Genomic DNA, 56938 nt, shown 5'->3' with positions numbered 1-56938 from the left:
TTCGTTTTAACGTAAGGCTTTACATATTGTGGTGGCATCAACTTAACTTCATGACCTAATTTTTGAAGTTCTCTAGCCCAATAATGCGCACTACCGCAAGCTTCCATACCAATTAAACAGGGCGTTAAGTTACTAAAAAATTTAAGTAACTGATTACGCCTAAATGATCGATTCAAAATTGGTTTACCTGCGCTATTAATGGCGCACACTTGAAATATCGATTTAGCAAGATCAATACCTGCTACTTGAATACATTCCATATTAACCTCCTAAACTGAAGAACTAGCTCAGTATAGAAGGGGTGTCCATTTCATTATTTTAATAATGCTCACGCTCGATTTATCCGATTTATCCGATTTATCCGACTTATCAACCACATTCAAAACGTCACATCACTCTTTTTTAGATAAGATTTAAAAAGGAAAGGCGGCTACCTACCAACTGAAAACCTTCCTGGCTAAACGCACATGTGCGTTACCTCAATCCCTGCTTAATCAGTTACAAAACCACGCTTAGCAACATTATAACTCATTGATTCTATATAACTTTAAACCCGACTCAAAGATAAAATCTGTTAATTTTTAATAAGCTCACTTTTGCCTCACTCACCCCCAACCCACAATTTCCAACTTTTTTCACCCTAAGCCCTAACACTCCCTCGCGTAATAAGGTATAAAGCGTCGCAAAGAAACAGACTATTGGAGGCCGTATGGCTGATTTTCGTATCGATATCATTTGTGACACAGTTTGCCCTTGGGCTTACCTTGGTTATTCACGCTTAAAACAAGCGATGGAACAGCTAGGTGATGATTATCGATTTGATATTCGCTGGCAGCCCCTTGAGTTACACCCAGAAGTGTCTACTCAAGGACAAGACAGAATCGAATATTTGACCAGCCGTTTTGGCAGTGAAGAAAGGCTCAACGAAGCGGATCACGCGCTACAGCAAGTGGGTAAAGAAGAAGGCATAGAGTTTAACTTTAGCGATAAGGCGCTTATCCCTAATACTCATCTAAGCCACCAGCTTATCCATATTGCTAATAAAAAGAAGCTTGGCACTAACCTCGCGTTAGCGCTTTTCCACGCTTACTTTACCGATGCGAAAGACATAGGTGATGTGGACGTGTTGGCTGAGATTGGTAAGCAAGCTGGCCTTGATGAAGATGCGATTGAAGATGCCTTCACAGAAGAAACTAAGATCAAGGTTGAGAAGAAGCTAGCGCAATTTAAGAAGCTAGAAATCGATAGCTCGCCGACCTATGTGATTAACGATCAATACGTTATCCAAGGGCCACACCAAGCAAAAGACTTCTTCAAAGTGATTATGGATATTGCTGAGAAGACACCCGCTTAAGCGCGTCTTGCGACATAAAAAAGGGAAGCCATTGGCTTCCCTTTTTGCTTTCTGAGATCTTCGCTTTTTTCTTACTTTACTCAGGCCAAAGACAAACGTACTTGGGTTTCGATCTGGGTTTTCACTGAATTAGCAATAAAACAAAGATCGTGAGCTTGGTGATGCATCTTTTCAAGTTGCTCTAGGCTTGGTTGACGCTCGCCCAAGAAAGCCACATAAGGTCGAAGGGTAACTTTAGTCATGGCCATTTTGCCCTCTTCGTCTTCTTCCATCAAACCTATGGCATCATCTTTATATTCATTAATCAGATAACGCTTTTTTGCTGCAATAGAAAGAAAAAAGAGCATGTGGCAACTCGACAAAGAGGCCACAAAAGCTTCTTCTGGGTCAACATTCGCTTCAACCGAATACGGCAAAGGCACGATATGGGGAGAAGAAGATGCAGGCATACTCAGGCCACCATCAAAATGCCATTGATGTGCTCGGCTATATTGGTTATCGATAAAACTTTCATCTTCACCTTTGTGCCATTGCACGCAAGCATAATACTCAGACATATCCTCTCCCTAAATGCATCTAGTGATAAAACCGATTAGCGCTTATCTTCCCTTGGCCATAAGAACAGAACAAAGCACAAGGTAATAATCGCAAGGGCCCAACAATAATAGATACTTGAAACCAAAGCAAAAGGTGGAATAGCAGCGATAGAACTCGCCAATAGAATTTGCGCGCCATAAGGAATTAACCCTTGTACCACACAAGAGAAGATATCTAACAAGCTAGCACTTCTGGCGGCGCTTACTTGGTATTTCTCGGCAATCTCTTTTGCTACTGCCCCTGAGATGAGAATGGCAATGGTATTGTTCGCGGTCGCAAAGTTCATTAATGCGACGAGTAAGGCTATACAGATCTCACCGGCTTTGGTTTGCATTAAACCCAGATCAGCAAGTTTACTTACCAAGGCCTGTAGTTTGGCTGAGATCCAAGCTAGACCACCTTCACTTCGCATGAGAGCCGCAAGACCACCTATCAACAAAGATAAGAGCATGGTTTCTTGCATGGCACCAAAGCCTGCATACACATCTTGGCTAATGCTCGCAATGCCATAGGTTTCTTGGTGGAAATAACCAATACCCGAAGCGAGTAGCAAGCCACTAAAAAGCACCACAAAAACATTGATACCCAAAACGGCTAAAGCTAATACCGATAGGTAAGGCAGAATCAAGATGTATTCATAGTCGCCTACATCAGCTAATTGACTATCGGCACCTGCGAAATATAGGACAATCAGCGTGATTAGAGCTGCTGGAATGGCAAGCTTCACATTCATACGGAACTTGTCTTTCATCTCACAACCTTGGGTACGGGTTGCCGCAATCGTGGTATCTGAAATGATAGATAGGTTGTCACCAAACATGGCACCACCCACTACACTTGAGATAGCTAACACTAGCTCAATATCACTGACCTCAGACACACCTAAGGCAACGGGTGCAATCGCGGCGATGGTGCCCATTGACGTACCCATGGCAGTGGCAATAAAGGCAGAGATAATAAACAAACCCGGCAGAATAAAGCTGCTAGGTACACTTGCTAAGGCAAAGTTAACCGTCGCATCAACCGCACCTATCGACTTCATCACGCTGGCAAAAGCACCCGCCAATAAGAAGATAAGTACCATGGTAATAATGGTGTTATCGCCCACACCTTTAATGAAGGTATCTAGCGCTTTATTGAAAGACCCTTTTACCATTAAAAAGGCGATCAGAATGGCGGGTAAAATCGCAACCGGGGCTTTGATTTGATAGAAGGCAAAATCAGTACCTAAGCTTTGATAATAAAGCCCGCTACCAATAAAAAGACTTAAAAATACGAGAAATGGCAAAACTGCCAAAGAGGACACTTTGTTCACTGGGTCAAACGCTCCGAAGGATAATAAGAAGTAACACACTGTGAGCCACTTATGGCAGCTCACAGCGGGCGACAAGCTTACGTCACTTCAAAATTATTACCACGCAAAGTCCCCAAGCCATCATGAAAGGAATTCATTTAAAACCTGATTAATACGGATTTTAGCAAAACTGAGTGTTTTCTATGCTAAAGACCCTGTTTATATCGGGCGACCATGGCCTCTTGGCTTTCTGGCTCTTCATCTATCTTAAGTTGATCGTGCATCATTCTGCCCATGGTCGGTAGTTGAGAACGCTCTATTTTCGACTCTTCAGACCAAAGCTCGGATCGCATTAACGCCTTAGCACAATGTAAAAAGACTTCTGTGACTTGGACCTCGATACATGATATAGGTGTTTTTTGGTGAGAGGTAAAGAGGTTCAAGTAATCTTCTCTTGTCGAAATCCGCGCTGTGCCATTGACTCTTAAGGTTTCGTCCACCCCAGGGATCAGAAAGAGACAACCTATATTGCCTGTATCGAGAAGGTTTACCAAGGTATCAAGACGGTTATTACCTCGGGCATCTGGGATGATGATGTAGTTGTTATTGACCACCTTGATAAACCCGGGCTCACCTCCTCTTGGAGATGAATCTAACGCGCCCGATTTAGCATAACTGGATAAGGTGACAAAGGGAGAATGCTCGATAAAGTTAATCGAATGCTTTTCTAGTGCATCCAGCTGCTTGTCTTTTGCTCTGCCTTTTGCAAAGCCATAGAGCTCTCTAAGTTGTACTTCTGATTCAATGTACATAATCATCCTTGTTCATTTTATGTGACGAGTAATAAGGCTGGTTGCCTGATAATTCTTACCTTAAAAACTTTAACATTAGAAGCAGCTAGAATAGATAAATTAATTTAACTTTTTAACTCAAACCCTTGTTTTATGAAATTAGCAAGAGAAGGAAACAAAGGCTTAGGTAAATCCTGCCAATCAAACCACTGCCAAGTTAAGCACTTTTCCGGCTCAGCAAGCTTTAGCTCGCCAGAAATTTGCTCGGCTTGTAGAAATAGCGTGACATAGTGTTTACCCACATCAGCAAATAAATCATTTGTTACGCCAACATTGGTTAAGCCTGAAATAGTGAGGTTTGTCTCTTCGAAAGTTTCTCTGATGGCGCAGTCTTCAAAGGTTTCCCCATATTCTAAATGACCGCCAGGTAGCCCCCAAGTATTGGCACCATAAGCGCCAATACGCTGGCCTAAAAGAACCTTACCCTCCTTAACTAGGATGACACCGATTCCTACTTGTACCTGTTTATTGTCTTCCACCTTTATTCCTCTTCGAATTAGTTAGCTGGATCTAATTTAAACAGGTCTTGTTTATTAAAACTATGCAGACCTAGCCAAATTATTGGCAAGAACATGACAATAGCAAAATTGGCCATAGCACCAAAAGGCAAGGTGTTAATCATGGCAACCATTAAAGAAGCACCTGTCATTTGGAAAAAGCCTAATAAGGCTGATGCTGTTCCAGCTCTTTCAGCAAATGGCGCTAAAGCTCCCGCATTAGATACAGCAAAGACAAAGCTAACACCTGTACTCGAAATAAAGACAGGTATCATCAAGGCAAGTGGATCAAGGCTATCAAGGACTAACAATAACCAAACACCTGCAAATAAGGCTAACGACGAAGCAAACTGTATCGCAAATTTACGCCCTACTTTGTCGATGATTTTAGGTGCTGTGAAAGAAGCAATAATATTAATAAAGGCATTGAAACCGAACCAAAGGGAGAAGGCGAAAGTCGACTGTTTCATCACCACCATTAACTGGACTGAAACCATGCTGATGTAGGCGATAATGATGCCCATAAACAGCATAACCATACCCGCGTGAAAGCGAAATTTAGGGTTAATTAAGATAGGTTTATACCGTTCTAAACTGATCAGTTTCTTTTGTTTTACCGTGTCAGAAGGCAAGGTTTCTGGCAGTTTTAGTATGATGACAAACGCCATCAGAATCGCATAGGCATACATAAGAATAAAGCCAGATTCCCAACCCCACCAATTTAAAAGTATACCGCCTAACATTGGAGCTAAAGCAGGAATCACGCAGATAACGCCGTTCAAGTAACTGTATATACGGCTGGCTTTTTCTAGGCTGTAACTGTCTCTCACACCTGAAATAACACAGACAGAAATGGCACAAGCCCCTAAACCTTGTAACACACGAGAGAACCACAAGACTTCAACCACTGTGGCTAATGAGGCAATTAATGCACCACTAAAATACAAGGCAATACCGGTCAAACCTAAAGGCTTACGACCATGCCTATCAGCTAAAGGCCCTGCAATTAATTGCCCTAACCCCATGGCAGACAAATACATGGCAACCGAGGCTTGAACCCCATCAACATGGGTATTCATGGATTCAGCAATGGCGGGAATTGCAGGCAAATAGACGTCTATTCCGAGAGGGCCTAATAAGATAATGAGCAAAAACAGATTGAGAGAAGGTGGTTGAGCCATAAAACAAGTATTCCAAAAAGCAGGTAGGACAAACATGATTTAATGTTTAATTAATACTTAGTTTAGTTTGATTTGAAGATGAAATATAATGACTTATTGGCTTCATCTTGTTTCCATTTTGGAATAATCCATGCAACTTGCTCAAATCGATCTAAACCTACTCAAACTCATGCTGATTCTTTTAGAAGAAGGCAGCGTTAGCCGCGCGGCTTATCAACTTAACCTGACTCAATCTGCTGTCAGTAAACAGCTTACGAAATTAAGGGAACAAGTTGGTGGCGAACTCAAAGACCCTCTTTTTATTAAGGCGGGTACTGGCCTTAAAGCAACGGCGAAAGCCCAAGCGATGGAGCAACCATTAAGAGAATGGATAAGGCTTTATTGCCAAATGATGGTGCCAAGTCAGTTCGATCCTAAAGAGGATGAAAGAGAGTTTAAAATCTCCATTGCTGAAAATGCTTTCCCTGTTGTGGTTCCCAGTTTTATGCAATCTCTGACACAGGCAGCACCCAAGGTAAAACTCAACATAGCTAAGACACATTCCAAAAGTATCCAGCTCGTTGAGCAAAGCCAGCTTGACCTTCTTATTATTGCCCGTGATACGGATTCACGAGCAGGCTTTCCTTGGAACATCAACCATTTACCAGATCTTCCAAAGGTGGCTTTATTTGAAGATGAGAATGTTTGCTTAGTCCGAAATGATCACCCTATTTTAGAGAGTACGTGGAATTTAGAAAACTTTTTAACCTTATCTCGTATTAAGATCAGTGTGGAAGAGCAAACCCGCTGGCTGCTAGACGAAGTGCTTTTAGCACAAGGTAATGAAAGTACGGATTTAGCCGTAGTGGCTGATTTTCACAGTGCCGCCCTACTCACCCAACATTCGGATATGAGCATGATTTGCACCTCAGCTTTTGCCAATCAGTTATGCGAACGATATCAGTTAAAGATGTTGCCTATGCCTTTTCATCTCGCGCCTGCAAGGTACTTTATGCTTTGGCCTGAAACCCAACAAACCAACCCTGCCCATATTTGGTTAAGAGAATTTATTCAGCAAAAATGCCTTGAGCATGTGACGATAAACCCACCTGAGTCACTCAATTAACGCTGTACATTTAAGTTTACTTAAACAAGTTCAAATACAAAAAAGCCATCAAACAGATATATTTGATGGCTTTTAACAGAAGATCTAAGCTTTTAACTCTCGCTATAGCTAGATTTTTCAACCTAGTTTCTTCTCATAAAGTTAAACAAGCTGAGCTAATGCAGACTCTAGTTTGTCTTTAAGCTCTGGGTTAGTTAACTCGCCTTTTTCTAAATCAAAGTTGTCATAAAAGCTTGGAATAGAAAGATCCGCTTTAACATTACCGGCAAAATAAGGAGCCGATGTTTTTGCTTGAGCAAGCACAGTTGCTGCGCCACCAGGACCTGGTGATGTTGCTAATAAAACAGTTGGCGTTTCTTGATAAAGCTTCATATCAACACGTGATGTCCAGTCAAAGATATTTTTATAAGCTGCCGTGTAAGTACCGTTGTGCTCAGCAAAAGAAATAATAAGGGCATCTGCTTCACCAATTTTTGCATAAAAGTCTTTTGCTAATTGTGGCAAGCCTGACGCGTTTTCTATATCGCTGCTGTAGATAGGCATTTCAAAATCGTTTAGATCTAGGATCTCAACTTCTACATTGTCTTTTTGGCCAAGAAGGCCTGCTGCATAAGTTGCTAATTGCTTGTTTAGTGATTGAGTGCTGTTACTTGCGCCAAAAGCTAATACTTTCATAATATTTCTCTCATCTAATTCAGTGTGGAGCTGCCTTTTAATCTGGTGCAGCTGATCGATGAAGTTATATTAGACTATCAACACATAATGATTAATCCACATTTTGTAGAATAATAATTTCCATTTGGCTCTTAATCAGAAACAAGGCACACTAGAGTGAATTATCTAAATTAGAACTCGAACGTATGACCTATAACGCACAACTTTTAGACGGCATGGTAATTTTTGTCGAAGTCGTCAATAGCGGCAGCTTTACTCAAGCAGCGCAAAACAGTGGCCACTCGACCTCTTATATCAGTAAAGAAATCCACAAGTTAGAGTCACGCTTGGGCTTACGCCTGATGCACAGAACAACACGATCACTAAGCTTAACGCCAGAAGGTGAAGCTTATTATAGACAGTGCTCCTTGATTATTAACCAAGCAGAAGAAGCTGAATCAGCGTTAAGTGGCCAGCAACTTGAACCTAAAGGCGATTTACGTATTAGCTGCCCTACCAGCTTTGGTTTATCTCAAATGCCTGAGATCTTTGCTGACTTTCTGGATAGATATCCGCTTGTTAATTTGGATGTGGATTTAAACAATCGCAAAGTCGACATGATTACTGAAGGCTATGATATTTTGGTTCGAGGAGCGCATCAGCTTGATGACTCTAGTCTTATTAGCCGTAAGATATACTCATCCCACGCTGTGACTATCGCCTCACCTGACTATTTAAAAAAATACGGCACCCCGGCTCATCCAAGTGAGTTAGTTAATCATCAAACGATTTCCTATTCTTATGTAAAGCAACCTAATCTTTGGTCGTTTGAAACAGACAAAGAAAAACCGATTCAAGTACAGGTAAAAAGCCGCTTAATGACGAATAACTCTGAGCTAGAGTTGGATTTATGTCTTGCTGGTAAAGGCATTACACGCATGCCTAAGTTCAACCTAGGTGATGAGATAGAAACCGGCAAGTTAGTCCAGCTTTTTGAAGATTATGACAGGTTCAAAATTGATGTTTATTTGATCTACCCGAGCCGTAAACACCTCTCTTCTAAGGTGCGCTGTTTTATCGACTTTGTTAGTGAAGCGCTAAATAAAGATCGTTAAAAAGCTAATCACTAGGCACAAAAAAGGGCCATACGGCCCTTTTTTGTTTATCTCTGCTTTTTCAGTGAGTTGGCTTCAACTCGTTAGCTAAGTAAATCAGATTGTGCCTGAGCACTTTTACCTTCACCTAATTTCACTTCTAATGCATCAACACGTTGGAAACCACGAGGTAATTTCAAACCACGTCGCCCTCGCTCACCTTGGTATTCATTTAAGTCTTTTTGTGTGAAAGACATAAAGCGCTTACCAGAATGCGCTTGTAATAAGTCATCCGCTAACACACTTGCCATGGCAACCACATACTCTTCATGACTCGCGGCACGAGAGGCTTGAATGCTAATCATCTTATTACCCTTACCCTTCGCCATTTGAGGCAGGGAGTCAGCTTTAAAGGCAAGCATACGTCCTTCGTTAGAGGTCACGACGATATGAGAGTTAGCAGGGTCTGACACGCGTATAGGGCCAAGCACTTTCGCCGAAGTAGGCAAGGTTAAGGTTGCTTTACCTGCCTTATTCTTAGCATGAAGATCACCCAATTTAGCAATAAAGCCATAACCGGCATCACTGGCAATAAGGTAGAAAGCACTGTCTGTATCAAGCATAGCCGCCACGATTGTGACATCTTTATCTAGGCTAATACGCCCTGTGATTGGTTCACCTTGCCCTCTCGCTGATGGCAAGGTATGCGCTTTAATTGAGTAGCTACGCCCATTAGACGCTAATAGAACGAGTGTCTGATTACTGCGTCCTTTACAGGAAATAGAGAATTCATCCCCAGACTTGTAGTTAAGAGCTAACGGGTCAACATCATGACCTTTAGCAGAACGTATCCAACCTTGTTTAGAGATCACAACCGTGACAGGGTCATTAGACAATAAGTCTTCTTCGCTGAAAGCTTGAGACTCTTTACGCTCAACAATCGGTGTACGTCTTTCATCGCCATGGGCATCAATCGCTTCTTGGATCTCTTCACTGATGAGTTTTTTCAGTTTGCGATCTGAACCAAGTAGTGCTTCAAGTTGCTTACGCTCTTTCTCTAACTCGTCTTGTTCACCTTTAATACGCATCTCTTCTAGTTTTGCTAGATGACGTAATTTCAGCTCTAAAATAGCTTCCGCTTGAATGTCTGTTAAACCAAAACGAGACATAAGCTCTGCCTTTGGTTTTTCTTCATTACGGATAATTTCAATCACTTCATCAATATTCAAAAAGGCAACTAATAAACCTTCAAGAATATGCAAACGATTAAGGACTTTATCTAATCTAAATTGAAGACGCTTACGTACTACATCGATTCTAAATTTAAGCCATTCAGTTAAAAATGCTTTTAGGCCTTTAACATGAGGCAAGCCGTCTAATCCGATAACATTCATGTTAACGCGATAAGATCGTTCAAGGTCTGTTGAAGCGAATAAGTGCGTCATGACAGCTTCCACATCAACCCTGTTTGATTTAGGCACGAGCACTAAACGTGTTGGGTTTTCATGGTCAGACTCATCACGTAAGTCCACTATCATAGGTAATTTTTTAGCCTGCATTTGCGCGGCTATCTGCTCTAGAATCTTCGAGCCAGAGGCGTAATGAGGTAATTCATTAATAACAATGTCGCCCTCTTCCATCTCATAACGAGCGCGGGCTTTAATTTGGCCTTTACCTGTTTCATACAGCTTTTTGATATCGGCTTTCGGTGTTGTGATCTCACCACCAGTCGGATAATCAGGACCCTGTACGAAGTTCATCAAATCATCTAAATCCGCATTTGGATTATTAAGCAGATGAATACAAGCATTACCCACTTCGGTGAGGTTGTGTGGCGGCACATCCGTTGCCATACCTACCGCAATACCTGTAGTACCGTTTAATAGTAGGTTAGGTAATCTTGCTGGTAATACTGACGGCTCTTTTAATGTGCCATCAAAGTTTGGAATCCAATCAACCGTACCTTGTGATACTTCACGCAATAGCACATCGGCATATTTTGATAACCTAGATTCGGTATAACGCATAGCGGCGAAGGATTTTGGATCATCCGGCGCGCCCCAGTTACCTTGACCATCGACCATAGGATAACGATAAGAAAACGGCTGAGCCATTAGCACCATAGCTTCATAACAAGCACTATCACCATGTGGATGGAACTTACCTAGTACATCACCCACAGTACGTGCTGATTTTTTATATTTAGCCGTCGCTTTTAAACCCAGCTCGCTCATCGCATAGATGATGCGCCTTTGCACTGGCTTGAGTCCATCACCTATGTGGGGCAAAGCCCTGTCTAAGATGACGTACATGGAATAATTCAAATAGGCTTTTTCTGTGTATTCCTGCAGGGACAATGTTTCGTTCTGCTCGAAATTTGACAACTCGCTCAAGGATGATTTCCTTCTTACAAAATTTGGCCAGCACTTAGAATGAACTAAGTCTTTGCTTCCCTAATCTTAATTAGGATGAAAAATATGGGCTCTACTATAAAGAATTGCAGCCAATGCCCGCAACTTTATCGACCTTTAAATGCTAAATAAACGCCATGAGTTGCTGAAATCTTTGCCCTCTGGTTAGATTTTCGTCATTTTTACCTTAACTCATTCATTAGCCAACCAAATAGCAGAGATTTTTGGTTTGAAGAAAGGAAAAATAAGGCATAATAAATGCTATTAAAACCGTCTCTTTACTTTATGAAGGAAGTAAAATGAATTCAGCCGATCCATCCCAAGCCCCCTACCCAAGCCCGCAGCACGCGCTTGGCCAAGCGAGCAAAAGGCGGATCTTGTGTAACGAAAGTCATTTTAGAATCTATCATGAAAGTGTCATTCAAGATGAGCAACATAGTCGCTTTTACCATTTCCCCAATGATGCTTTTGTATTTCTTCTGGCTGGACAAGCTTACTTAAGTGATGCAGACGTTGGTACGGCGTTAAACCAATACCAAGGCGCTTGGATTAAGCCAAACCGCGCCCACAAGCTGGTGCTTTTATCTCCTTCGGTAGAGTTACTGCTAGTGGCTTATCAAGGCAATTTAGCTCCTTGCGCTAACGAGCATTATCTGATGAATCAGAGCTCTAAAAGCAAAATCGAAAATAATGAAAGTATTAACCGACAAACCATCAGTCATATCGAAAGCTTAAGTATTGATCTTGAAACCTACCCAGAGAATGAAGCTGAGCATTTGCATTATCATAGGCAATCCAGACAGTTCATCATGTCACTAAAGGGTGATTTCAACCTGCTGATAGATAAAAAAGAAGTGCTATTAGAAAAGTTTGATTGGGCTTTGGTAAATGAAAAACAAAGGCACAGGCTTAAAAACCTTAACCAAGGTACTAGCCAGTGCTTGAGTATTTATAGTCCACCACCAGCAAAAGACAGGGTGCTGGTGATTAAAAAGAAATAACGAATCGCAGCAACAAATAAGCATTGCAAATCAAAACGACAAAATCGACGCCTAAACAAATCCTAAGAACGCAATACCTTTGCCGTGAGTATATGGTCTTCCCATTTACCCGCTATCTTCAAATACTTCTCTGCTCTGCCTTCTTCAACAAAACCTAAACGCTTTAAAACAGCCCCACTGGCTTGGTTTTTGGGCATATAATTCGCCATAAAACGACTGATGTTTTGTGTTTTATGCATGTACTCAATACCTGCTGAAATAGCTTCATGCATTAACCCTTTTTTCTGCTCGGCTTCGGCTAAGCTATAACCTAGGTAACAAGCTTGAAAAACACCTTGAACAAGATTGGAGAAGTTACAGTAACCTAAGATTTTCGTTTCTTCTGGGTTTAATAAAAAAAATGCAAAGGCTTGATGTTGAAGGAAGTCCTTTCGACACTGCTTAATTCTTTGAATGGAGGTTTCCAGTTCATAATAGGAATCGTGCCTTGCGGGTTCCCACTCTTTAAAAAAAGTGCGATTCTGACACACATAATCATGTAATAGTGGCGCTTGATCGGGAGAAAGTATTTTCAATACCCCCCGTTCGGTTTTTATTTCAGGGAAACGAACGTGCACTATTTCATTATCAGGGGCAACAAAGCTTTTTTGCTCTCGCACTTCGACAATGCGAAGTTCATAGGCTTCAAACCAGAAATTCTCTCCAAGACTTTCGGCTCTTGTATACAAAGAGTGGGCTTGCCAAGCATGAATGCTATCGACATCTTGCCAATATGAAATGTAGATATTTTCTTCGTTTTGAGATTGTTCTGCACCTAAAAAACCCTTTTGTTGAGTCGCCACCTGCATCATTTTATCCATCATGATTTCAAATGCAGCATGCGCTGAATTCAGCCTTACTGTTAAAATAGCGGCATAATAAGGTAACTCAACAGATTCACTAAACATTAAGCGACTTCCTTTTTGGCACTTATAGCAAGAGGGTTTATTCCAGTGTGCCTAATTATTCCAAAATTCACAGATTTTTCTACGAAAGTTTTGAGTATCATCCTGCTTTAGCATACTTTGTCGACATTGCTTGGCTGTGTCAGACCCTATCTTTTCTTCAAATAAATTCACTATGGCGAGAATATAGTCAGCAGACATTTCTGGATGGCCTTGAGTAGTCAGTACCTGTTGCTGATAACGGGTTACATAATAAGGGCAAAATTCACTTGCTGCCAAAACCTCAAAACCTGCTGGCATAGCTTCTACTTGGTCTTGATGAAAGCTTAACAACACTAAGTCATTATCAGACTCTTTGCTTTCTGATAACCATTGATTTTGGTAGTGCCCTATTCCCCAGCCCTTATCAGATTTAGCCACATTACCACCTAACGCCATAGCAATCGCCTGATGCCCAAAGCAGATACCAACAAGCTTTTTATTCGCTTTAAACACAGCACGAATAGTTTCGAACAAGGGTGCTAACCAAATATGATCTTCATAGACGCCATGCTTACTACCAGAGACAATAAAACCATCAAACTCATCAATATTAGGCAAATGCGTGTCTTGGCTTTCTGGGTATAGATACACAGGAAACACGGTCAATTCATCGTCTTTATTTACTAAATGACGGAACATATCTTGATAGTGACCAAACTCATCATGCAGCTCTGCACTGATATCATCACACAGTAATAAGGCTATTTTCATACTCTTTCCTATGGCAAAACCTTTGCTAAATTTTCAATCATAAAGATTAAAGGCAAATAAAATTTATTAAAAAAACGCGCAAAATCAGAAGTTTGTCTATAGTTAGAAGTGACAGGTAATTATGGCTTTTGATTTGGAACCATTACTATACTGCTACTGATGCTATAAGGCTCAGTTGGAGCATGTCCATCATTAGGACTCAATCAAAAGATTAGCAAAAGCGCAGTATCACTTGTAGGACTGTCAGGCAATTCAGTTTCTGTATTGCTATCAAATCGAATGCCGTTTCCCCCTTTAACGGTATTCTCTTAGTAGATTCTTAGCCCGTGTTTTGCACGGGCTCTTTTTTGCTTATCAGGCTTTTACCTCAGATAAGTAAAGCATGCTATCAAGCCCTTTAGTGCAAACCAATACCCACTAAGGGAGATACGAGGGCTTGGTTCTTTTAACTTATGCTAAGTTAGATAGGTATAACCACTTAATACCTTTTCACATCGAGCTAGCAAAGCGCCTTGCTCATCTTGATTGAGTTTACTTGATGCGATTTTTTCCTGATAACGCTCAAGCAACTCGTTCTCCTTATAACTTACGTACCTTAGTACGTCTTGTACCCTGTCACCCATAAGCACATGATCAAGTTTAAAACCTGTATCAGTAAGATAAACATCAACAGAACTAGTATCACCAAAAAGGTTATGTAAATCCCCCAAGGTTTCTTGATAAGCACCCACAAGGAAAAAGCCAAAAAGATAATCTTCATTCTCTTTAGGTGGCGGAGGTAAAGGCAAGCTAGACTCTAAGCCTTGGCCATCCACATAACGATACAAACAGCCATCAGAATCACAGGTTATATCTTGTATTTTCCCTCTAAAAGAGGGGGCTTTATCTAACCCTTGTAAAGGCAGTACGGGGAAAACTTGATCTATCCCCCATGCATCAGGCATGGACTGAAACACTGACAAGTTCACAAAAACTTTTTGCGCTAGCCTATCGTTAAGTTCATCAATAATGGTTCTATGGCCTCGGTTTCTATTATCTAGTCTTGGTAGTAATAAGCGACATGCTGCGGTAAAGAGGTTTTCTGCTTGCGCTCTTTGCATCAGTGCTAATTGGCCATGGTTATACAATGACAAGGCTTCGTTAAAGTCATCCCATAAATCATGGTAAAGCTCCACTAGAGAACGCTTATCTTGAGCCTTACCTTCCAATGCTTGTAACGATTCCCAAAGCCTCATGGTGACAGTTTGATCATCATCCTGCTCTGGCGCTTCGGTCACTAGAGGCTCTTCCCCATGAGAAAAGACATTCGTTATCATCATGGCATGATGCGCAGTCACAGCACGGCCTGATTCAGAAATTAGATTGGGGTGAGGCAAATCATGTAATTGGCAAATGTTATGAAAAGCGAAAACCACATTGTTCGCATATTCACTGATGCTGTAGTTAGCAGAATATGCACTTTGACACCTTGTGCCCTCGTAATCCACACCTAATCCGCCACCTACATCAACCCATTGCACTTTGGCACCTAGGCTATGCAGTTCGGCATAAAAACGAGCGCACTCTTTTAGGCTATTTTGAATATCACGGATACGGGTAATCTGAGACCCTAGATGGAAGTGAATTAACTCAAGGCAATCTAGCATGTCAGATTGGCGTAATGCTTCTATCGCGCGCATAAGCTGAGAGGTAGTTAAACCGAATTTAGACTTATCACCGCCACTATTATCCCAATGCGTTGTACAGGTTGAAGCAAGACGGATGCGAATACCGATTCTTGGTTTCACATTCAAGCGTTCTGCTTCTTCTAGAATCCAGCCAAGTTCATGCATCTTCTCCACCACAATAAACACTTTGTGGCCCATTTTCTCTGCCATAAGCGCAAGATGAATAAACTCTTTATCCTTATAACCGTTACAAACAATCACACCATCAGGACTTTGGTGCATGGCAAGAACGGCCATTAGCTCTGGCTTACTGCCCGCTTCTAAACCCACTGACAGCGGGTTATCTTTTTGAAAACCTGTTATTTCCTCAACAACACGCCGCTGTTGGTTTACCTTGATAGGATACACAATAGCGTAATCCCCTTGGTACTGGTAAAAATCAATCGCTTGATGGAATGAACTGGTAATTTTGCTAATACGAGAATGCAGAATATTGGGAAAACGAACTAAAGTAGGAAATGGAATATTCTGCTGCTGTAACTCAGCTGCCAACTTGGTTAAGTCAATATTTTGTTCCCTATCAGGGCGGGCTTCCACATTGCCACTTTCATTAATCGAAAAGAAACCACCACTCCAGTGATCTACATTGTAAAGTTCGATTGAGTCTTTGACAGACCAAGTTGTCATAGTGTCTCCTTCATACAGACACATCTGATAAGCAAAGGAAGTTATCAGAAAAATAGAAAAAAGGCCGACCTTATGGCAATAGCATAAGGTCAGCCTGTCTTAGAACTTATTATCTAATTAAGCGCTAGATTGCATCAATCACATACTGAGGCAGAGCAAAAGACGCTTGATGAACCTCTGGTGTATAAAAACGTGTACTAAAGCCAGCCGTTTCAAAACGCTCTCTTATTGTCTTAGCATCAAGGCTTCTTAGGGCTTGGTTATCTGTAGCCCAAGCGAATGTCATTATGCCACCAACATAAGTCGGTACAGCCGCTGAATAAAAAGACTGATCAGCAAAATATGGTTTTAGTCTTTGTGCAGTCGTTGTGACTTCTTCAATTTGCATGAAGCTAACACCATTTTGTGCAACAAAAACACCACCAGGTGTTAGACAACGTTTACAGCCTTCATAGAAACGTGAGCTAAACAGCACTTCACCAGGACCAATTGGATCAGTACAGTCAGAAATAATCACATCGTACTTCTCGTCAGTCTCATTCACATAATCAACGCCATCAGCAATAACTACTTGGGTTTTTTCATGCTCATAAGCCCCTGCTGAGTGGTTTGGTAGGTATTTGGTACACATATCCACTACGGCTTGGTCTATCTCAACTTGAGTCACTTGCTCTACACCTGGGTGACGTAATACTTCGCGAAGCATACCGCCATCACCACCACCAATAATCAATACTTTTTTAGCATTGCCATGGGCAAACATTGGCACGTGAGCCATCATTTCATGATAAATAAATTCATCACGTTCTGTTGTCTGAATAACACCGTCTAATGCCATAATACGACCAAACTGACTATTATTAAAAATCACTAAATGTTGGTGATCTGTATCGATTTCAAATAATACTTCATCAACTTCAAAGCTTTGTCCGTAGCCTGTATGTAGTGCTTCTGTTAATAATCGTTTCGTCATAATTTTCTCCTAACCTAGGTGCGAAAGACTAAAAGGCAGCAATATGCTACTTACTATCCATCTACCTATTCTTTTGGCAAATATAATTTCTAATGATGAAAAAAGGGAACCAAATGGCCCCCTTTTTTAAGTTTCTTTATGAAAGATTTTCTAGCATTTATATATCTAAAAAGTCTTTGCATAGCAAGATTTTTTACTAATGGAATAAATAATCTTAGGAAACATGTTCTCCATGTGCTTGCTTATCAGCATGGTAAGATGAACGTACTAATGGTCCACAAGCTGCATGTTTAAAGCCTAGCTCTTTAGCTACTTCTTCATAGCGAGCAAACTCTTCTGGTGGCACAAAGCGTGACATTGGGAAGTGATGCTTAGAAGGCTGTAGATACTGACCGATAGTCAACATATCAACATTGTGAGCGCGAAGGTCTTTCATTACTTGAACAATCTCTTCGAACTCTTCACCCATACCAACCATTAGGCCAGACTTAGTTGCAACATCTGGGCAACGGTCTTTAAATTTCTTAAGTAGATCAAGCGACCATTGGTAATCAGAACCAGGACGAACTTGACGGTACAAGCGTGGAATAGATTCTAGGTTATGGTTGAAAACATCAGGTGGCGCAAGCTCAAGAATGTCTAGGGCTTTGTCCATACGACCACGGAAGTCTGGCACCAGAGTTTCGATCTCAATATTTGGAGACTCTTTACGTGTTTCGTTGATGCAATCAATAAAGTGCTGAGCACCACCATCTTTCAAGTCATCACGGTCAACAGATGTAATAACCACATACTTAAGCTTCATATCACGAATAGCAGCAGCCAATTCTTTTGGCTCATCCGGGCTTAATGCATTTGGTCGACCGTGAGCGACATCACAAAATGGACAACGGCGTGTACAAATCTCGCCCATAATCATAAAGGTTGCTGTGCCGTTACTGAAACATTCGCCAAGGTTAGGGCAATTTGCTTCTTCGCACACAGACGCTAATTTATGGTCGCGAAGTGTTTTTTTGATACGGGCAATTTCTGGAGAAGCAGGCATTCTGACACGTAACCATTCTGGTTTACGTGGAATTTCTTCGGTAGGAATTACCTTTACAGGGATGCGTGCCATTTTTTCGGCACCACGTAGTTTTTCACCTTGTACAACGCGTTTTACTTGTGTAGTCATTTCTTAATTCCACCCTTGTTGGATAGTCGGACTTGGGTGTCCGAGCAGCTCAGCTAACTGATTCGCTAACTGAACGACAACGTGCGAAAACATCACATTGTTGTTGAGATGTTTCATATCTACCATTTGTAAGCCTTGGTAGCCACACGGATTAATACGGTCAAAAGGGGAAAGATCCATATCCACATTTAAAGCTAGTCCATGAAAGGAGCACCCTCGCCTTACTCTCAGCCCTAATGACGCTACTTTTCTTTCATTAACATAAACACCTGGAGCATCCGCTTTGGGATAGGCGTCAATATCATTTTCTTCGAGCGTATTTACCACAGAATTTTCTAATAGGGTAACTAGGTCGCGCACCCCTATTTGTGCACGTTTCAAGTCCACCATAACATAGGCAATTAATTGCCCTGGGCCATGGTAAGTAACTTGACCACCTCGATCAACTTGAACGACAGGGATATCACCGGGCGCGAGTAGATGCTCGGATTTACCTGCCTGACCTTGAGTAAAAATTTGAGGATGCTGTAACAACCAAATCTCGTCAGCCGCGCTTTTATCACGCGTCTGAGTAAATTCTTTCATTTTTTCCCATGTATCACTGTAATCAACAATGCCAAGGTCACGACAAATTAACTTCGGCATTAAATAACCATCTTCACAGCTGCATGTGCCATTAAGTCTTTATGTAACGCAGCCAGTTGAGTTTCACCTGTCGCTAAAATGCGGAAAGTAAAACTCACAAAGCGCGCTTTAGAAGAACGTTTCGCTGTAACAGAATCCGCTGTTATCTCTGGTGCATGTTTTTGCATGCACTCAGTTAGTTCTTCTAAAAGATTCTCACCATCCGTTGCGACTACTTTTACCATGTAATTTTCGCAAGGAAATTCAATTTTTACCGCCTCATCTGAGACATCGACAGCTTGTTTGCCATCGGTTTTAATCAGTGCCATAACGTGTTCTCAGTACTACTTAAAACAAGTTCATAAAGAACAGTTTTATACTATCTAATAGGCGTTTGAAGAATCCGCCTTCAGCAACATTCTCAAGAGCAACAACGTCTCTCTCTAAAATAATGCCATCATCACCTGTTACTACTATTTTACCTAACACATCACCAGCACTAATTGGTGCTTTAATTGTAGGAGAAATTTCTAATGTAGCAGGAATTGCATCTGCTTGACGTCTTGGAATTGTCACCAATACATCTTCTACGAAACCGATTTTAACAGTTTCAGCTGCGCCACCCCAGACTTTACTTTCATTGATCACTTGACCACGGCTATAAAGTTTACGTGTTTCATAATAACGGAAACCATAATTCAACAGTTTCTGTGTCTCATTAGCACGGGCTTCACTGCTTTTTGTACCCATAACAACAGAGATAAGGCGCGTACCATTTCTCACAGCAGAAGCCGCTAGACAGTAGCCTGCCGCCTCCGTATGCCCTGTTTTCAGGCCATCAACTGTCTTATCTCGCCATAACAGTTTGTTACGGTTTGGTTGACGAATATCGTTGTAAGTAAAGTATTTCTCTGAGTACATTGGGTAACTATCAGGGAACTGTACTATTTTAGCACGTGCTAATACAGCTAAATCATACGCACTCGAATAATGTCCTTCAGCCGGATAGCCTGTTGAGTTAACAAAATTAGAGTTATTCATGCCTAACAATTGAGCATGTTGATTCATCAAGTCAGCGAAAGCACCTTCACTACCTGCTATATGTTCAGCTACTGCAACACTCGCATCATTACCAGATTGAATAATAATACCGCGCATTAAATCTTCTAAACGAACCTTGGTGCCCTCTCGTATAAACATACGAGATCCTTCCATGCGCCAAGCTTTTTCACTCACTCTTACCATATCGTCTAATGCAATATTGCCGCGATTACGTTCATAATCGACAATATAAGCAGTCATTAGCTTGGTAAGACTTGCAGGTGGGTATTCTTTTTTGGAGTTCTGCTCAACCAGCACTTCACCTGTGTAAGCATCTAGCAAGATATAACTCGTTGCTGATAGCTGAGGCGGCGCAGGAATTAAAGTCGGAGCGGCATAAACAGATGTGACAAAACTCAACATCAGTGCGGCGAATAAAATAAATGGTCGTTTCATATCCAATTTTGTGCTTTCCAAAGAATGAAGTGCGAATGATACTAGAGGCCTTAATCAATCTCTAGCCTGAATCAACATTATGGTGTTAGATTTACTCTAACTGGTTTGCTAAACCCTTGATCGAGCAACTTATTGCTCCAAGTATTCATATCTTGTGCATTTGCAAACGGCCCTACCATTACTTTGAATAATGACCCTGTTTGCTCACTCACAAAAACACTAATACTGGTATCAAACTCTTCCAAAAGTTTTTGCTTTAATGCTTCTGCTGAAGCTAATTTACTATAAGCCCCCATTTGTAAATGGGTAAAGTTAGTTTCAGCTTTTACTTCTACCGGTGCCGAAATAGCCACTGGCGTTATTACCTTAGTTGTGACCTCAGGCGCTTGATAAGGTTCGCCTTTTTCTGGCGTAATTGCTTCTATCTTAACTCTTGCTAATCCCTTGGTATGGTAATCAAGTTTAACGGCAGCAGCATAAGATAAGTCTACAATTCTATCGCTATGGAATGGCCCTCTGTCATTAACCCTAACAATGACACTCTTATTATTATCAAGATTGGTAACTTTTAAGTAAGTTGGTAAAGGCAGGTTTTTATGGGCCGCTGAGTAATTAAACATGTCATAGGTTTCACCATTTGAGGTGGTATGACCATGAAACTTTTTACCGTACCAAGAGGCTGTCCCTGTTTGCACAAAGCCTTTGGCAGAATCCATCACATTATAAGATTTACCCCAAACTTCATAAGGGTTCTTATTGCCCCCACGACTTTTAGGCTCCCACTTTGGCGTAAGCTCAGGTAAAAGCTCAGTATTGACCGATTCAGTTGGTGCGGTATCTTGCAACTGAGTATAACGACCGCCTCCAGAAGCTTTGTCATACTCAGCTTGAGTCATATTTCGAGGAACAGATTTACTCTTACTAACGTTATTGTTCCAAACTGTTTGAGTATTACTACAACCGACTAAAAATAAGGTTACACCGGCTATAGTTAATATGGATTTCATTAAAGACGTATCTCCTTCGCTAACTCAAGCACGGCCATTGAATAGCGACGGCTTGGGTTATAACGCATGATGACAAAAAAGTTTTCGTCCGCTAACCAGTAGTTATACTTTTCATCACCCACTTGCAAACCAATTAGCCCAGTTTGCGCTTTTAATTTATTGATTTCTTTACCTATGCCAATGGCTTGCCATTCCAATAGGGATTTTTCAGGCTTTCTACCTTTATTTATCCACTCTTCCCATTGCTTTTTACTTGCCGCATTAGCAGATGTTGCCACGATAACCCCACGGCTATCCTGCCAGCCATGGTGACGCAAGTAATTAGCTACACTGCCGATTGCATCAGGTACTGACCCCCACAAATCCACTTTACCGTCCTTATCAAAATCGACGGCAAGTTTACGATAATTGGAAGGCATAAACTGAGTCATACCTAGGGCTCCAGAGTAAGAGCCTTTGGTATTCCCTATTTGCCATTGATTCTCTCTCACTAACAGAAGATAAGCTTCTAGCTCAGATTGAAAGTATTCAGCTCTTCTTGGGTAATCAAAAGCAAGTGTCGAAAGTGACGTAAAGACATCTCTTTTACCTGTGATGCGGCCATAGAAAGTTTCGACACCAATTAAGGCTGCAATAATTTCAGGGTTAACACCGTATTCTGCTTGTGCCTTTTTCAACCATTTTTGATTCGTCTTAATAAAGCGTTTGCCTTCACGGATTCGGCTCGATTCAACAAAACGCGTTCGATACTTGTAGTAAGGCGTTAGGACTTCGGGCTGGTTGTTAGATTTTGAGATGGTTTTTTTACGCGCCTGAATTTTGGCAAAGGCTGCTTGCAATAAAGCGCCGTCATATTTGTGGGTTGAGACCATCTTCTCAATGAATGCTTGTACATCAGGTTTTGCTGCATAGGATGTTTTAAAATCTTGGCTATTTTTATGCAGGTTATCACTGATATTTTTATGCTTAACTGTGTCTTGTGCTTCACCATCTAACAAAGCCAAGGTTTGCTCAGCAACTAAGGTGTTTTCTGTAACTGGCGCAGCAACTTGTGCCTGAAGACCGTCCTGTGAACACGCGGTCAACAAATAAGCCATACCAATAACTAATAAAGGTCTCATCATTTTCTCGCTCTTTTATGAGTGTGAATGGACATCAATATCCCGAACGTCGACATAATAGTAATAATGGATGTACCGCCATAACTCACTAAAGGTAATGGCACACCTACAACAGGTAATATGCCAGATACCATGCCTATATTAACGAAAATATAAACAAAGAAAGTTAAGGTTAAGCTACCTGCTAACAATCTAGCATAATTATCTTCAGCAAAAGCAGCGATATATAAGCCACGAGCAATAATCAATAAATATCCTGTTAGCAAAATTAAGCAACCAAACATGCCAAATTCTTCTGCAAGTACAGCAATAATAAAGTCAGTATGGCTTTCTGGTAAAAATTCTAATTGAGCCTGTGTGCCACTTAAAAAGCCTTTTCCTTCTAGGCCACCCGAACCAATAGCCGTCTTAGACTGAATAATATTCCAGCCTGAACCCAAAGGGTCACTCTCAGGGTTTAAGAAAGTCAGCACCCTTTGTTTTTGGTAGGCATGCATCACTTGCCACAAGAAAAAGCCTGCAATAGGTGCTGAAAGTGCTGCACCTAAAATATAACGCCAGCCCAACCCCGCTAAGAAAAGTGCAAAAATACCTGACACACCAACCAGTAGTGATGTTCCAAGGTCTGGCTGCCTAGCAATAACGAAAACAGGCACTGCGACCATGATAAGAACAATACTAATATGTTTGAATTTTGGTGGTAAATGACGATTAGAAAAATACCAAGCAACAGCCATAGGCATAACAACCTTCATTAGCTCTGAGGGCTGAAACCTGCCTATTCCTGGTATTTCTAGCCACCGCTGTGCACCTTTGGCCCCAACACCAAAGAACAGCACCATGACAAGTAAACTGAATACGCCAAGGTATAATAAAGGAGACAAACGTCTTAAAAATTTAGGCGGTACCTGAGCCAAAAACAAGCAAGCAGCAAACCCTATAGATAAGCGTACAAACTGCCTTTCAACCATAGCGACATCCTGCCCAGAAGCAGAATAAAGTATGATAAGGCCACCACCTGCCACCAAGGCCAAGGATACAACAAGGAAAAAATCAATATGAAGGTCACGCCAGAATTTAGCGTTACTGAAGGCCCTTAGTTGAGCATAAAAGCCTTTATTCATTAGAGCCAACCTTTAAATAATTATATTTACGCGGATACTTACCTAGGATGTAAGCATCAAATAATTTTTTTGATAAATCTGCAGGTTTAGAGCTACTTCCACCATTTTCAAAAATCGCGAATATGGCAATATCAGGCTCTTTAGAAGGGGCAAAACCAATAAATAAAGCATGGTCATGGAGTTTTTTGGCTAGTTTATCTGCTTCATATTCTTCATCGTCTTGCAAACTAAATACTTGCCCTGTCCCTGTCTTACCAGCAATATCGTAACTTGTACCCTGTAAACGTCTGGCCGTACCCTGATCATCCGTGATAACTTTTTTCATGGAATTAACCATACGTTGCCAATCAGCTTCTCGTCTTAGGGTAATCCTCTTAGAAACCAGTTTATCTTCTGGCCATTCGATAACATCACCCGATACAGTTTTTGCCATACGTGGTGCTAGCCATTCGCCTCGATTAGCCAATGCCGTGGTCGCTGTTGCAATTTGTAGTGGTGTGGCAACCATAAATCCTTGTCCAATCCCCACATTGACAGAGTCACCTGGGTACCAAGGTTCGCCATATTTAGATTTTTTCCATTGGTTTGAGGGAAGCAAACCTGCGTTTTCACCATAAAGGTCCAAGATATTCTTTTCACCATATCCAAACCTTGATAAGAAGCTATGGATAGGTGAAATTCCCATTTTATGGGCAAGCTGATAATAGTAGGTATCAACCGACTCAATAATAGAGCGCTCTAGATTAATCCAACCATGGCCGCCTTTTTTCCAGTCACGATAACGTCTACCGTCAGGGTTAATCTGATAAGCACCAGAGGCATAATAACGTTCGGTCCAAGAGGAGAGTTTATTTTCAAGCCCGGCTAATGCCATAAAAGGCTTAATGGTAGAGGCCGGCGGATAACCACCTCTTAGAGCACGGTTGAACAAAGGAAGTTTCGGCGAATCTCTTAAAGCGCCATATTCTTTAACACTAATACCTCGTACAAACATATTGGCATCAAAACCAGGCTTACTAACAAAAGCTAATACACCACCTGTTTTAGGGTCCATAGCGATAACTGAGCCAGTATAATCACCTAACAAGTCATAGGCATACTGCTGGAGTCTGGCATCCAAATGTAATTGAATCGCTTTACCTGGTACTGGGTTTTGCCTTTCTACCTCAGACATAATACGTCCGCGGGCACTGACTTCTACCTTACTAAACCCAGGAAAGCCGTGCAGTTCTTCTTCATAAAAACGCTCAATACCAGATTTACCTAAAAACAAAGACCCTTGATATCTTTGCTTATCCAACTTTTCTAAGTCTTTAGAGTTAATACGCCCCACATAACCAATGGCATGAGCAAAGGCTTCACCATAAGGGTAATAACGAGTTAATTGAGCTTCGACTTGAACCCCTTCCCATTTGTAAAGATCAACTGAAAGTTTAGCCCAAGCTTTGTCAGTGAGGTGAGATTTTAAGGTAATAGATTGATAAGGGCGTCTATAGGCTTTGCGCCTTTGGTTAAAGTCATCCCATTCTTCATCGGTAATTTCAATAACACCGGCCAGCTCTTCGCGAAAAGCATCCATATCTTTTACACGCTCAGGCACTATGGTCAAACTATGAATGGGCCGGTTATCAGCTAGAACCAAGCCATTTCTGTCGTAAATCAGGCCTCTTGAAGGTGGCTCTGTTACCAGCTTTAAACGGTTCTGATCGGCTTTGGTTTGATACCGCTCAAACTCAACAACCTGTAAATAAAATAGGCGGCCAATTAAGACAGTTATTAATACCATTACAAAAATGGCAGCAAAAACAATTCGTCTCTGAGTGAGGGATTGCTCTAACTTATAATTACGGAAGTATTTTTGACCAGCATCCATACCGAGTTAATTACCTATGATATGGGTGATTATTCATAAGGGTCCAAGCTCGATAGATTTGCTCAGCCAAGATCACACGGACAATGGGGTGAGGCAAAGTTAACTTGGATAAAGACCACAATCTATCAGCACGTGCGCTACATCTTGGATCAAGTCCATCAGGGCCACCGACTAATAAACTGATATTATTACCTTCCATACGCCAATTCTCAGATTGCTCTGCTAATTGCTCTGTCGACCACTCCTTACCCAAAACCTCCATTGCGATTACTCTGTCATTAGCTGGGATTGCATCTAACATAGCATCACCTTCTTTACGGATGGCCTTGGCTATATCGGTATTTTTCCCTCTTGGAGACATAGGTATTTCCACCAGCTCCAAGCTAAAATCCTTTGGTAAACGCTTACTGTAATCAGTAAAACCGTCGGTAATCCATTTTGGCATTTTGGTGCCAACAGCAATGAGCTTTATTCTCATTTAATGACTTCACCTTATTTAAGCTGAATTTACATACAGCCTAATTTTGATCATGAGGTTTGGGTAATGCGAGTAATTCACTCACCTAAATTAGATGCTTTCTGGGGTAATATCCCACAATTTCTCTAAGTCATAAAAAGAACGAGCTTCTTCTGTCATGACATGAACAACAACATCATACAAATCAACTAAAACCCAATCGTTACCCATAGAACGACCTTCAGAACCTAGAGGCTGCAGACCATTTTGCTTAAGTGTATCGATAACATTTTGCCCCAATGCATTTACATGACGTTTTGAGGTACCACTACAGATAACCATAAAGTCCATCATGTCAGTGTGTGACTTAACATTCAGCACAGTGATCTTGTCACCTTTAACATCTTTCAAGGCTTCAACGGCAAGCTCTAAAATTTGATCACTTGTGATTTGTGTATCGCTCATAAAATTCTGTATTCCTATTGATAAAGTGTGTGCTGGTCTATGTACGCATGTACGGATTCAGGCAATAAATAAGCAATCGACTTATTCTGCTCACATAATGTACGTATCATGCTTGATGAAATCCCTAATTCTGTCAGGGCTTCCATATGAATTTTGCCAGCGGGAGCGGATTGTAACTCAGCCGCCGTTTTAGCACGACTCTTTTCAATCAAGTCTTGCAAATCCAAAGTAAATTCTGGATGCCAACCTGGTCTTGAGACAACCAAAATATGAGCATAGTTCAAAATACTTTGCCACTTATGCCAACTAGGTAATGAAATAAAACTATCCATCCCCATCACCATAGTAATACAAGCATCCGGACCTAGCTCTTGTCTTAACTCGATTAGAGTATCTATGCTGTAACTTCGCCCTGTACGCTTAATTTCCCTATCATCCACCAACAAATCTGGATGTTGTTTAACAGCCAAAGAAACCATTTCTAATCTTTGCTTGGCGGTAATAGAAGGATGGGATTTATGCACAGGAATAAAACAAGGGACTAAACGCAATTCAGTAAAATGAAAGCGGTCGACTATGTCGACCGCAATTCGTAAATGGCCATTATGAATAGGGTCAAATGTCCCTCCCATTATGGCCACACTTACTTTTTCATTTGTACTCTTTTTCTCGGTATTAAATTCTGCCAACTTAATTATCTCTTGTATGGCCGTCACCAAACACAACATATTTTTGGCTAGTCAAACCATTTAAACCAACTGGTCCACGAGCATGAATTTTATCGGTAGAAATACCGATTTCAGCCCCAAGACCATATTCAAAGCCATCAGCAAATGCTGTTGAAGCATTGACCATGACAGAAGAAGAGTCAACCTCTGTCATAAAGATACGCGTCTTAGAATAGTTTTGAGACACAATAGCATCCGAGTGTTGTGAACCATATTTATTGATATGTTCAATCGCTTCATCCATGTCATCTACAAGTTTAATAGATAACTTAGGTGCCATATATTCCGTATACCAATCTTCTTCAGTGGCGTCACCTACACCAGAAAGTAAAGCTTGAGTTGAGTCACAACCCACTAGCTCCACGCCTTTTTCGGCATAAATATCAGCCAATTGAAGTAATACTGTTTGGGCAATATCCTTATGGACCAATAAAGATTCCATGGCATTACAAACACCATAACGGCGAGTTTTCGCATTAACCGCTATTTTAATGGCCTTATCGATATCTGCTTCGTCATCAATGTAAACATGACAGTTACCATCAAGATGCTTAATAACTGGCACGCGAGCATCATTAGAAATACGCTCAATCAGCCCTTTACCACCTCTTGGTACAATCACATCCACATAGTCAGGCATGGTAATTAACTCACCTACTGCCGCTCTATCTGTCGTATTGATTACCTGTACTGCATGCTCAGGCAAGTTAGCCACTTTTAAACCTTCAACTACCGCTTTAGCAATCGCTTGGTTAGAATAATAAGCTTCACTACCACCTCGTAAAATGGTGGCATTACCTGATTTTAAGCACAGGCTTGCAGCATCTATGGTCACATTAGGACGAGACTCATAAATAATACCAACCACGCCTAATGGAACGCGCATTTTACCAATCTGGATACCAGAAGGACGATACGCCATATCTGTAATCTCACCAACTGGGTCTAATAAACCAGCCACTTGGCGAAGACCTTCTATCATGCCGTCGATACGTGCTTCAGTTAATGCTAAGCGATCGAGTAAAGCCGCATCTAAACCTTTGTTTTTTCCGTTTTCAAGATCTTTGGCATTTTCAGCTAACAGTTGAGGTCGTGCCAGATCCAAAGCATTCGCCATAGCATTTAAGGCTGCGTTCTTATCTTGTGTAGACGCGCGTGCTAGTTTCCTTGAAGCCGCTCGGGCTTGTTGGCCAACTTGGATCATGTAATCTTTGACAGTCATCTTCTTATCTCAAACTAATTAACTAAAAATGAAAATTCAATCGACAAGCCTAGGTTACCTAGACGTGTAAAAGGTATACTAACAAAATTCTCAGGTGAATTACTGCCCATCCGCTTATTTTTCGAGGATTATTTTGTCTCTCAGCGCTCAAACAAATCATCAAGCTTTTCAATTAACTAGCATAGGAATCGTACATTCTTGTTATCAACAAAAATTCGGCATCCCAAGACAGCCCGGATTAGTAACAGAAGCCACCGCTAGAATTGAATTATTACCGCCATTTAACCGACTTGATGTTCTTGACGGCCTTGAAGACTTCTCACATATTTGGGTTCACTTTATCTTCCATGCCTGCATTCAAGATGGCTGGAAAGCAAAAATCCGCCCACCTCGTCTTGGTGGTAAAACTAAGATGGGGGTATTTGCTACAAGAGCAACCCATAGACCCAATCCCGTTGGTTTATCTGTTATAAAATTGGGGAAGATTTACCAGGAAGGAAAAAAAGTTTTTATCGACTTACATGGCGCTGACTTATTAGATGGCACGCCAGTGATAGATATTAAGCCATACTTACCTTATGCCGATATTATAGAAGAGGCCAAAGGTGGCTTTGCACCTATATCCACTGTGACACGCCCCGTTGTTTTCAGTGAACAAGCTGAACAGGGTTGTCAAAGCTATACTCTAGATACTGGGCGAAACATTCGTGATTTAATTGAGCAAATTGTTAGCCAAGACCCTAGACCCGCTTACCTGACTGAAGAGACAGACAGAGAGCATGGCATGCAACTTTGGGATATCAACATTAAGTGGCAAGCTAAGACTGATCATTTTGAAATTTTACGTTTAGAAGCGGCCACTTCTTTATAAGTGGCCATTAGGTGAGATTATGAATAAGAAAGCCTTTTTAAAAGCCTACCAAACGATTAATAAACTAGCTGAGCCTAAAGCACAGGTACCAACTGAACCTGAATACCAGTCTGACCTCTATAAGAGTGCAGAAGATGAAGCGCTTATCAAAGAATACCACTTTGCAAAATTCAAAAAGAATTTAGCTCAAGCCCAAGGCCACCCAGAGCTTCAGTCTCTTATTAATAAAGAAGACTGGAGTGAGGAAGACACTAAAAAACTATTAGCTATGTTGCGCTAAGTTCAGTAGTTTATTTAAACTCGGTAGTCCTCTCTCGACTTATCACCAAGGCTTTAGTTTTTTCAAACTCTTCATCTAAAATAAGCTGCCCTATTCCACTTTGATTATAAAGCACGCTTTTACATCCTGTTTCAGGTTGGCGCCAACGCACAGACATTCTTCGCCTTTGTGTCAGTAAATTTAACGGCGAAGCACTAGAAAACAACACACGATTCAAAGTATCAAAACAGTTTAACAACTTAGCTGGGAAGTTATTTTTTATACCACTTGTCGTAACTTGCAAAATTTGTGGGCCATGCTTTCTAAAACGTATTTTGATTTGATAAACAAACGAGTAATGCACATCACCCGATAAAATTATAAAGTTTGGTGGTGTTTTTTTATGCCTAAAAATATTTAACATCACATTGGCAGATCCTGGATGCGCCATCCAGTTTTCAGCATCGACCATTAAAGGTCGGCCAACAAAAGTAAATATTTTCTGGATTACTTCTATGAGCTTCACACCAAATACAGGTGCAGGTGACACCAAAATAACCTCAGGTTCATTAATTAGCTCTTGCTGCATTTCTATAAGCGCTTCCCAATCCATCAAACCAGAGGGTTTATTCGCTTTGGATTCAGAACGCCACCTTTGAGTTCTAGTGTCTAACACAAGGATTTTAGGCGAAGTCGCTAAACTATAATGCCACTTATTCCAATCTAAGATACGATCAACTAACTCATCTTGCTGACTAAACCCATCTTGCCCAAAATAAAGAGACGCATCGTTTTGCAATTCCTCAAATCGGTTTGGCTGATTTCCCCACCCTTGACAAAGCCAATATGCAATCAAGCTATTACCAATTACACGACGACCTAATGGATTTGAATAAATAGCCTCTTCCCACGCTCTCGTTAGATTCCAGTCATCAGTGACATCATGATCGTCAAAAATCATATAAACAGGTAAATGCGCCATTAGTCTTTGTACTTTAGTTAAGCCAAGTACAAACTCTTTTAACGTCTTAAATTGAGATAGGTAAGTATCTTGATGCTCTTTGGGGATGCGAGCTAATCCCAGTTCACAATCCACCAACTGCCAACAGCTTGGCGACCAAACCAATAAATACATGGCAAGCATTTCGGATAAGCTGATTAAGTGGTTTTCAGCAGAGTCTGAACTAAATATGGGTTGCTCACCCTTAATATTAAAGCTAGTAAACTGGCAGTTTGGTAAGAGTTTTTTACGCCCATAATAGGTATCAGCATGCGCGATAAGTGTTTGGCTATCTGGTACCAGTTCATTTTCGATATTCTCATCATATAAACCCAACCTGCCTATTAACTGATGTATAGCCACTAAAGTTGGTCCAGCAACATCATCAGCATAAATTTGGTCACCAGAGAAGATCATCAAAGCAGGACGACTTACCGCATCAAGATGCGCTTTTGACAAGACTTGATCAGCGGCTAATAAACCGTCTTCACTTGCATGATGAGGCTTACGACAAGAACCATGCAAAATATTATCGGCACGTGATTTAATCATGAACCCAGGTTTTTCTTGATCAAGATAACAAAGCTCTGGAATGAGTTTAGTTATCTCTTCTCCATTAACCTTCAACTGATATTGGATAAGCACATCTTGTTCTAATGACTTACTAGGTGAATAGTGTATTAATTGAATAAAGCAATGCTCACCAACCTGTATCTCTTGCTGATAGCCGTCAAGCCACAGAGTGTCAAAACATTGATCGCTTTCATCATAAAGAGATAGCTCAAATTTAGCTGAACAACTTGTTACCAGCCAAAACGTTAGCTCATCACTGGAAATATGTCGTAAAACAGGTCCTGCTAACACCATGGGTAAAGTCATCTCACCCTTCCCTAGAACATCTACCACAGAACCTCTCTTTTAATCTCAATAAAAACCACTTATTCGAACATTATACCCAGCAATAAAAGCTGCAAAAAGTCCATTATCAATATTGTTCGAACCTGTGAGAGTTTGAAAAACCAACAAACTTTTTAAAACGGACTAATTCTCTTTTCTTGTTTGTACAATTTGCTTTCGTCATTACATCTTAATTAAAAGCCAAGTGATCAGAAAAGATCTTAAACCCACACAAAACTGCTCAAATTGCAGCCAATTACATTCATTTTGGCTTTTTATCAAAACTTAACGACTCAATCTTATAATTTTCTATCTTCTATTTTATTGCTTGCACCTGTATCTTACGCAGCCGGTTTAGGATAGCCGACCCCATTAATCTAGTTACCCTCGCAGGAAGCGTCAGGTAGTTCCCGTTTTTAGAATCATAAAAATATGCAAAAACAGATGACCTCAACACAAAGTTATTCCAGTAAAACATGGTTAAGCTTTTTAATTCCGTCTTTATTGGGTCTTTTCTTATTTATGACCCCTATCGATTATAATGACGCCATCACAATTCCAGTCGCTATCCTAGCCAAAGAATTACAAGCTCTAATTGGTGATCAAATGACCATGATCATCTCTGCCATCATTGGGATTTCCGCCCTGATTTCAATTGTAGCCGTGGTAGTAAAACCCAACTTCATTACCCGTAGTCACTATTTAAAAGAATTATTCCTAGTTAGCCCTTTTTGGTTAGTCATTCGTATTCTTGGAGCTGTTTTAGCCATAGCAACATTTACACAAGCTGGACCCGCTATGTTTCATGATGGGGCAACAGGTGGACTTGTATTAAACGATCTACTTCCTGTTCTTCTATGTGTGTTTATTTTTGCAGGCCTTCTACTTCCGCTACTTCTTAACTTCGGCTTGCTTGAATTAATGGGCACATTACTCACCGTTATTATGCGTCCTATTTTCAAGCTTCCTGGCCGTTCAGCTATTGACTGCCTTGCCTCATGGCTTGGCGACGGTAGCGTCGGCATTTTGCTTACCAGCAAGCAATATCAAGAGAAATTTTACACACAAAGAGAAGCTGCCGTTATTGGTACAACCTTTTCAGCAGTCTCAATCACATTTAGTTTGGTTGTAATCGCCCAAGTTGAACTTGAAGCTTACTTTTTACCTTTTTATCTGACTGTTTGTTTAGCAGGTTTTGTCTGTGCTGTGATCATCCCGAGACTACCTCCGCTTAGCTGGAAAAAAGATGTCTTTATCGATGGCAGTCAAGCTGATGGAGAAAGAGATAAACGCCCTAGCGATAGCAACCTTTTCCAATGGGGAATGAAACAAGCTTTAAACCGTGCGCAGCAAGCACCTAGCTTAAGTAAGCTTGCCGCTGAAGGCTCACGCAACGCTGCTGACATGGTTCTTGGAGTGCTGCCTGTCATTATGGCAATAGGTACACTAGCCCTTGTTATCGCAGAAAATACACCTATTTTTGATTGGTTAGGTCAGCCTTTTGTACCCTTTTTAGAGCTACTACAAATTCCACAAGCAGAAGAAGCATCAAGAACAATAGTCGTTGGATTTGCTGATATGTTTATTCCGTCTATTTTGGCAGCATCAATTGAATCAGATATGACTCGCTTTGTGATAGCGGCCATGTCCGTTACTCAGCTTATTTACATGTCTGAAGTTGGCGCACTCCTTTTAGGTAGTAAAATTCCTGTGAATATTTTTGAGTTATTTGTCATCTTTTTACTTAGAACAATTATTACCTTACCTGTTATCGCATTAATGGCTCACTTAATTTTTTAAATTAAGCTGACATAAAAGAGCCAAATAAAAAGGCGGAGCCAGTTAAACTGGGTCCGCCTTTTTTCATAACTTATGCTAATTATTTTAGTTTAGCATCAATGTCACTCGCATCATGACGCTCAGGTACTTGTTCATTTTCCTCACCCCAAGATCGATTCACAATTCTTCCGCGCTTAACGGCTGGCCTATCTTTAATATCTTTAGCCCATCTAATCACATTTTGATAAGACTCTGCATCTAAAAACTCTGCTGCATTATAAGCTTCATTCAGTGCAACGTTACCGTACCATGACCAAATTGCGATATCAGCGATTGAGTATTCATCACCACAAATATAGCGTTTTCCCTCAAGCTGCTTATCAAGCACATCTAACTGACGCTTCGCTTCCATAGTGAAACGATCAATACAATATTCTATTTTGACTGGCGCATAGGCATAAAAATGACCAAAACCACCGCCTAAGTATGGAGCACTTCCCATTTGCCAGAACAACCAAGACATACACTCAGTTCGCTTAGCAAAATCTGCTGGAATCAAATGGCCAAATTTTTCTGCTAAATATAAAAGGATGGCTCCAGATTCAAATACTTTTTGTGGCACCTCAAGGCTATTATCAAGCAAGGCGGGTATTTTAGAGTTTGGATTTATATCAACAAAACCAGAAGAGAACTGATCACCCTCGCCAATATTAATCAAATAAGCATCATATTCAGCCTCTTTCACACCCAAAGCTAAAAGCTCTTCTAACATTATGGTCACTTTAATACCGTTAGGCGTTGCTAAGGAATACAACTGCAAAGGCTGCTTACCAACAGGTAACTCTTTTTCATGAGTTGCGCCAGAAATAGGACGATTAATACTTGCCCAAGTACCACCACTTTCAGCTTCCCATTTCCAAACTTTAGGCGGTACGTAATCGTTATTATCTTGCATTATCTACTCCTTCAAAATATATCAATTCACTATAAAGCCTTAGCTCGTCATAACAAGTGCTTAATAACAAACTTATGGCAAGAAAAAAGTAAACTATGTGAAAAACAAAAAATGGCCCGTATTTCTACGAGCCATTTCTTTCTACTATATCAAAGGTCTTTCAGTATTAGACTTTAAACTTAGCAAGCGCCTGCTCTTGTTGTTCAGTCAACTCTACCATCACTTTACACAGCCCTTCTTGGCTCATAGCACGATCTGACACCGACTGACTTATGTTACGAATATTTTGCGTATTTTGATTAATCTCTTTTGTGGTCATACTTTGCTCTTCAGCAGCTGTTGCTATCTGAACATTCATACCATTAATTGCATCGATACTTGCACGTATTTCATTTAGAGAAGTACTTGCCTGAATTGCAACCTGCTGAGTTTCATCCGCATTTTCACGGCTCTTCAAAATCACTGATTCAGCATTTTTCACACCAACTTGCAGCTGGGATATCATGCCTTTTATTTGCTCTGTAGATTCTTGAGTCTTAGAAGCTAAGGTTCTCACTTCATCGGCCACAACAGCAAAACCTCGGCCTTGCTCACCTGCACGTGCAGCCTCAATCGCCGCATTCAAAGCCAATAAGTTTGTTTGATCTGCAATATCAGTAATAACAGTCAAAATAGACTCTATGTTGTTACTATAGTTAACTAGCTCATTAATTGTAGTAACCACACTCCCCATCTGAGTTGTTAATTGCGCAATTGATGCAGAGGTTTTATCGACAATCGCAACACCACTTCTCGCAATATCATCAGCTTCACTGGCTTTTTGTGCAGCGCTTTGAGCATTACCAGCCACATCATGAGCAGTAGCGGACATTTCACTCATAGCAGTCGCCAATTGATCCAACTCTGAAAGCTGTGAATTCAGCTCTTGCGCGGCTTGCGATGATGAATCTTCTGTTTTATCAGTATTCAGCCTAACTTGACTGGAAGTTGACTTAACTTCTTTGATCAAGTTTTGTAGATAACTTAAGAACTGATTAAAGTCTTCAGATACCTTACCAAATTCATCGTTACTATTTATATCAAGTCTCTTAACTAGATCACCTTCACCACAGTTAATATCTTGTAGAGATTCTCTTAACGCCTTTAATGGAAGCAATAGTTGCGACACAACATAATAAAGCACAGCCGAACAAAGCAGAGCAGCAATAATTGTACTAATTAGCGCAATCCAACCGAACTTCTCAACATCTGACATAACTTTATGCTTTTCAAGCACTACACCTATATACCAATCTGTTCCATATAGATTCGACAAAGGGCTAAAAGTAGTAAACACATCAGTGCCATCTAGTAGCTCGGTTGGTTTCAAGCTGGTTCCAAAACTAGACTCCCCACCTTTAATTAAATCGGAAACGTTCTTCCCATTAAAATCTAACTGAGGATGGCTAATAATGTTACCTTCTTTGTTCAAAATAAAGGCATAGCCAGTATGGTTAAAGTTAAGGGTATTCACTGCATCAGATACTGTTTTTAGGCTTAAATCACCACCAAAAGCACCTTTAAACTTGCCATTATCATAGAAGTTAGCAACAGCAGAAATTAGCAATTCACCTGACACTGAGTCAGCATAGGGTTCAGTTAGGATGGCTCTTTTATGCGCCTTAGCAAGAGGATACCAAGGTCGCTTTCTTGCATCCCAATTGGCAGGATTCCAAGAAGGGTCATTTGTTATACGTTTACCATCTGTAGACAAACCACCAAATATCAGCAAAAACTCTTGCTTATAAAGTGGCAAATCAAATGTTTTTTGAATATTTGCGCCATTGAAATCAGTTTCGATATTCTGAGCAGCTATATCAATTAAAGCTAACTTACTGTTTAGCCAGTTATTTACCTGTACAGCAAGCGCCTTACTAGTCTCTTGTGTACTAATTGTTGTCTTCTCAAACAGCGCCGTCTTTAAGTTGCTGTATTGCATCCATGAATAAATTGAAAAAACTAAAACAACAACAAAAGATGCGCAAAGAGCTACCTTATGAGAAACCTTCATAAATTCACCAGTATATTTAATAGGATTTAAAATTTAACTTTTTCGATTATTTATTAAGAGTGGATCACAAAGTGTGATTTATCCATTTTAAACAAACAGTTAGTTAAAAATATTTCTAATACCTAATAATAACAGGTGAGCTTTATGACACAATCCTTACACAAAAATGACATTAAAAAAATTTATAGCTCTTATGCCAGTGAGGATTCCCCCCACTTTTCAATCAAAGATTGATCAATACCGACATGATCTAGCAGTCTAGCGACAATAAAGTCGATCATATCCTCAATAGTTTCTGGTTTATGGTAGAGACCAGGTGAAGCAGGCATAATCACAGCCCCCATGCGTGTAAGCTTCAACATATGCTCAAGATGTATTTCAGAATAAGGCGTCTCCCTTGGCACTAAAATTAACTTGCGTCTCTCTTTAAGCACAACATCTGCCGCTCTTTCTATCAAATTATTGCTGGCGCCTGTTGCTATTGCAGATAAGCATCCTGTTGAGCAAGGCACAACCACCATAGATGAAGGCGCAGAAGACCCAGAAGCAACAGGTGAAAACCACTGCTCTTTATTAAATACTTTTATTTGATTTTCTTTTGCAGCAAAAGCCTGTGATAAATGTGCCTCTTGAGCTGCGGCTTGTCCGGGCAGTTTAAAACTTGTTTCCGTTGCCATAACAATTTGAGCTGCCTTGGATATCATCACAAATATCTGAACATCAGCTTTAACTAACAACTCGATTAAGCGCAATCCATACTGCACGCCAGACGCGCCCGTGATAGCAACTGAAACCCTTTTATCAAACATGGAAACACCTCAACAAGTGTTAATTTACAGATAGAAAAGAAACGATTTATAAACAATTATTTGGCCTATTGCCATATACCCACAGTTATCCACAGTTTCTGTGCATACTTTTATTGTCAACGACTTAGGGCTTGTTTATGAGAATTTAAATAAAAAAAATGCGGGCATAAGCCCGCATTTTTTTAACACTAGAGAACTAAAACTTAGTTTTGGTTTTCTAGTTGAGCTTTGATCAAATCACCGATAGTGGTAGGACCATTTGCTTCAACTTGTGCTGCTTTCTCTGAATGAGTCTTCATTGCTGCTTTCTCTTCAGAAGCATCTTTCTGCTTGATAGAAAGAGCGATAGTGCGAGCTTTACGATCAACATTGATCACAGCAGCTTCAACAGAATCACCTTCTTTCAATACAGAAGTTGCATCTTCAACACGGTCACGGCTTAGCTCAGATACTTTAAGTGTTGCTTCAACACCTTCAGCTAGAACAACTACTGCGCCTTTAGCATCAACTTCTTTAACGGTACCAGTTACGATAGCGCCTTTGTCGTTTTCAGCTGCGAAGCCAACAAATGGGTCTTCTTCAAGTTGTTTAACACCCAAAGAAATACGCTCACGTTCAGCATCGATAGACAATACAACAGTTTCAAGGTTATCACCTTTCTTGTATTGACGAACTGCTTCTTCACCAGTCTCATCCCAAGATAGGTCAGATAGGTGTACAAGACCGTCGATACCGCCTTCAAGACCGATGAATACACCGAAGTCAGTGATAGACTTGATGCCACCAGAAATCTTGTCGCCTTTGTTGTAAGAAGTAGCGAACTCTTCCCATGGATTAGGAGTACACTGTTTAACACCTAGAGAAATACGACGACGTTCTTCGTCGATGTCTAGGATCATAACTTCTACTTCATCACCAATTTGAACAACTTTTGATGGGTGGATGTTCTTGTTTGTCCAATCCATTTCAGAAACGTGAACAAGACCTTCAACACCTTCTTCAAGTTCTGCGAAGCAACCGTAGTCAGTTAGGTTAGTAACCTTAGCAGTTACTTTAGTACCTTCTGGGTAACGGGCTTTGATTGCTACCCATGGATCTTCACCCAATTGCTTAAGACCTAGAGATACGCGGTTACGCTCACGGTCGAACTTAAGTACTTTAACGTCGATTTCATCACCAACAGCAATGATTTCGCTTGGGTGCTTAATGCGTTTCCAAGCCATGTCAGTGATGTGTAGAAGACCGTCAACACCACCAAGATCAACGAATGCACCGTAGTCAGTAAGGTTCTTAACGATACCTTTAACTTCTTGACCTTCTTCTAGAGAAGCAAGCAATGTTTCGCGTTCAGCGCTGTTTGTCGCTTCCATAACGGCACGACGAGATACAACAACGTTGTTACGTTTTTGATCAAGTTTGATAAGTTTAAACTCTAGATCAACACCTTCTAGGTGAGAAGTGTCACGGATCGGACGAACGTCAACCAAGGAACCAGGTAGGAAAGCACGGATATTAGCGATGTCAACGGTGAAACCACCTTTAACTTTACCGTTAATAACACCAACAACGATTTCGCTGTCTTCGTATGCTTTCTCAAGAACTTCCCAAGTCTCAGCACGCTTAGCTTTCTCACGAGAAAGCTTAGTTTCACCGAAACCATCTTCTACTGCGTCTAGAGCAACTTTTACTTCGTCGCCGATATTAAGAGTGAATTCACCGCTTTCAGATAGGAACTGAGAACGAGGAATAACACCTTCAGATTTAAGACCTGCATGAACAGTTACCCATTCATTGTCGATATCAACAATAATACCGGTAACAATTGAGCCTGGCGCCATTTCGACGGTTAACAAGCTTTCTTCAAACAGTTCAGCGAAGCTTTGAGTCATTGTATTTCCTATTAAGTAAGCATGGATAAACCATACTGTAACCGCATTGCCAGCAAACACGGGTCAATTTTAAAAAAGTGCGAGATAGACTTTGCTGGCGCCTATCTCAGGGATAATTTGTTACAAACGCTTTAAAGTATAGCGTCATTAACGCCAAAAAACAGATCAGTTAATACCCTTCTTTGCCACTTCGGCAAGAATAGATTCAACGACCTGTTCTATGGATTGATCTGTACTGTCAACAACCAAGGCGCCGACTGCCGGCACTAGAGGGGCAACGGCACGATTTGCATCACGCTCGTCTCTTTCTTGAATGGTGCTCACTAATTCTTCAATATTAACACTCTCGCCCTTCGCTTTCAATTGAAGGAAGCGACGGTTTGCGCGTTCTTCAGCACTAGCTGTTAAAAAAACCTTAACTGGCGCATCAGGAAATACGATTGTCCCCATATCTCTTCCATCCGCCACTAAACCTGGCTCATGGGCAAACGCATGTTGACGTAGAAGCAAACCTTCACGCACTTCCGGAATAGCAGCAAGTTTAGAGGCATTATTACCAACCACTTCCGTGCGAATTGCTTGAGTCACATTCTCGCCTTCTAGCACGATTTCTGTTTCGCCATTTTCTCCGTGACGAAATTGAACATCCAAGTGTTCAGCTAAAACTTTTAATGTGTCAGCATCGTCCATCGCCATCCCATGATGGGCAGCAGCAAGTGCTAATAGGCGATACAACGCACCACTATCCAATAGATTCCAGCCTAGTTTATCAGCAATTACCTGACTCACAGTGCCCTTACCAGCGCCACTCGGACCATCTATTGTGATGATAGGTGCCTGATTGATCATATTCTTTCCTCTCTTGTTATTGAGTAAGTTGGCAATGAAAGCCTAATGACTCAACAATAGTTTCAAACTCTTCAAATTCTTCTAACAACTTGTGACAATCATTTACTGTCACAGGACTACGGCTGCGCATACCCAAAGCCAACATAGCTAAACTTAAATGGTAATCGCCCGCACTATCCAGCTCCCCACCACAAGGAATGCAACCTTCGATCTCCAGCACACCAGCTTGTAAACTGCATGGCACACCTATAATAGTTAAAGCATCGACAAAGGTTGTCACTCTATCTTCCCAGCGATAGGGCAAGCTATGTATTCCTTCGATTCTACTGGTACCTTTGGCGTACACAGCTGCAACACACAGTAGTAGCAATTCGCTACAAACTGATAAAATCTCTGATTCTTTTATTGTAAAGCCAGAGAAAGCAGCAAACCCAACTTTAATTTTGCCTTCAGACACAGTAAGCGGCTGATCTTCGTTAACATTGTGCAATTCAATATTGGCGCCATTTGCTAGCAGAACTTTTAAAAATGCTGAGTTCATTTGAGTAATGCCAGCATTATTAATCATCAACTTAGACCCAGGAGATAAACATGCCAATAATGTTAACCAAGCTGTTTTATTGTCATCTGCAGGCACATCTAGACTTGCAGCCTGTGGCTTCTGCCCCTGCTTTACAGCAAGTATGTTGTCACCCTTGTCGTTAGTACGAACATCCTGCTCACACGAAAACAGAGATAAAACAGCATCACTGCCATCTAAATCCCTCGGCAAATTCAGCTCAACATTTTTTTGACTCATCACCCCAGCAATTAGCGCGGCTAATTTTAACTGCCTTGAGCGCCCTTTAACATCAATTTTATACTGATTTATCAATTGATTTTCTGTTGCTATCGTAAAAGGTAAGCATCCAGACTCAGAAGTCGTCACACTTGCTCCCATTACCTTAACAATCGAGAGTAAATCTACAAAAGGCTGTGAGCTTAAAGCCCCTTCAGCAACAAAGGTAACAGCAAACTTTTGCGCAGCAAGCACTGGCAGCAACACATGTAAGCTTAACTCGGATTCATGCACATTAATCGGGGCAATAGGTGCTTTTAAGCCATTTAAGCCAACACCATGAATGCGAATACGTTGACCACCAAAATCCTCAACAACAACCCCCATATCTCGCAGAGCTTGCAAGGTCACTTTGACCCCCTGACCCATATCAAGGTTCGAGAATTCACTTACCCCTTCACTAAGGGCAGCCATAGTAATCAGACTATGTGACAGAAATTTGTCACCGCGCACATTAATCTCACCTTTCACCAGTGAAGCGGGCAATACCTTAATAGAAATAGGCTTTACAGTCGAAGCGCTTGAAGATGATCTCGCCTCTAATAAACGCAAAAAATGATCTCGCGCAGATTTTGCTCGAGTAAATACACCAAACATCGCAGGCCCATCACCCACTTCAATAGAATGTCTCAGTTGTTGTAAATGCTCAGTAAAAGAATCTAAAGACTCAAGAGTCGCATCCTTATTTGCCAAGAAGACATCTCGCCACATAATAGGATCACTTGAAGCGATACGAGTAAAATCTCTAAACCCACCTGCTGCAAATCTAAATACATCCTGACTACGCTCACTGTTAGCCAATGCATCAACCAGAGTATAAGCAAGTAAATGAGGCAAGTGACTAGAACCAGCAAGAACATGGTCATGATGCGTCACATCCATACTTACCACATCAGCACCAATTGCAGTCCACATCCTGTGAAGCTTATCAACTAACAATGCATCACTGTTGGGTAAAGGTGTAACAATAACCTTATGATTTTCGAATAGATTGGGGTTAGCAGCTAAGACACCACTTTTTTCAGCCCCTGCAATAGGATGCCCAGGAATAAAGTTCGCAGGTACGGAACCAAACACCTTTCTTGCCGCCTCAACAACACTCCCCTTAGTCGAACCTACATCTGTTACTAAGGTGGTATCCAATAAAAAAGGCTTTATCTGTTCGAGCACAACCTCCATCGCTCTTACTGGCGTCGCCAGAAGAATGACGTCCATTTTTTCAATAAACTCAGCATCTAGCTCAGCTTCAAAATCAATTACATGAGTTGCAACACCCAATGTCAGTTCATCATGGCGTCGATCAGAACCAAATAGATAAGCAAGACCGCGTTCTTTTAATGCCTTAGCAACTGAGCCACCTATCATGCCCAAACCAACAATTAACACATTACCAAAATGCTCATCAGCTTTTTCAAACTGATTGGATTGCAACTCAGACAACGTAAACACCTTATACTTCAAATTAAATTTGCCACCTTATAAAAAACGGCATTGATAAATACAGTTAAAGAACAGCGATCGGATAAGATCCTAACACCTTCACTTCTGATGCCCGCTTCTCTAGATCTTTGATCACAGCAACAGAACTTCCTTCATCAGCATGACCTTCAAAATCGATATAAAAAATATAGCCCCAACGACTCATAAGAGATGGACGAGTTTCTAATCGGGTCATACTGACATTATGCTTCTGAAATGGTTCCAATAGCTTATATAAGGCACCCGGCTCATTTTTAGCACTAATCAGCAAAGAGGTTTTATCCTTACCGCTTGGCAATACATCTTGATGCCCTATCATCAAAAATCGAGTGGTATTATCAGGGTGATCTTCAATATTGGAAGACAGCTTAGTTAAAGAGTAAAGTTCGCTGGCAATATCCCCTGCGATAGCCGCAATCGCTGCCCCTTTTTGCGCCGCATCGGCTACCATTTTAGCCGCTTCGGCATTAGAGTTAACGGCAATACGCTCTGCATGAGGCCAATATCTATCAAGCCAAGCGCGACATTGTGCCAAAGACTGCTGATGAGAATAAATATGAGTAATTTTTTCAGCATCAATATTAGGAGCAACTAACAAGTGATGATGAATACGCAATTCAACTTCACCACAGATTTTTAATGTAGAGTCTCTAAAACTGTCTAAGGTATGATTAACCACACCCTCGGTTGAGTTCTCTACTGGCACAACCCCATAGTTAGCTGCACTAGATTCAACCTCACGAAATACTTCATCAATCGCTGCCATTGGCGCACTAATAATAGAGCGTCCAAAGTGCTTAATCGCTGCCTGTTGAGTAAAGGTACCTTCAGGCCCTAAAAAGGCAATGCGCATAGGTTTTTCAAGGGCAAGACATGAAGACATTACCTGACGAAAAATTTTCGCCATCTCTTCATTACCTAACGGCCCCTTATTACGCTCCATCACACGACGTAAAACCTGCGCTTCCCGTTCAGGACGATAGAAGACAACCGCTTCATCCCCCTGTTCTGACAATTTAACATCTGCTACTTTCTGCGCACACTGGGCACGCTCATTAATCAATGCTTGTATTTCAGTATCTATCGCATCAATACGATCCCTTAATAAAGGCAAAGTATCTGGTACATTTGTATTATTTTTTGGCACGTTCTCTAGCAACCTTTCATTAGTTCTCGAGCTCTTACGGCTCGTTTGATGCCTACTCGGCACTCACTTATTCTTCAAAAATACTTTGCAAAGCCCACACAAGTGCAAACTATTTTAATAACCGTATTTCTTCTCAAATGCATTCATAAAGTCAATCAGTGTTGTCACACCTTCAATTGGCATAGCATTATAAATACTTGCCCTCATACCACCCACAGATCGATGGCCAGCCAATGTTTTTAATCCTTCGGCTTCAGATTCTTCTAAGAAAGCTTTTTCCAAAGACTCATCAGCTAAGGTAAAAGGAATGTTCATGCGAGAACGGTAGTTAGCATCTATATTGTTAGCAAACAGACGACTTGAATCCAATTTCTGATAAAGACGACGCGCCTTTTCAATATTGACTTGCTCAATCGCTTCAACACCACCTTGCTCTAGCAACCATTCAAAAACCAGATTTGCCAAGTAAATACTGTAAGTTGGAGGCGTGTTTACCATAGAGCCATTTTCAGCAATTTTGGCAAAGTTCCATGTTGTTGGCAGACTATCTTGGCTTCGCGCTAACAGGTCCTTACGAATAATGACAACAACAACACCTGCAGGACCAATGTTTTTCTGGGCACCCGCATAAATTAATCCATAACGGCTCACATCAATTTTACGAGACAGAATCGTTGAAGAAAGGTCTGCAACAATAGGCAAGTCAGTTTCTGGTAAATCAGCAAATTCTAAACCACCAATGGTTTCATTGGGAGTAATGTGAAGATATGATGCAGATTCATCAATTTGTAGACCATCGAAAGCCGGCACTGTCTGGTAGTTTGAATCTTTTGAAGAAGCTACAACATCCACTTTTGTATATTTAGCAGCTTCTTTGATCGCTTTTGCAGACCAAACTCCTGTATCCAAATAACAAGCAGACTCATAACCAGGCGTTAAATTAGCAGGAATTTGTGCAAACAAAGTCGATGCACCACCTTGCATAAACAGCACTTCATAATTTTCTGGAATATCAAGTAACTTAATCAAGTTCTGTTTAGCTGACTCCAAAACAGATACAAACTCTTTACTACGGTGACTCATTTCCATCACCGACATTCCAACTCCGTGCCAATCTAGTATTTCACGTTGCGCCTTTACTAAAACAGCTTCAGGCAAAGCAGCAGGACCAGAACAGAAATTATAAACACGAGACATGACGCTAAAAACCCTTCTTAAAAACTAAAACCACCAAAAAACACAAGGGCGCATTATCAAAATAAGGCGCCCTTGCTTAGATACACTAACTAATGAGACACACTATCATTGTTCAGATTCACCCGAATCTGAAGCCGTGTCATCAGGTGCGGTTTCAGCATTTACTTCTGCCACCTCACCCTCAATTACCTCACCATCAACTTCATCTTCTAGCTCTTCATCATCCTCGACAACTCGAACAACACCAACTAGATGCTCATCATTAGTCAAGCGAATCAAGGTAACACCCTGTGTATTACGTCCTTGGCAAGAAACTTCACTGACACGAGTACGTACTAAGGTTCCCTGATCAGTAATCAAGATAATCTCATCATCATCAGCAACCTGGACAGCCCCAACAACTGGGCCATTACGATCAGATACCTGAATACCAATGACACCTTGACCACCACGACCATAAACTGGGAAGTCATCAATCAGTGTTCGCTTACCATAACCGTGTACACAAGCAGTCAGTACGCTCATACCTTCTTCTGGCACGATCAAAGACACAACTTTTGCATCTTCTGCTGCAAGCTTGATACCGCGAACACCAGCCGCTGTTCGACCCATAGCTCTAACATCAGACTCTTTAAAGCGTATTGTCTTACCTGTACTAGAGACAAGTACGACATCATCTTTACCGCTTGTGATAGCAACACCAACAAGCTCATCGGTCTCATCTAAGCTCAAGGCAATCAGACCCGTTGAACGAGGACGAGAGAAATGCTGCATAGCCGTCTTCTTCACGGTTCCATTCGCAGTCGCCATGAAGATAAAGCTTTCAGCGTCTTCATTCTCATCCACTTCAGAGTCATCAGCATCTGTTTTCTCTGGGGTAACCAAAGGCAATAATGCAGAAATCGACTCACCTTCACTCAATGGCAGAAGGTTAATAATCGGACGACCTTTCGCATTACGGCTAGCAACAGGAATTTCGAATACACGCAACCAGTATACTTTACCAAAGTTACTAAATAGCATGATGGTATCGTGACTACTTGTTACTAATAGATGACTAATATGATCTTCATCTTTCATGCTAGATGATGACTTACCACGACCACCACGTCTTTGAGCTTGGTACTCTTCTAGTGGCTGTGATTTGGCGTAACCTGTATTAGAGATGGTTACTACCATTGGCGCTTCATCAATCAAGTCAGCAACCGTCAAGTCCTGACGGGATGTCAAAATCTCAGTGCGACGTTCATCACCAAACTGCTCTTTGATTTCAACTAATTCGTCTCGGATTACTTCCATCAAACGAGCTGGAGATGACAAGATATGTAACAACTCAGCAATTAGTTCAATAAGAGCTTTATATTCGTTTTGCAGCTTCTCATGCTCAAGACCTGTCAGGCGGTGTAAACGTAAATCTAGAATCGCCTGCGCTTGAACTGGAGATAGATAGTAAGAACCATTTTTAAAGCCAAACTCTTCTGGTAAATCATCTGGACGACAAGCATCAGTACCAGCACGTTCTAACATTGCCGATACATCACCTGGTGCCCAAGCTTTAGAGACTAATTTCTCTTTTGCCTCAGCTGAAGTTGGCGATTGACGTATTAACTCGATGATTTCTTCAATGTTCGCCAAAGCAACAGCTAGACCTTCTAGCACATGGCCACGCTCACGTGCTTTACGAAGTTCAAAAATAGTACGACGAGTAACAACTTCTCGTCTGTGCTTAACAAAACACTCAAGCACTTGTTTCAGGTTCAACAACTCTGGACGACCATCAACCAAGGCCACCATGTTAATACCAAAAACACCCTGCAACTGAGTTTGAATAAATAGATTATTAACGACTACATCTGCATTTTCGCCACGACGAAGCTCGATAACAATACGCATACCTTCTTTATCGGACTCATCTCTTAGCTCACTAATGCCTTCAAGCTTTTTGTCTTTAACAAGTTCTGCAATTTTTTCAATAACACGCGCTTTATTTAACTGGTAAGGAATTTCGGTGAAAACAATAGCTTCACGATTTCCTTTCTCAAGTTGTTCAATATGGTGACGAGCACGCATATAGATTTTGCCACGACCTGTTTTATAAGCGTCGACAATGCCGGCTCTACCGTTAATAAAAGCAGACGTTGGAAAGTCAGGGCCTGGGATAAACTCCATAAGCTCATCAATGGTAATCGCTTCATTATCTATAAGCGCCAAACTACCATCAATCACTTCACTCAAGTTATGTGGTGGAATATTTGTCGCCATACCAACCGCAATACCAGAAGACCCGTTAACCAAAAGGCCTGGAATTCGAGTCGGCATAACATCAGGCATATGCTCTGTACCATCATAGTTAGGTACAAAGTCAACCGTCTCTCTCTCAAGATCCATTAGGAAGTTGTGAGCAATTTTTTCCATACGAATTTCGGTATAACGCATCGCAGCTGGGTTATCACCATCTACTGAACCGAAGTTACCTTGACCATCAACCAAGGTGTAACGCATGGAGAAAGGCTGAGCCAATCGGACAATTGCATCGTAAACGGCAGTATCACCATGTGGGTGGTACTTACCAATTACGTTACCAACGATACGAGCCGATTTTTTATATGCTTTATTCCAATCATTTTTCTCTTCATGCATCGCAAATAAAACGCGACGATGGACAGGTTTTAAACCGTCACGAACATCAGGCAAAGCTCGGCCAACAATAACACTCATGGCGTAATCTAAATAAGAGCTTTTCAGTTCGTTCTCAATACTGACGGGAGTAATTTCTTTGGCTAATTCACCCATAGGTACAATCGTTCCTTATGCCTTAGAGTCACATCGACTCTCTGGATATGTTCTTTTATAAGCGCGGCATTGTAGCACAAGCAAATCCAGAACTCCCACTCTCATCTTTCATTTGCTTTCACCCCCTTCGCAAGATTGAAATAATCTAGGGACAAAAATCATCAAAAAAAGAAAAAATCTAGGCAAGACAAGACAAAAGCCAAGTTTAAAATGGAATAAAAGCCAGTGAAGCAGCTATAATGTAAGCATTAAGTTTAAGGAGCATGCATGCTAACCAGCCCACAACAAAAGCAATCTGTAGACACCCTAATTCACGCCAAGTGGATTGCTAGGGTTAATATAGATGAACCACTTATCGACCACACAATTGTGGTGGATCAAGGGATAATTGTGGACTTACTTCCCCAAACACAAGCCAGACAAAAATACCAAGCAGAAAACACCTACCATCTAGATGAGCATATAGTCACTCCTGGCTATATAAATGCCCACGGACATGCAGCAATGACCTTGTTTCGCGGCTATGCGGATGACCTCCCTCTGATGGCTTGGCTAGAAGATCACATTTGGCCAAATGAAAGTCGCTGGTTAAGCGCGGAATTCACTCGTGTTGGGAGCGAGTTAGCAATAGCAGAAATGATTCGAGGTGGTACGACTTGCTTCAGTGACAATTACTTTTTCAGTCACGATGTTGGCAGCAGCGCTCAAAAAATAGGGATTAGAGCACAGCTTTGCCCGACCATATTGAATATAAAAACAAGCTGGGCAAATCACGTTGATGAATATTTAGCACAAGCAGAAGATAGCTTTCATAAATTCAAATCTAGTCCGTTAGTAAACAGTATATTAGGCCCTCACTCACCTTATGCACTTAATGATGCTGAATTAAGTAAGGTAGTAACTAAAGCGAATGACCTAGACTGTATGATACAAATGCACATACATGAGACAGCAGAAGAGATAAGCAACTCTCTTGAGCAATACTACTGTCGTCCTATTGCCAGAATAGATCGAGTTGGCATGCTAACAAGTAAACTACAAGCCGTGCATATGACTCAGTTAACAGAACATGAAATGGACCTGATAGCCGAAAGAGATATTAAAGTTGTCCACTGCCCTGAATCTAACCTAAAACTTGCTAGCGGCTTCTGCCCTGTCAGTTCATTAAGAGCAAGAGATATCACATTAGCGTTAGGTACGGACGGCGCAGCAAGCAATAATGATTTAGATATGATGGGCGAGATGCGTTGCGCCTCCATGCTAGCTAAAGCCGTTGCTAATGATGCAACAGAATTAAATGCTGCAAGCACATTACGCATGGCAACCCTTGAAGGTGCAAAATGCATGGGCATTGATGACATAGTCGGCAGCATAGAGATTGGCAAACAAGCAGACCTTTGTGCAACAGCATTAAATGAACTGGCAAACTTACCCGTCTACAACCCCATTTCACAACTTATTTACACGGCAAACCGAGACCAGGTCAGCCATGTTTGGGTTGCAGGCAACGCCCTATTAAAAGATAAAAAATTAACAACGCTAGATTGCGATAAGCTCAAGCAGGATGTTTTGCATTGGCAAGAAAAATTAGCACCCTAACAATAGTAGACAGCGGCAGCCAAGTGATAAAATGAGCCTAAGCCCTGCAAACAAAATTGATTTAACCCTTTCTCGATTGGAATTTTTTAATGAACAGCGACGCAAATCAAAACAATGTAGATACAGCTGAAATTGCAAAATTTGAAGCTTTAGCAAGCCGTTGGTGGGATAAAGAGAGTGAATTCAAACCTCTTCATGACATCAACCCATTACGCACCAACTATATTGATGAACGAGCACCGCTTGCGGGCAAAAAGGTTATCGACATAGGCTGTGGCGGCGGCATTTTATCCGAGTCTATGGCCCAAAGAGGTGCCAATGTAAAAGGCATTGACATGGGTGAAGCACCGCTAGGTGTTGCTAGACTCCATAAATTAGAAAGTAAGCTAGACATTGATTACGAACGCATTACGGCTGAAGAGATAGCTGAACGCGAAGCTGGGCAGTATGACGTTGTCACATGCTTAGAAATGCTTGAGCATGTTCCAGATCCTGCATCTATTATCCGAGCTTGTTATAAATTAGTAAAACCAGGCGGCCAGGTATTCTTTTCGACTATTAACCGCAATCCTAAAGCCTACTTATTTGCAGTCGTTGGGGCTGAGTACATTCTTAATATGCTACCAAAAGGCACGCATGACTATGCCAAATTCATCCAACCGGCCGAGCTTAGTAATTATGCACGTCTTGCAGGACTTGAAGTTCAAGACCTAACAGGCATGACTTACAACCCAATCACCAAACACTATCGACTAACTGAAAAAGATGTCTCGGTTAACTATCTAATGCATACCATCAAAGCAGATAACTAACCCGCTTTAACACAGATATTCAAAGGAATTTATATGTTAGATTATCAAGCGCCAAACGATTTACTAAAAGACAAGGTTATCCTTGTCACAGGAGCTGGCGACGGTATCGGCAGAGTTGCTGCCATTAACTACGCCAAGCATGGCGCCACAGTCATTTTACTGGGCCGTACAACAAAAAAACTTGAAGCTGTTTATGATGAAATAGAAAACCTTGGTTATCCCCAAGCAGCTATCGTCCCTCTTAATTTGGATGGCTCAAGTGAACATGATTATACCGATTTAGCAAACATCATAGAAACTGAGTTTGGCCATCTAGATGGACTACTTCATAACGCCAGCATTTTAGGCGATAGAACAGCCTTAGCAAATTATGAAGCAAGTACATTCGAGCAAGTTTTACGTGTTAATGTAACAAGCCAATTTATGCTGACTCAGGCAGTTATGCCCTTAATGGAAAAATCCAAAGCCGGCTCTATTGTATTTACAACATCAAGCGTTGGCCGCAAGGCGAGAGCTTATTGGGGCGCTTATTCAATCTCCAAATTTGCTACTGAGTCTATGATGCAGTTACTGGCAGAAGAACTCGAAAACACAACTGAAATCCGAGTTAATGCAATTAATCCGGGCGCAACAAGTACAACTATGCGCAGTCGCGCGTACCCTGCAGAAGATCCAAACACAATCGCATCTCCTGAAGATATCATGCCTCTTTACCTATATTTGATGGGTGACGACAGCAAAGATGTAAACGGTCAATCCATTGACGCGCAAGAAAAAAAGGAAAAACCTAGCAATTAAATGCTAATTTTTTCACACAAAAAAAGAGAGCGCTGTCTCTCTTTTTTTGTTCTAACCCTTTAAAAATGGGACTAAAAATACTTTGCACTTAAAAATAACCTGCTGTTAGTATGTGAAATCATTTTTTGAATTTGCATTTTATGTCCTTATTTACAAGCTGCTTCACCAAACACTTACAAGTCAGTTCAGTTAAATCTTTTCAGACTCTTATAGCATTGCTTACCCTTTCTTCTGGTATGGCAATAGCCTCTTCACATCACACAACCAATTTAGAAGCCAACAACACAAGTATGATTCAAATTAAACAAAGCCAAAGTGATAACAACCAATATCGCTACCTTGAGCTTAGCAATGGCTTAAAGGTTATTCTCGCCTCTGATGCCAAAGCCGAGAAGTCTTCTGCTGCACTTGCAGTTGGTGTGGGTGCAAATGACAACCCAGAAGGACAAGAAGGTCTCACACACTTTTTGGAGCATATGCTCTTTTTAGGAACAGAGAAATACCCAGATGCAGCTGAGTATAAGACTTACATAAATAAGTTTGGTGGTTCAAATAATGCCTATACAGCAGCAAATCACACCAATTACTTTTTTGATATTCAAGACGAAGGTTATGAAGGGGCATTAGATCGTTTTTCACAATTTTTCATTGCACCACTTTTTAGTGAAGAATATACACAAAGAGAAAGAAAAGCCGTTCACTCAGAGTACACTGCAAAGCTAAACGATGACGCACGACGAAACAACCAAGCTTTTAAAACCTTGTTTAACCCACACCACCCAAGCAATCACTTCAGTGTGGGTAATCTAGACACATTAAAAGACTTACCTGAAGCCTCATTGAGAGAGCAGCTAATCAATTGCTACCAAACTCATTATTTCGCTCAAAACATGACTCTATCCTTGGTCGCCAACCTTCCCTTAGATGAGCTTGAGGCTCTAGCAAAACACTATTTCGGCCCAATTGCAGAGCAACAAACCTCACAAACAGAAAGTATTACAAAGCAAGACACCCCTAACTTACTTTTACCTAACACAGCAAACTTACAGTTCATCAAACCAATAAAGGATGGTCACACTTTAACACTAAACTTTCTCCTGCCATCACAAAATGGTCGCTATAAAGATCAACCAACACGCTATCTAAGCTACCTTTTAGGCCAAGAAAGCCAAGGCTCATTACATAGCTATCTCAAAGGTAACGGCTGGATAAGAAGCCTTAGCGCTGGGTTAGGAACAGACTATATCAAGGAACAAAGCTTTAGCATTCGTATCAAGCTGACTGACGATGGAGTCAAAGCAATTGATGATGTGATATTCGCCACCTTCTCAAACATCAATAAAATTAAAAACAATGAGATTAACCTGGCCTATATAGAAGAAGAGAAGGCCCTATCACAACTTGGTTTTAACTATCACAGTTACATAAGCCCAATTCAGTTATCAAGAACGCTCGCTAGCCAGCTACTTGATACACCAGCTGAGGATGTTTTAAACGCCTTCCAGATTTCTGAATCAGCAAACCCAGACGAAGTAAAAGCTTTAGCTCAACACCTTAATCCAAACAACATGCTTATCCAGTTAGCTACCAAAGGTGATGTACCCTCACATTGGGCAAGTGGCAAAACCAACTGGCAAGAAGAGCCTTGGTACCATAGCCAATACACCAATTTGAACCTATCTGATGAGTTTATTAGCAAGCTTGATCACGCAGCTAATCTAGATGAAATCAAAGCACCAGAAGCAAACACTTATATTCCAGACTCATTGGCTTTAATCGATACTTATGACGAAGTACCAAAACGCATTTACCAATCACAAGGGGTTAGCTTTTGGCATAGATCAGACAACCGCTTCGACAAACCCAAAAGCAGCAACTATCTAGCAGTACGTTACCCAGGCGCCTCAGACAACAACAAGCAGTACGTCTTAAATAAACTTTGGGCTCGTCTACTTAATGACGCTTTAAGTGAAGCTACCTACCTGCCATACAATGCTAACTTGAATTACAATATTTATTCACACATCAATGGCTTAACCCTAATTACAGCGGGCTATAACGACAAACAAAACCAGTATTTATTATGGCTTATGAAACAAATCAATGAGCTTGAACCTCAAGCAGATAGGTTTGAAATTGCCAAACAACAACTAAGAAAAGACCTACTTAACAGTAAGCACGCAAATGCATACTCTGTTGCACTCTGGCGCTTATCCGAGCTATTAATTGAAGACAGCCACACTATTTCAGACATGTTAGCGACATTAGATGACATCCATTTTGATGATCTTGTGAACTTCAAAAACCTCGCCCTCTCCCAATACAATATTGTAGGGTTCAGCAATGGCAACATCAAAGAAGAGCAAACACTAGCACTTGCTAAGACCCTTACAGAGCAATATGAAGAAAAACTTCAACCATCAACAGCCAAGCAAATTAAGCGTCAACTACTTAACAACCGAAGCCGCAATGCGTTCAAGGTAGAGACAACAAGCCAAGACAACGCCATTCTTTATGTTTTATCTGGTGAGAAAGAAAACAACCTCACAGAGAAGGCTAACTTTGCTTTATTGAAACAAGCTATTGGTAGCCGTTTCTTTGGCCAACTCAGAACGGAAAAACAACTAGGCTATATTGTTAGCACTCATAATTTAACCAAGGCAGATGTGCCTGCTATCGGCTTTACAGTGCAATCACCAGATCATGAAAGCCCTGAAATTGTTGAAGAAATTGAGAACTTTATTAGCCAAGACTTGCAGAGAATCTGCGAACTAAGCGCGCCAGAATTTGAGCAAATCCGCAATAACATTTTGGTTCAGCTAAAACGTAAACAAAAAGAGCTTGGTGAAGACACAGGGCGTTTTTGGAGCGAGATAGCCAAACCAGAGCAAGACTTCCATCGTCGTGAAAAGTTTATTCAGGTCATGTCCGACATTACTCAAGAAGAATTTAGCGAATTCGTTTCGCAACAAATTCTATCTGGCGAAGCACCTAGCATCTTGGTTCACAATAAGCCTCTTCTCAATGAAAACCTTAAAGAAGATTGGTTAGAAGTTTCCGCGAATAGCATAGAGCTTAAATAAGTAAGCACAACTACTTTTAACTCAAAACAAAAATGCCAACATTTGATGTTGGCATTTTTTTAATCTTAATAATTATAAGAATCTGACTAAAGCTAAACTAGCCTCCAATAAGTTTCTCAAGCATTTCATCATTACTAGGCTCAGCATCAGGTGTTTGCTCACTAGCGTTGCCACTCGTACCATTAATAAAGTTGTTCAAACCTGAGTCCACCTCACCCTGATTAGAACCTGTTTTCCCTCTAGCACTTTGTTCTTTATCAGACATACTGGAGAACTGCCCAACATTAAGACTGTTATCCTTAGTTGTTGGTAGGCCAATTTCCTGCGTAATATCACCTTGATTATTTAGCAGCTTATCTTTCTGGTCACCAAACAAACCAACCTCAGGCATCATAGCCATTCTTTTTTTCTGAATTTCTGGCGGAATATAGCCAGTAAACAATACGGTATAAGGTGCATCTCGCGTTCGTCGATTTACTTCCGAATAGATTTCCTGTTCTCGTATCGCTGCCCTATTTGTTTCTAAATAAGACAAACGATCATCATTAGCCGTAATAACCACATTTGTAGCAACTTCTGGTTTGGTTTCTTCCGCAGGAATGACATCAACCTCAAGCTCAGTATCTAGAACAACCTGATGCGTTGTTCTTATCACCTTGTCACCATAAACGATATCAACAATGCGCCTCTCAATCGTTTGAGAAAATGCGCTAGATGACACTAATGCGAATAACAGAACTGGCTTAAACACAAAACCCTCGCCCAAAATAATTGATCAAAGAACTAAATGACTCTATTGAGTGTACCTCACCAATAGATAAACTCTAACCTTAATTTATCGACTCTTTTAAATATTACTCAAGAACAAGGTTATTTTTAATTTTACAAGGTTATATCAGGCATAAAAAAACCGAGCACTTGGCTCGGCTTTTTTATAGTTCAACTTTGATCTAAATTATTAATCTAGACTATAAACCTAAACTACTTAGTTAGACGACTTATCTCAAAAACTACAAGTCAATAACGTCAAACTCAACTTCTGGTGCAACATCAGCGTCATAATCAACACCTTCAACACCAAAGCCAAATAGTTTCAAAAATTCATCTTTGTACAGCTGATAGTCTGTTTTTTCAAACAAGTTTTCAGTTGTAATACTTGGCCATAATTCACGACAAGCAGACTGTACGTCTTCACGTAGCTCAAGGTCATCCAAACGTAGACGATTAGCATCATCAACATTGGCAGCAGGATCAAGATCATTGTATAAACGCTCAGAGAACATACGCTGAATTTGTTCAATACAACCTTCATGGATGCCTTCTTTACGCATAACATTAAATACCATTGCTAGGTACAAAGGCATCACTGGAATTGCGGCAGATGCTTGAGTCACAACAGATTTAAGTACAGCAACATTCGCACCACCACCATTAACAGCAAGACGCGTATTAATTGCATTTGCAGCGCGATCCAAATCTTCCTTAGCCTTACCTAGCGCACCATGCCAGTAGATAGGCCAAGTGATCTCTGAACCAATATAAGAGTATGCAACGGTACGTGCGCCGTCAGCCAGAACACCAGCTTCTTCAAGCGCTGACATCCACAACTCCCAATCTTGCCCACCCATAACAGTCGTAGTAGCGGCAATTTCTTCTTCTGTTGCAGGCTCTACCTCAGCATCAATAATGGTGTTTTTATTCGTATCAATTGCAGTCGCACGATAAGTTTCACCAATTGGCTTAAGTACAGAGCGAATCACTTCACCTGTTTCAGGCAGCTTACGCACTGGAGAGGCAAGAGAGTAAACAACCATATCTACCTGACCTAAATCAGCTTTGATTGTTTCAATAACTTTTTCACGCGCTTCGTTTGAGAAGGCATCGCCATTAATACTTTTAGCGTATAAGCCTTCTTCTTTTGCAAACTTATCAAAGGCAGCTGCGTTGTACCAACCTGCTGTCCCTGTCTTTTTCTCAGTTGCAGGCTTCTCAAAGAAAACACCTAAAGTTGCAGCGCCAGAACCGAACGCAGCTGTAATACGTGACGCCAAACCGTAACCACTAGAAGAACCAATTACTAAAACTTTTTTCGGACCGTTTTTGATTTCGCCCTTGTTTTTAGTAAATTCAATTTGCTCTTTAACATTCAACTCACAACCTGTTGGATGTGTTGTCGTACAAATAAATCCGCGAATCTTTGGTTTAATGATCATAAAATTTTCTCAATGTCGTATTTCCAGCCAATTACAATAAAGATGATCTAGGCCGAAAGTGATAATAATCCAGTGTTATCAATTGCTAGGCACTTGCTTAACAATTTTAAATCCTGCCCATAATACCTTACCCTGCGCTTTAGTCCTACTCTCACCATCTGATTATCCCGCAATGGTTTGAATATTTCCCTTACAAGCAAACACACTACTCATAAATTTAAGAAAAACAATTACTAAGGGTTATATCATCACTTTTACAATGCCTCAATCCAATAAGCCTAAGACAAAAAGAAAGATTTATTTTAAGTTCACCAATGAGTCTCTGCTAAGGTCACTTAACTTGCTAGCACCACATAATGTCATAGCAACACGCATTTCTTTTTCGTAAAGATCAATAAGATTCTCAACTCCCGACTGCCCTTTTGCTGCTAAAGCATAAATGTACGAGCGCCCTAACATAGTCGCATCTGCACCTAATGCCAGCATTCTGACAACATCTAAGCCATTACGAATCCCTGAATCCACCAAAATCTTAACGTCACCTTTTACCGCATCTGCGATACTTGGTAATGCCCTAGCTGTGGATAACACACCATCTAACTGTCGCCCACCATGGTTAGATACTATGATGCCATCCGCTCCAAATTTCACTGCATCTTTAGCATCATCAGCATCCAGAATCCCCTTAATAACCATTGGCCCATCCCAAAAATCTCGAATCCACTGTAAATCTTTCCATGAAATAGAAGGATCAAAGTTATCACCTAACCAACCAATATAATCAGCCAACTTGGTCGCTTCACCTCGATAGGTTGAAATGTTTCCAAGGTCATGAGGCTTACCCAACAACCCCACATCCAACGCCCATTCAGGATGGCACATAGCTTGAAGCACACGTCGAATGGGAGCATTAGCACCACTCATTCCTGAATGCATATCCCGATAACGGGCCCCCGGCACAGGCATATCCACAGTGAACACTAAGGTAGTGACACCAGCCGCCTTAGCTCGCTCTAATGCATTCTTCATAAAGCCGCGGTCTTTTAGGACATAAAGTTGAAACCACATAGGTCGTTCAATACTTGGTGCGACCTCTTCGATTGGGCAGACAGATACCGTCGACATAGTAAAAGGAATGCCTTTTTTGTCCGCTGCTTTTGCGGCTTGCACTTCTCCTCGCCTTGCATACATACCAGTTAAACCAACTGGTGCCAAAGTAATCGGCAAATCCAGCTTTTCGCCAAACAGCTCAGAACTTAAATCCAA

The 56938-nt window shown here is 41.0% G+C and carries 48 protein-coding genes (1 of these 48 cut by a window edge); 11 read left to right on the top strand and 37 right to left on the bottom strand.

The window, feature by feature from the left end; translation table 11 throughout:
• The coding region (locus tag OA91_RS12920; RefSeq protein ID WP_157203820.1) for an IS110 family transposase at nt 1-260 on the bottom strand (260 nt) is incomplete at its 3' end.
• A 449-nt stretch (nt 261-709) separates the two neighbouring features.
• On the opposite strand from OA91_RS12920, the gene OA91_RS12915 reads away from it, so the two are divergent.
• Complete coding sequence (locus tag OA91_RS12915) at nt 710-1354, top strand: DsbA family oxidoreductase (protein ID WP_063338756.1); 645 nt, start codon at nt 710-712, stop codon at nt 1352-1354.
• A gap of 80 nt (nt 1355-1434) precedes the next feature.
• Here OA91_RS12915 and OA91_RS12910 read toward each other — a convergent pair whose 3' ends face one another.
• From OA91_RS12910 to OA91_RS12890, 5 genes are all read right to left on the bottom strand, one after another.
• Nucleotides 1435-1911 (bottom strand): OsmC family protein, encoded by a 477-nt coding sequence (locus OA91_RS12910; RefSeq protein WP_063338755.1) that lies wholly within the window; start codon nt 1909-1911, stop codon nt 1435-1437.
• Nucleotides 1912-1946: 35 nt separating this feature from the next.
• Nucleotides 1947-3266 (bottom strand): Na+/H+ antiporter NhaC family protein, encoded by a 1320-nt coding sequence (locus tag OA91_RS12905; RefSeq protein WP_063338775.1) that lies wholly within the window; start codon nt 3264-3266, stop codon nt 1947-1949.
• 185 nt (nt 3267-3451) lie between these two features.
• Nucleotides 3452-4057 (bottom strand): pyridoxamine 5'-phosphate oxidase family protein, encoded by a 606-nt coding sequence (locus tag OA91_RS12900; RefSeq protein ID WP_063338754.1) that lies wholly within the window; start codon nt 4055-4057, stop codon nt 3452-3454.
• Nucleotides 4058-4161: 104 nt separating this feature from the next.
• Complete coding sequence (locus OA91_RS12895) at nt 4162-4575, bottom strand: nucleotide triphosphate diphosphatase NUDT15 (RefSeq protein ID WP_063338753.1); 414 nt, start codon at nt 4573-4575, stop codon at nt 4162-4164.
• Between the two features lie 17 nt (nt 4576-4592).
• A complete protein-coding gene (locus tag OA91_RS12890; protein ID WP_063338752.1) occupies nt 4593-5774 on the bottom strand; it encodes a multidrug effflux MFS transporter in 1182 nt (393 codons plus the stop codon).
• Between the two features lie 130 nt (nt 5775-5904).
• On the opposite strand from OA91_RS12890, the gene OA91_RS12885 reads away from it, so the two are divergent.
• Entirely contained in the window at nt 5905-6879 is a 975-nt protein-coding gene (locus OA91_RS12885; protein ID WP_063338751.1) for a LysR family transcriptional regulator, read from the top strand.
• Between the two features lie 141 nt (nt 6880-7020).
• Here the strand turns inward: OA91_RS12885 and OA91_RS12880 are convergent, their stop codons facing one another.
• Nucleotides 7021-7554 carry an NADPH-dependent FMN reductase gene (locus OA91_RS12880; protein ID WP_046016411.1) on the bottom strand — a complete coding sequence of 178 codons (534 nt, stop codon included), beginning with the start codon at nt 7552-7554 and terminating at the stop codon, nt 7021-7023.
• Nucleotides 7555-7739: 185 nt separating this feature from the next.
• Here OA91_RS12880 and OA91_RS12875 point away from each other — a divergent pair, with 185 nt between their 5' ends.
• A complete protein-coding gene (locus OA91_RS12875; protein ID WP_063338750.1) occupies nt 7740-8648 on the top strand; it encodes a LysR family transcriptional regulator in 909 nt (302 codons plus the stop codon).
• Nucleotides 8649-8731: 83 nt separating this feature from the next.
• Here OA91_RS12875 and parC read toward each other — a convergent pair whose 3' ends face one another.
• Nucleotides 8732-11020 carry a DNA topoisomerase IV subunit A gene (gene parC / locus OA91_RS12870; protein ID WP_063338749.1) on the bottom strand — a complete coding sequence of 763 codons (2289 nt, stop codon included), beginning with the start codon at nt 11018-11020 and terminating at the stop codon, nt 8732-8734.
• A gap of 317 nt (nt 11021-11337) precedes the next feature.
• Between parC and OA91_RS12865 the strand changes: the two genes are divergently transcribed.
• Nucleotides 11338-12039, top strand: a complete 702-nt coding sequence (locus OA91_RS12865; RefSeq protein WP_063338748.1) for a cupin domain-containing protein — start codon at nt 11338-11340, stop codon at nt 12037-12039.
• A 62-nt stretch (nt 12040-12101) separates the two neighbouring features.
• Here the strand turns inward: OA91_RS12865 and OA91_RS12860 are convergent, their stop codons facing one another.
• The 16 genes from OA91_RS12860 to OA91_RS12785 all read right to left on the bottom strand — a co-directional run bounded on the left by OA91_RS12860 (nt 12102) and on the right by OA91_RS12785 (nt 28355).
• Nucleotides 12102-12986 carry a GNAT family N-acetyltransferase gene (locus OA91_RS12860; RefSeq protein ID WP_082827931.1) on the bottom strand — a complete coding sequence of 295 codons (885 nt, stop codon included), beginning with the start codon at nt 12984-12986 and terminating at the stop codon, nt 12102-12104.
• A gap of 51 nt (nt 12987-13037) precedes the next feature.
• The gene (locus OA91_RS12855; protein ID WP_063338747.1) at nt 13038-13736 is read right to left on the bottom strand and encodes a type 1 glutamine amidotransferase; all 699 of its coding nucleotides are present in this window, start codon (nt 13734-13736) and stop codon (nt 13038-13040) included.
• Nucleotides 13737-14191: 455 nt separating this feature from the next.
• Complete coding sequence (gene speA, locus OA91_RS12850; protein WP_046016406.1) at nt 14192-16090, bottom strand: biosynthetic arginine decarboxylase; 1899 nt, start codon at nt 16088-16090, stop codon at nt 14192-14194.
• 124 nt (nt 16091-16214) lie between these two features.
• Complete coding sequence (gene speE, locus OA91_RS12845) at nt 16215-17063, bottom strand: polyamine aminopropyltransferase (protein ID WP_063338746.1); 849 nt, start codon at nt 17061-17063, stop codon at nt 16215-16217.
• Nucleotides 17064-17277: 214 nt separating this feature from the next.
• A complete protein-coding gene (lipA, locus tag OA91_RS12840; RefSeq protein WP_046016404.1) occupies nt 17278-18237 on the bottom strand; it encodes a lipoyl synthase in 960 nt (319 codons plus the stop codon).
• A 3-nt stretch (nt 18238-18240) separates the two neighbouring features.
• Nucleotides 18241-18882 (bottom strand): lipoyl(octanoyl) transferase LipB, encoded by a 642-nt coding sequence (lipB, locus tag OA91_RS12835; RefSeq protein WP_046016403.1) that lies wholly within the window; start codon nt 18880-18882, stop codon nt 18241-18243.
• Nucleotides 18882-19190, bottom strand: a complete 309-nt coding sequence (locus OA91_RS12830) for an HP0495 family protein (protein ID WP_063338745.1) — start codon at nt 19188-19190, stop codon at nt 18882-18884. Before OA91_RS12830 ends, lipB begins: the two co-directional genes overlap by 1 nt.
• A gap of 19 nt (nt 19191-19209) precedes the next feature.
• A complete protein-coding gene (locus OA91_RS12825; protein WP_046016401.1) occupies nt 19210-20358 on the bottom strand; it encodes a D-alanyl-D-alanine carboxypeptidase family protein in 1149 nt (382 codons plus the stop codon).
• A gap of 77 nt (nt 20359-20435) precedes the next feature.
• On the bottom strand, nt 20436-21365 hold the full coding sequence (locus OA91_RS12820; RefSeq protein ID WP_046016400.1) for a septal ring lytic transglycosylase RlpA family protein: 930 nt from the start codon (nt 21363-21365) through the stop codon (nt 20436-20438).
• On the bottom strand, nt 21365-22489 hold the full coding sequence (gene mltB / locus OA91_RS12815; protein ID WP_063338744.1) for a lytic murein transglycosylase B: 1125 nt from the start codon (nt 22487-22489) through the stop codon (nt 21365-21367). The genes OA91_RS12820 and mltB overlap by 1 nt, the downstream gene beginning before the upstream one ends.
• Nucleotides 22486-23610, bottom strand: coding sequence for a rod shape-determining protein RodA (gene rodA / locus OA91_RS12810; protein ID WP_046016399.1), 1125 nt, complete (start codon nt 23608-23610; stop codon nt 22486-22488). Before rodA ends, mltB begins: the two co-directional genes overlap by 4 nt.
• Entirely contained in the window at nt 23603-25483 is a 1881-nt protein-coding gene (gene mrdA / locus OA91_RS12805; RefSeq protein WP_046016398.1) for a penicillin-binding protein 2, read from the bottom strand. The genes rodA and mrdA overlap by 8 nt, the downstream gene beginning before the upstream one ends.
• 10 nt (nt 25484-25493) lie before the next feature.
• Nucleotides 25494-25961: a 23S rRNA (pseudouridine(1915)-N(3))-methyltransferase RlmH gene (gene rlmH / locus OA91_RS12800; protein ID WP_009831869.1), complete on the bottom strand. Its 468-nt coding sequence runs from the start codon at nt 25959-25961 to the stop codon at nt 25494-25496.
• A gap of 90 nt (nt 25962-26051) precedes the next feature.
• The gene (rsfS, locus tag OA91_RS12795; protein WP_046016397.1) at nt 26052-26405 is read right to left on the bottom strand and encodes a ribosome silencing factor; all 354 of its coding nucleotides are present in this window, start codon (nt 26403-26405) and stop codon (nt 26052-26054) included.
• A gap of 14 nt (nt 26406-26419) precedes the next feature.
• Nucleotides 26420-27094 (bottom strand): nicotinate-nucleotide adenylyltransferase, encoded by a 675-nt coding sequence (gene nadD, locus OA91_RS12790; RefSeq protein ID WP_082827930.1) that lies wholly within the window; start codon nt 27092-27094, stop codon nt 26420-26422.
• A 1-nt stretch (nt 27095) separates the two neighbouring features.
• Nucleotides 27096-28355 carry a glutamate-5-semialdehyde dehydrogenase gene (locus tag OA91_RS12785; RefSeq protein WP_063338743.1) on the bottom strand — a complete coding sequence of 420 codons (1260 nt, stop codon included), beginning with the start codon at nt 28353-28355 and terminating at the stop codon, nt 27096-27098.
• A 133-nt stretch (nt 28356-28488) separates the two neighbouring features.
• Here OA91_RS12785 and tsaA point away from each other — a divergent pair, with 133 nt between their 5' ends.
• Nucleotides 28489-29226, top strand: coding sequence for a tRNA (N6-threonylcarbamoyladenosine(37)-N6)-methyltransferase TrmO (gene tsaA / locus OA91_RS12780; RefSeq protein WP_063338742.1), 738 nt, complete (start codon nt 28489-28491; stop codon nt 29224-29226).
• Between the two features lie 19 nt (nt 29227-29245).
• Nucleotides 29246-29506, top strand: a complete 261-nt coding sequence (locus OA91_RS12775) for a hypothetical protein (RefSeq protein WP_046016394.1) — start codon at nt 29246-29248, stop codon at nt 29504-29506.
• A gap of 10 nt (nt 29507-29516) precedes the next feature.
• Here OA91_RS12775 and OA91_RS12770 read toward each other — a convergent pair whose 3' ends face one another.
• Nucleotides 29517-31391 carry an alkaline phosphatase D family protein gene (locus tag OA91_RS12770; RefSeq protein WP_231870369.1) on the bottom strand — a complete coding sequence of 625 codons (1875 nt, stop codon included), beginning with the start codon at nt 31389-31391 and terminating at the stop codon, nt 29517-29519.
• A gap of 423 nt (nt 31392-31814) precedes the next feature.
• On the opposite strand from OA91_RS12770, the gene OA91_RS12765 reads away from it, so the two are divergent.
• The gene (locus OA91_RS12765; protein ID WP_063338741.1) at nt 31815-33182 is read left to right on the top strand and encodes a YjiH family protein; all 1368 of its coding nucleotides are present in this window, start codon (nt 31815-31817) and stop codon (nt 33180-33182) included.
• 79 nt (nt 33183-33261) lie between these two features.
• On the opposite strand, the gene yghU is transcribed toward OA91_RS12765, so the two are convergent.
• The 9 genes from yghU to gyrA form a co-directional block, all read right to left on the bottom strand.
• Nucleotides 33262-34116: a glutathione-dependent disulfide-bond oxidoreductase gene (gene yghU, locus OA91_RS12760; protein ID WP_063338740.1), complete on the bottom strand. Its 855-nt coding sequence runs from the start codon at nt 34114-34116 to the stop codon at nt 33262-33264.
• Between the two features lie 166 nt (nt 34117-34282).
• Nucleotides 34283-36166 carry a methyl-accepting chemotaxis protein gene (locus OA91_RS12755; protein ID WP_063338739.1) on the bottom strand — a complete coding sequence of 628 codons (1884 nt, stop codon included), beginning with the start codon at nt 36164-36166 and terminating at the stop codon, nt 34283-34285.
• Between the two features lie 191 nt (nt 36167-36357).
• The gene (locus OA91_RS12750; RefSeq protein ID WP_063338738.1) at nt 36358-36975 is read right to left on the bottom strand and encodes a flavin prenyltransferase UbiX; all 618 of its coding nucleotides are present in this window, start codon (nt 36973-36975) and stop codon (nt 36358-36360) included.
• 203 nt (nt 36976-37178) lie between these two features.
• Nucleotides 37179-38864: a 30S ribosomal protein S1 gene (gene rpsA, locus OA91_RS12745; RefSeq protein WP_046016389.1), complete on the bottom strand. Its 1686-nt coding sequence runs from the start codon at nt 38862-38864 to the stop codon at nt 37179-37181.
• 165 nt (nt 38865-39029) lie between these two features.
• Complete coding sequence (gene cmk, locus OA91_RS12740; RefSeq protein ID WP_046016388.1) at nt 39030-39713, bottom strand: (d)CMP kinase; 684 nt, start codon at nt 39711-39713, stop codon at nt 39030-39032.
• A gap of 16 nt (nt 39714-39729) precedes the next feature.
• Nucleotides 39730-42000, bottom strand: coding sequence for a prephenate dehydrogenase/arogenate dehydrogenase family protein (locus OA91_RS12735; RefSeq protein WP_063338773.1), 2271 nt, complete (start codon nt 41998-42000; stop codon nt 39730-39732).
• A 55-nt stretch (nt 42001-42055) separates the two neighbouring features.
• Nucleotides 42056-43177 (bottom strand): prephenate dehydratase, encoded by a 1122-nt coding sequence (gene pheA, locus OA91_RS12730; protein ID WP_063338737.1) that lies wholly within the window; start codon nt 43175-43177, stop codon nt 42056-42058.
• A 114-nt stretch (nt 43178-43291) separates the two neighbouring features.
• Nucleotides 43292-44374 (bottom strand): 3-phosphoserine/phosphohydroxythreonine transaminase, encoded by a 1083-nt coding sequence (serC, locus tag OA91_RS12725; RefSeq protein ID WP_063338736.1) that lies wholly within the window; start codon nt 44372-44374, stop codon nt 43292-43294.
• Nucleotides 44375-44479: 105 nt separating this feature from the next.
• Nucleotides 44480-47167 (bottom strand): DNA gyrase subunit A, encoded by a 2688-nt coding sequence (gene gyrA / locus OA91_RS12720; protein WP_063340098.1) that lies wholly within the window; start codon nt 47165-47167, stop codon nt 44480-44482.
• 267 nt (nt 47168-47434) lie between these two features.
• On the opposite strand from gyrA, the gene OA91_RS12715 reads away from it, so the two are divergent.
• From OA91_RS12715 to OA91_RS12700, 4 genes are all read left to right on the top strand, one after another.
• Nucleotides 47435-48766, top strand: a complete 1332-nt coding sequence (locus OA91_RS12715; RefSeq protein ID WP_063338735.1) for a TRZ/ATZ family hydrolase — start codon at nt 47435-47437, stop codon at nt 48764-48766.
• Between the two features lie 89 nt (nt 48767-48855).
• On the top strand, nt 48856-49578 hold the full coding sequence (gene ubiG, locus OA91_RS12710) for a bifunctional 2-polyprenyl-6-hydroxyphenol methylase/3-demethylubiquinol 3-O-methyltransferase UbiG (RefSeq protein ID WP_046016383.1): 723 nt from the start codon (nt 48856-48858) through the stop codon (nt 49576-49578).
• 33 nt (nt 49579-49611) lie between these two features.
• Nucleotides 49612-50376 (top strand): YciK family oxidoreductase, encoded by a 765-nt coding sequence (locus OA91_RS12705; protein WP_063338734.1) that lies wholly within the window; start codon nt 49612-49614, stop codon nt 50374-50376.
• Nucleotides 50377-50516: 140 nt separating this feature from the next.
• Nucleotides 50517-53459 (top strand): insulinase family protein, encoded by a 2943-nt coding sequence (locus OA91_RS12700; protein ID WP_063338733.1) that lies wholly within the window; start codon nt 50517-50519, stop codon nt 53457-53459.
• A 97-nt stretch (nt 53460-53556) separates the two neighbouring features.
• Here the strand turns inward: OA91_RS12700 and OA91_RS12695 are convergent, their stop codons facing one another.
• The 3 genes from OA91_RS12695 to lldD all read right to left on the bottom strand — a co-directional run.
• Complete coding sequence (locus OA91_RS12695; protein WP_063340097.1) at nt 53557-54210, bottom strand: hypothetical protein; 654 nt, start codon at nt 54208-54210, stop codon at nt 53557-53559.
• 259 nt (nt 54211-54469) lie between these two features.
• Nucleotides 54470-55672, bottom strand: coding sequence for an enoyl-ACP reductase FabV (gene fabV / locus OA91_RS12690; protein ID WP_063338731.1), 1203 nt, complete (start codon nt 55670-55672; stop codon nt 54470-54472).
• Between the two features lie 297 nt (nt 55673-55969).
• Nucleotides 55970-56938: the 3' portion of an FMN-dependent L-lactate dehydrogenase LldD gene (gene lldD / locus OA91_RS12685; RefSeq protein ID WP_063338772.1), read on the bottom strand. 171 nt of this gene lie beyond the right edge of the window; 969 of the gene's 1140 nt are visible here — the last part of the coding sequence; the start codon falls outside the window, past its right edge; the stop codon is at nt 55970-55972.

The organism is Marinomonas sp. SBI8L, assembly GCF_001624705.1.
GTDB lineage: Bacteria > Pseudomonadota > Gammaproteobacteria > Pseudomonadales > Marinomonadaceae > Marinomonas.
The sequence above is the reverse complement of the archived record's forward strand: the minus strand, read 5'-3'. Positions and strand labels throughout refer to the sequence as shown.

Coding starts and splice junctions, on each gene's coding strand:
- rsfS (WP_046016397.1), bottom strand. CDS start 26,405: ATGAGCGATACACAAATCACAAGTGATCAAATTTTAGAGCTTGCCGTT.
- mltB (WP_063338744.1), bottom strand. CDS start 22,489: ATGATGAGACCTTTATTAGTTATTGGTATGGCTTATTTGTTGACCGCG.
- OA91_RS12900 (WP_063338754.1), bottom strand. CDS start 4,057: ATGTACATTGAATCAGAAGTACAACTTAGAGAGCTCTATGGCTTTGCA.
- lipB (WP_046016403.1), bottom strand. CDS start 18,882: ATGCCGAAGTTAATTTGTCGTGACCTTGGCATTGTTGATTACAGTGAT.
- OA91_RS12700 (WP_063338733.1), top strand. CDS start 50,517: ATGTCCTTATTTACAAGCTGCTTCACCAAACACTTACAAGTCAGTTCA.
- OA91_RS12755 (WP_063338739.1), bottom strand. CDS start 36,166: ATGAAGGTTTCTCATAAGGTAGCTCTTTGCGCATCTTTTGTTGTTGTT.
- OA91_RS12830 (WP_063338745.1), bottom strand. CDS start 19,190: ATGGCACTGATTAAAACCGATGGCAAACAAGCTGTCGATGTCTCAGAT.
- speE (WP_063338746.1), bottom strand. CDS start 17,063: ATGACGAAACGATTATTAACAGAAGCACTACATACAGGCTACGGACAA.
- OA91_RS12885 (WP_063338751.1), top strand. CDS start 5,905: ATGCAACTTGCTCAAATCGATCTAAACCTACTCAAACTCATGCTGATT.
- OA91_RS12775 (WP_046016394.1), top strand. CDS start 29,246: ATGAATAAGAAAGCCTTTTTAAAAGCCTACCAAACGATTAATAAACTA.
- ubiG (WP_046016383.1), top strand. CDS start 48,856: ATGAACAGCGACGCAAATCAAAACAATGTAGATACAGCTGAAATTGCA.
- OA91_RS12880 (WP_046016411.1), bottom strand. CDS start 7,554: ATGAAAGTATTAGCTTTTGGCGCAAGTAACAGCACTCAATCACTAAAC.
- OA91_RS12785 (WP_063338743.1), bottom strand. CDS start 28,355: ATGACTGTCAAAGATTACATGATCCAAGTTGGCCAACAAGCCCGAGCG.
- OA91_RS12875 (WP_063338750.1), top strand. CDS start 7,740: ATGACCTATAACGCACAACTTTTAGACGGCATGGTAATTTTTGTCGAA.
- OA91_RS12820 (WP_046016400.1), bottom strand. CDS start 21,365: ATGAAATCCATATTAACTATAGCCGGTGTAACCTTATTTTTAGTCGGT.
- rlmH (WP_009831869.1), bottom strand. CDS start 25,961: ATGAGAATAAAGCTCATTGCTGTTGGCACCAAAATGCCAAAATGGATT.
- OA91_RS12915 (WP_063338756.1), top strand. CDS start 710: ATGGCTGATTTTCGTATCGATATCATTTGTGACACAGTTTGCCCTTGG.
- OA91_RS12855 (WP_063338747.1), bottom strand. CDS start 13,736: ATGAAAATAGCCTTATTACTGTGTGATGATATCAGTGCAGAGCTGCAT.
- OA91_RS12825 (WP_046016401.1), bottom strand. CDS start 20,358: ATGAAACGACCATTTATTTTATTCGCCGCACTGATGTTGAGTTTTGTC.
- rodA (WP_046016399.1), bottom strand. CDS start 23,610: ATGAATAAAGGCTTTTATGCTCAACTAAGGGCCTTCAGTAACGCTAAA.
- OA91_RS12765 (WP_063338741.1), top strand. CDS start 31,815: ATGCAAAAACAGATGACCTCAACACAAAGTTATTCCAGTAAAACATGG.
- yghU (WP_063338740.1), bottom strand. CDS start 34,116: ATGCAAGATAATAACGATTACGTACCGCCTAAAGTTTGGAAATGGGAA.
- cmk (WP_046016388.1), bottom strand. CDS start 39,713: ATGATCAATCAGGCACCTATCATCACAATAGATGGTCCGAGTGGCGCT.
- OA91_RS12865 (WP_063338748.1), top strand. CDS start 11,338: ATGAATTCAGCCGATCCATCCCAAGCCCCCTACCCAAGCCCGCAGCAC.
- OA91_RS12910 (WP_063338755.1), bottom strand. CDS start 1,911: ATGTCTGAGTATTATGCTTGCGTGCAATGGCACAAAGGTGAAGATGAA.
- OA91_RS12705 (WP_063338734.1), top strand. CDS start 49,612: ATGTTAGATTATCAAGCGCCAAACGATTTACTAAAAGACAAGGTTATC.
- OA91_RS12890 (WP_063338752.1), bottom strand. CDS start 5,774: ATGGCTCAACCACCTTCTCTCAATCTGTTTTTGCTCATTATCTTATTA.
- rpsA (WP_046016389.1), bottom strand. CDS start 38,864: ATGACTCAAAGCTTCGCTGAACTGTTTGAAGAAAGCTTGTTAACCGTC.
- OA91_RS12860 (WP_082827931.1), bottom strand. CDS start 12,986: ATGTTTAGTGAATCTGTTGAGTTACCTTATTATGCCGCTATTTTAACA.
- fabV (WP_063338731.1), bottom strand. CDS start 55,672: ATGATCATTAAACCAAAGATTCGCGGATTTATTTGTACGACAACACAT.
- OA91_RS12715 (WP_063338735.1), top strand. CDS start 47,435: ATGCTAACCAGCCCACAACAAAAGCAATCTGTAGACACCCTAATTCAC.
- gyrA (WP_063340098.1), bottom strand. CDS start 47,167: ATGGGTGAATTAGCCAAAGAAATTACTCCCGTCAGTATTGAGAACGAA.
- mrdA (WP_046016398.1), bottom strand. CDS start 25,483: ATGGATGCTGGTCAAAAATACTTCCGTAATTATAAGTTAGAGCAATCC.
- lipA (WP_046016404.1), bottom strand. CDS start 18,237: ATGACTACACAAGTAAAACGCGTTGTACAAGGTGAAAAACTACGTGGT.
- OA91_RS12750 (WP_063338738.1), bottom strand. CDS start 36,975: ATGTTTGATAAAAGGGTTTCAGTTGCTATCACGGGCGCGTCTGGCGTG.
- speA (WP_046016406.1), bottom strand. CDS start 16,090: ATGACAACTTGGTCTGTCAAAGACTCAATCGAACTTTACAATGTAGAT.
- serC (WP_063338736.1), bottom strand. CDS start 44,374: ATGTCTCGTGTTTATAATTTCTGTTCTGGTCCTGCTGCTTTGCCTGAA.